Source organism: Rhodanobacter thiooxydans LCS2, from assembly GCF_000264375.1.
GTDB lineage: Bacteria > Pseudomonadota > Gammaproteobacteria > Xanthomonadales > Rhodanobacteraceae > Rhodanobacter > Rhodanobacter thiooxydans.
This window is the reverse complement of the sequence record NZ_AJXW01000041.1, coordinates 1-55,961: the sequence shown is the minus strand read 5'-3', so window position 1 is coordinate 55,961 and position 55,961 is coordinate 1. Positions and strand designations below refer to the sequence as shown.

Below are 55,961 nucleotides of genomic sequence, written 5' to 3'. Positions count from 1 at the left end.
GTGGTGGGGCGCATGCCGGTGGCGGATTTCCTGGCCGTGCGCTTCATGATCGCCGCCGTGGCCATGCTGGTGCTGTTCGCGCGGCCGGTGTGGCGGCTCGGCCGGCGGCAGGTGCTGCATGGCCTGCTGCTGGGCGCGATCTACGGCATCGGCCAGTTGCTGCAGACCTGGGGCCTGTCACTGATCGCGCCCAGCGTCAGCGGCTTCGCCACCGGCATGTACGTGGTGTTCACGCCGATCCTGGCGCTGCTGCTGCTCGGCCAGCGCATGGCCGGTGTGGTGTGGCTGGCGGTGGGGCTGTCCACCGCCGGGCTGGCGCTGCTCTCCCTCAACGGCGTCTCGGTCGACCTCGGCGTGTGGCTCACGCTCGCCTCGGCCGCGCTGTACGCGCTGCACATCGTGTTGCTCGGGCAGTGGTCGCGCCAGGGCGAGGCGTTCGGCCTGTCGGCGGTGCAGATGGTGGCGATCGCCGCGGTCTGCCTGCTTGCCATCGTGCCGCACGCGCCGGTGCTGCCGCCGGACCGCAGCGCCTGGTTCGCGGTGCTGTACATGGCGCTGATCGCCGGCGCCGGCGCGATGCTGATGCAGACCTGGGCGCAGTCGCACCTGCCGGCCACCCGTGCGGCGATCGTGATGACCACCGAGCCGGTGTTCGCCGCCGCGTTCGCGGTACTGCTGGGCAGCGACGTACTGAGCTGGCGCATGCTGCTCGGCGGCGGGCTGATCCTGGCGGCGATGTACCTGGTCGAGCTGATGCCGCGGCGTGCGGCGCTATCCGCCGAGGCGGCGCATCACGAGGTGTGATGCCTCAGCGCCTGTCGCGTCGCCCGCGTCTGCAGCGCGACGCGCACCAGGTACACCACGATCGCCACGTTGCCGGCCAGCGCAACCAGCTTCAGCCAGCCGAAGTGGTGCAGCGTCTCGTACAGTTCCAGCGGGATCAGCGAGCCGGTGGCGATCACCGTGAACCACTCGGCCCAGTACTTGCCCAGCCACAGGCCGACGCCTTCGATGCCGAACAGCACGGCGTAGCCCAGCGCCACTATGCCGACCGCCACGAACCGGCTCGGCCCGAAATCCTGCAGCAGGCCGACCAGCTTCCAGCGCAGGCTGTTGCTGTCGGCCAGCGAGAGGTGTTCCAGCCAGTGCACCAGATGCTCGAAGTTCTGCTGGCGGTCGAGGTGGAATGCCGCCATCGCCACCAGCACCAGACAGACGGTCTTGACGATCTCGTAGACCGCGATGACGCGCAGGCCGGCATGCGGCGGGCCGGCCGCGATCGCCGCGGGAGCATGGGTGGATTCGGGAATGGGCATCGGGTGGCGGCCGAAGGAACAGCCCGTATTGTCGCCGATCCGGCACCGACTGGCCCGGGTGGAAGGGCATGGCCGCGCAGCGTCCTGGCCTGCAGCCGGCGTGAACCCGCTTCTTCCACGCGCCATGCCGCCTCGAGCTGCCACACTAGATGCCTCGGCTGGGCGTGCCGGATTCCCGCGGCAGGATCCGGCGGCGAGCCTGCCGTCCCACGTGACCACTTTCCTGTTTCGGAGACCCGCCATGTCCGATCGTGTCGAGCACTCCACCAGCGCCGCTGCAGCTTCGGGCGACGCCGAACCGCATGGTCCCTCGACCGTCGGCCTGCGCGACGCGAAGCTCGGCGGCTGGTATCGCGAGGACAGCGGCGAGCTGTTCCGCGGCATGCCGATCGGTGGCGACGACGTGGTGGTGGACGTCGGCTGCGGCGCCGGCGTCAACAGCGTGTTCTGCGCGCGCCATGGCGCCCGCGTCTACGCCATCGACCGCGAGCCGCAGGTGATCCGCGAGGTGCGCGCGCGGCTGGGCGTCGAAGCCCGCGGCGAGTACACCGCGCTGGTCAGCGATGCGAACCCGCTGCCGCTGGACGACGGCAGCGCCACGCGGGTGATCTGCACCGAGGTGCTGCAGCACGTCGATGATCCGCGCCAGATGCTGGCCGAGCTGGTGCGGGTCGGTGCGTCCGGGGCCCTTTACCTGCTCAGCGTGCCCGGTGCGCTGCAGGAAGGACTGCAGGAAAAGCTGCTGCCGCCGGCGTATCGCGAGCAACCCGGTGGCGCGCTGCGGGTGATCGGTCGGGACGAGTTCGCACAATGGGTCGGCGAGGCCGGCCTGGTGCTGCTGGAGCAGACCCAGCACGGCTTCTTCTGGTCGATCTGGTGGGCGTTGTTCTGGGGTTGCCAGGTGGAACTGTATGACCCCGCCCATCCGGTGCTCGATCACTGGACCGCCGCCTGGCAGGCGCTGCTGGACATGCCGCAGGGACAGCAGCTCAAGCAGCAACTGGACGAGTTCATGCCGATCAGTCAGATCATCGTGGCGCGCAAACCCTGAGCACGCTGTTGCGCGGTGGTGCAGCCCGACGGTGCCGGAGCTGTCGGCAACTTTGCGGCACGGCCCCTCCGGCGCAGAGGGGCCGCGCAGGCGTTCAGCAGCAGCGCCCGCCGCCGCCCTTGTAGCGCGCTTCCTGACGCTCGCGGAAGAACTCCTTGTAGCTCGGTACCGGGCGTTCGGGGTGATGCTCGCGCAGGTGCTTCACGTAGACGTCGTAGTCGGGCACGCCGCAGCACAGGCGGGCGGTTTGCACCGCCCACTTGCCTACGGAACGGAAGCTCGCATTCATCGCGTCGTCCTCAGCCGGCCACGCTGGCCAGCGCCACGTACGGTTCCTCATGCGCGGTCGGGTGGTTGGTCTGCCAGCCCCTGATCGCGGCACGCAGGCAGAAGATCACCATCGCCACGACCAGCACCATGAACAGGCCGGTCATCACCATGTCCACGTAGTTGTTGGTGACGATCTGCTGCATCTCCGCTACCGATTTGGCCGGCGCCAGCAGGTGGCCCTGCTGCATCGCGGCCGCGTACTTGTTCGCGGCTGCGGTGAAGCTGATCGGGCCGACCAGCTTCTGGTAGCCGGCGGTGAGCGTGCAGATGATCAGCCACAGCGCGGGGATGCCCGGCACCCATACGTAGCGCTCGCGCTTGAGTTTCACCACCACCACGGTGGCCAGCATCAGCGCAATCGCGGCCAGCATCTGGTTGGCGATGCCGAACAGCGGCCACAGCGTGTTGATGCCGCCGAGCGGATCGACCGCGCCCTGATACAGGAAGTAACCCCACAGCATTACGCAGATCGCGGTGGCCAGCAGGTTGCCGGTCCACGACTCGGTTTCCTGCAGGGGCTTGTGGATCAGGCCGGCGATCTCCTGGATCATGAAGCGGCCCACGCGGGTGCCGGCGTCGACCGTGGTGAGGATGAACAGCGCCTCGAACAGGATGGCGTAGTGGTACCAGAACGCCACCATGCCCTCGCCGGGGATGATGTTGTGCAGCAGCTGGGCCATGCCCACCGCCAGCGTCGGCGCGCCGCCGGCGCGGCTGAGGATGCTGTTCTCGCCGATCTCGTTGGCGGTGCGCAGCAACTCGTCCGGGGTCACCACGAAGCCCCACTGGCTGATCGTGGTGGCGGCCTGCTCCACGGTGGTGCCGATGATCGCGCCGGGCGCATTCATCGCGAAGTACACGCCCGGGTGCAGCGAGGCGGCAGCGACCAGCGCCATGATCGCCACGAACGCCTCCATCAGCATGCCGCCGTAACCGACCATGCGCGCCTGGCCTTCGTTGGCGAGCAGCTTCGGCGTGGTGCCGGAAGCGATGATCGAATGCCAGCCGGAGACCGCGCCGCAGGCGATGGTGATGAACAGGAACGGGAACAGGTTGCCGGCGAATACCGGGCCGCTGCCGTCGATGAACTTGGTTACCGCCGGCATCTGCAGCGTCGGCGCGGACAGGAAGATCGCCAGCGCGAGCAGCGCGATGGTGCCGATCTTGAGGAAGGTGGAGAGGTAGTCGCGCGGCGCCAGCAGCAGCCACACCGGCAGCACCGAGGCCACGAAGCCGTAACCGATCAGCCACCAGGCCAGCGTCTTGGCGTCCATGTCGAAGATCGGCGCCAAGGCGGCCGAGTCGGCCACGAACTTGCCGGACCAGATCGACAGCAGCAACAGCACCAGGCCGATGATCGACACCTCCAGGATGCGGCCCGGGCGGAACCAGCGCATGTAGCCGCCCATCAGGAACGCAATCGGGATCGTGGCAGCGACCGTGAAGGTGCCCCACGGGCTGTGCGTGAGCGCCTTGACCACCACTAGCGCCAGCACCGCCAGCACGATCATCATCAGCACCAGCACGCCGATCATCGCCACGATGCCGGGCATCGGGCCCAGCTCCTCGCGCAGCATGTGGCCGAGCGAGCGGGCGTCGCGGCGCAATGACAAGCCCAGGATCATGAAATCCTGCACCGCACCGGCGAACACCACGCCGAACAGGATCCACAACGTGCCGGGCAGGTAGCCCATCTGCGCGGCCAGCACCGGGCCCACCAGCGGACCGGCGCCGGCGATCGCGGCGAAGTGGTGGCCGAACACCACCCACTTGTCGGTCGGTACGTAGTCCAGGCCGTCGTTGCGCAGCACCGAGGGCGGCGCGCGGGTGGGGTCGAGCTGCAGCACCGAGTGTTCGATGAACTTGCCGTAGAAGCGGTAGCCGATCACGAAGATGGCGATCGACGCGGCGACCAGCCAGATCGCGTTGATCGGCTCGCCCCGGCGCAGGGCCACCACGCCCAGGCAGAACGCGCCGACAATGGCGATGGCGACCCACATTATCTTGCTGGCCGGACTGGGCTTGGGCATGACGGCGGCTTGCATGGGCGGGTTCTCCTGGGCAGTGCTGCAAGATTCGTCCCGCCGGCCGTGGCGGTCAATCCCGAAACCGGCAAAGCGGCATTAGCCATTGGTCGAATAGCGAAGCCCACATCGTCACGCCGTGACGAGGCGGCGACGCTACACTGGCCTCCCCGCCGACCACAAGGAATTCGTCATGCGCATCGCGGTTCGCTACGGTTTGCTGAGCCTTGTCCTCACCGTCGCCGCGCTGCCGCTGACGGCCACCGGCTCCGGTCAGTTCAAAGACCTGCTGAACAAGGTCAAGCAGTCGACGCAAACGTCCAGTTCACCGCAGCTCGGCAACAACCTGCCGACCAGCGACATCGCCGCCGGGCTCAAGGAAGCACTGGCCAAGGGCACCACCAACGCGATCAACAGCCTCGGCCGCGACGGCGGCTTCTGGAACAACAGCAAGGTGCGCATCCCGCTGCCGGGCAAGCTCGAACAGGCCGGCAAGCTGGCGCGCCAGCTGGGCCAGGGCGCCAGGGTCGACGCGTTCGAGCTGAGCATGAACCGCGCGGCGGAGAAGGCGGTGCCGCAGGTGGCCGAGATCTTCGGCGACGCGATCCGCAAGATGACGCTGGACGACGCGCGCGGCATCCTCGCCGGCGGCGACCACGCGGCCACCGACTTCTTCCGCCGCACCGCCGGCGACGCACTGACCGCGCGCATCCACCCGATCGTGGCCAAGGCCACCGACAGCGTCGGCGTCACCCAGAAGTACAAGTCGTTCACCGCCGGCGGCATGGGCGGCGAACTCGGTGGCGTGCTCGGCGCGTTCGGCGGCGGCAATTCGAACAAGGGCGGCAGCCCGCTGGACCTGGACGACTACGTAACGGCGAAAACCCTGGACGGCCTGTTCACCACCATCGGCGAGCAAGAGCAGTCGATCCGCCACAACCCCGCCGCGCGCACCACCGACCTGCTGAAGAAGGTGTTCGGCGGTTGAAGCCGCTTGCGACTTCAACAAATGGGTACGAGGCTTTGCCCGGCTTTTTCCTGTAGAGGCATGGGGCATCGCCGCTTGTACCGGCATCGCATCGACCACAGATCATCCGATAACAGTGTTCAAAGCGAGGTCCTCATGGTCCGTGAAATCCTCAAGATGGGCGACCCGCGCCTGCTGCGCATCGCGCCGCTGGTGCGCCCCGCGATGCTGGGCAGCGCGGAACTCGATGCGCTGATCGCCGACATGTTCGAGACCATGCAGGCCGCCGACGGGGTCGGCCTGGCCGCACCGCAGATCGGTGTCGATCTGCAGCTGGTGATCTTCGGCTTCGAGCATTCCGGACGCTACCCGGACGCGCCCGAAGTGCCGCGCACGATCCTGCTCAACCCGGTGATCACGCCGCTGTCGCAGGACATGGAGGAGGGCTGGGAAGGCTGCCTGTCGGTGCCCGGCCTGCGCGGCGCGGTGAACCGGTGGACGCTGATCCGCTACGAAGGTATCGACCCGAAGGGCGCGCGCATCGAACGCACCGCCGAGGGCTTCCACGCGCGCGTGGTGCAGCATGAATGCGACCACCTGATCGGGCGGCTGTACCCCTCGCGCATCACCGACTTCAGCAAGTTCGGCTACACCGACGTGCTGTTTCCGGGGCAGAACATGGAGACGGCTGATGCGCGCAATGTGGAATGACACCGTGCTCGCAGAGAGCAACGATACGGTGGTGGTCGAAGGCAATCACTATTTTCCTGCCGATTCGCTCCGACGCGAGTATTTCCGCGACAGCGATCATCACAGTGTCTGTCCGTGGAAGGGCACGGCGAGCTACTACGACCTGGTTGTCGGTGATGCGGTCAACCCGCAAGCGGCCTGGTACTACCCGCAACCGAAGGATGCCGCCGCGCAGATCAAAGGTCGCGTGGCGTTCTGGCATGGTGTCGAGGTGATGGGCTGAGCACCTCGGCTGCCATCGAGTCCCCCATGCTGGTGAGTATCGCGGCCGGCTGATGCCCATGCGCAGCCGACGGCTACGCATGGGCATTGTTGTCGTCAGTGCTTTTGATCCTGCGCGGCCTTGGCTACCGATTCCGCGTCGTCGAACCGCCACGCCGGCTTGTTCGTCCCGTCGAGGCTCAACTGCGCGCGCGGGAGGCCGTCCTTGCCGTTGAGCTTGATGTGGGCGCTGTTGGTATCGGTGCCCAATTCAATGCCGGTGTCCTTCGCCTTGGGATCGCCGTAGTTGATGATCATCCCGGCAAAGCCTTCCTTGTCGTCGACCATCATGCCGATCGCATCATAGGGCGGAGTGGCCCGGTCCAATCCGAACACGGCACGCCCCATGCCCATGTAGCCCATGCCACCGCGCTCATTGCCCTTCGGGTCGTACAGCGTCAAGCCGTAGTTGTCGCCATCGCCGATGCGCTTGTAGCTCTTGCCGCCAATGAAGGGTGCGGGCATCTGCCCGAGGGCGAGGCGGTCCGCGCCGGTCGTGCCGAGGAAGATGATGCCGTCCGAGGCATCGTCCTTGCGCATGCGGTCCTTGCTGGCCGGTACCGGTGCGCCGATCAGGATGCGGTCGTGTCCCTGCGCATCGGTGATCACCAGGCCCTGTGCCCGGAGAATCGGGTCTGGTCTGGTCGGTGTGTCTGGCTTGCGCAGCAATGACACGGCAGCCAGTGCGATCACCGCCAGCAGGGCGATGATCACCAGGGTGCGCAAACGCGCAACTTCCCGTTGCAAGCGATTCCAGTCTTCCACGCGGACGGCGGTCTGTTCGGACATGCGTTGTCTTCCTTTTCCGGGTTGGGGATGCTGCGCCGGGCAGCCACGCGACGCGACATGCCGCGGATGCGCGCAGTTCTCGCAGCTTATCGGCTGCGCGGGTGCTGGTGCACGCGGAAACGCGGCCTGAACTTGCGATGGCGTAAGCTGCCTGAGGGCGGGTCTCTGCCCTGGAGAAGTTCGGTGAAGAAAGAAGATGAAACGCACATGCAGATCGTCTCGGCGGACATCAGCTCGGAGACGCTGACCGGCATGGTGATCTTCCGGCCGCATTGCATGTCCCGTGCGGGGCGCAAGGTGGACGAAGCTGGCAAGGGCGGCAACTGGTATGCCTTGCGTCCCGCCGAGGTGCGCAGCTTCGCCCGGGCGCTGCTGGATGCGGCCGATACGCTGGACCTGAAAACGAAGACGCTGCAGGCGGCGAAGACGGCGGCGGGCTGACTGCAGTGCCGGCGCGCAAGTCGCTCAGTCGTGCCGGTAGCGGTTGATAGTGTCGCGCAACTCGCTGGCGGCGGAACGTGCCGCCGCGGCGAAGTCCGCGCCGTGGCCGGCATACAGGATCGCGCGCGACGAGCTGATCAGCAGTCCCGTGCCGGCGGCCGTGCGGCCATGGCGCAGCACGGCTTCCACGTCGCCACCTTGCGCGCCGATGCCGGGTACCAACAGCGGCATGTCGCCGACCAGCGCGCGCACCTTGCCCAGTTCCTCCGGCCAGGTGGCGCCGGTGACCAGCGCGCAGTTGCCGTGGCCGTTCCATTCGCGGGCAACCTTCTCGGCCACGCGCAGATAGAGCGGAATGCCGCCGCAGTCCAGCGCCTGGAAATCCGCGCCGCCAGGGTTGGAGGTACGGCAGAGCAGGATCACGCCCTTGTCGGCGCGGTCGAGAAAGGGCTGGATCGAGTCGCGGCCGAGGTAGGGGTTGAGCGTCACCGCGTCGGCGCGGTAGCGCTCGAATGCCTCGCTGGCGTAGTGCTGTGCGGTGGAGCCGATGTCGCCGCGCTTGGCATCGAGGATCACCGGCACGCCGGGATGCTTGGCGTGGATGTGCGCGATCAGCCGTTCCAGCGTGTCCTCGGCGCGCAGCGCGGCAAAATGCGCGATCTGTGGCTTGAACGCGCAGACCAGGTCGGCGGTGGCGTCGACGATGGCGGCGCAGAACGCGAACACCATGTCGGGCGCATGGCGCAGGTGCGCAGGAAATTTCGACGGTTCCGGATCCAAGCCCACGCAGACCAGTGTGTCGTGCTGTTGCCAGCGCTGCTTGAGGGTGTCGGAGAAGCGCATGTCATGGCCTGGATCGGAGTGGTCGCCATTCTAACCTCACGCTGAACCAGCGTCTCAGGCCTTAAATGCCTCAGGCCTTCATAAGGATGCCGGCATTACGGTTGCATCCGCGGTCTGGCGAGGAGTGTGGACATGAACCAAGATCCGGTTTCCCAATCCAGGCGCCGCTTCCTGGGTGTGCTGGGTAGCGCGGCTGCGATGGGTGCGCTGGCGCCGGTTTCGCTGCGGGCTGGCGTCATCGGCGACAGCGCTGCCAACGCCGTTTTGACGCTGGCCACGTCAGCCAAGGGGCGCCCCATTGCGCAACAACTGATCGGGCTCAGCTTCGAGACCTGGCAACTGGGCGGTCCTGGGTTCTTTTTGTCGAGCGATCCTGGGTTCTTTTCGTCGAGCAATGAGGCGCTGGTTGGACTGCTGCGGCGACTGAACCCCGCTGGTGTGCTTCGTATCGGCGGCATCACCAGTGACTTTGCGTTATGGAGTGAATATCGGGGCCAGCTGCCGGCAATCGAGCACTCCTACACGGTAACGCCCGCGCAACTTGCGCAGCTCGCTGGGTTCCTCAAGGCCACGGGATGGAAGCTGATCTTCGGCCTGGGTCTGTTCCACACACCGCCAGCGATGGCGGCTGAATTGGCCGCGGCAGTGCAACGGGCCGTGGGGGATCAGCTGTTGGCGATCCAGATCGGCAACGAGCCTGATGGCTACCGGCGCTCCGATGGTCATACGTCCAGCTTTGATGACTATATGGCTCTGTGGCGGGCAAGTGCCGAGGCAATCCGGCAACGGGTGGCGGTGCCGCTCGCCGGGCCGGACACGGCAGTACGCTCCGATTGGGTATTGAAGTTCGCGGACCAGGCGGAAGGCGTCGTAGCCTTGTCGCGGCACTACTATCGCGGCGCGGCATTCGATCCGACCAGCACGATCAACCAGTTGCTGTCAGGCGCCTCCGGGTTTACCACCGAAGTGGCGGCCATTATCCGGGTGGCCGACGCCAGACAGCTGCCGTTCCTGCTCAGCGAGGTCAATTCGTATGCGGGCGGCAAACCTGGCGTGAGCGATACCTTCGCCTCGGCGTTGTGGGGCGGTGATTTCGCCCTGGCCTGCGCGCAGGCAGGTGCGCACGGCATCAACATCCACTGCGATATGAGGCCGGTGCCAAGAACGCTACTGGACGCGGACGAAAACGCATTGGCGAAGTTACGAGGCGACGACCTGAAGGCGTGGTTGGACACGATCAGCGGACACTACACGCCCATCGCCGGCCATGTGGGGCTGGGCTGGTACGCGCGACCCTTGTATTACGGCCTGTTGCTCGCCCAGCAGTTTGGCGGTGCTCGCTTCGTCGAGAGCCAACTGTCTACCGAAGGCCTCAACCTTACGGCATACGCCGCCGACAAAGGCGAGCGTCGCCTGGTCGCCCTTTTCAACAAGGATCTCGATCGCGACGCGGTCGTACGCTTGGAACCGGGCAGGCGTGCGTCGCGATTGCGTCTCTGGCGGTTGGAGGCGGCCTCGATAACCGAAATGCACGACGTGCGCCTAGCGGGCAGTGAGGTCGATGGATGGGGCAATTGGTCGCCACGGCACGAAGAAACCATCCCTGTCGATGACGGCTACGGCTGGGTGAGGCTTCCGCGCGGCAGTGCCGCGCTCGCCTTCATTGAAGCTTGAGTCCACGTTCTACCAAAGCGATACGTGGCAAGGCATCACGCCAGCTTCTTGTACTTCACCCGGTGCGGCCGCGCACCCTCGTCGCCGAGACGACGCTTCTTGTCCGCCTCGTACTCGTTGTAGTTGCCGGGGAAGAACTCGACGTGCGAGTCGCCTTCGAACGCGATGATGTGGGTGGCGATGCGGTCGAGGAACCAGCGGTCATGCGAGATCACCATCGCGCAGCCGGGGAATTCCAGCAGGGCGTCTTCCAGCGCGCGCAGGGTTTCCACGTCGAGGTCGTTGGACGGTTCGTCGAGCAGCAGCACGTTGCCGCCCTGCAGCAGGGTCTTGGCCATGTGCAGGCGGCCGCGCTCGCCGCCGGACAGGCTGCCGACGATCTTCTGCTGGTCGGTGCCCTTGAAGTTGAAGCGACCGATGTACGCGCGCGACTGGATCTCGAAGTTGCCGATGGTGAGGATGTCCGAGCCGCCGGACACTTCCTGCCACACGTTGTTCTTCGGGTCGAGCGCCTCGCGCGACTGGTCGACATAGGCCAGCTTGGTGGTGTGGCCCAGCTTCACCTCGCCCGAGTCCGGCGTCTCCTTGCCCATGATCATCTTCATCAGGGTGGACTTGCCGGCGCCGTTCGGGCCGATCACGCCGATGATGGCGCCCGGCGGCACCTTGAACGACAGGTCCTCGATCAGCACGCGGTCGCCGAACGACTTGGTGACGTTCTTGAACTCGATCACCTCCTGGCCCAGGCGCTCGCCCGGCGGGATGAAGATCTCGTTGGTCTCGTTGCGGCGCTGGTAGTCGACCGAGTTCAGTTCCTCGAAGCGGGCCAGGCGGGCCTTGCCCTTGGACTGGCGGCCCTTGGCGGCCGAACGCACCCACTCCAGCTCCTTCGCGATCGCCTTCTGGCGCGACTTCTCCTGGTTCGCTTCCTGCTTCAGGCGGGCGTCCTTCTGCTCCAGCCACTCGGTGTAGTTGCCCTTCCACGGAATGCCGCGGCCGCGGTCGAGTTCGAGGATCCACTCGGCGGCGTTGTCGAGGAAGTAGCGGTCATGGGTGACCGCCACCACGGTGCCGGGGTAGTCGTGCAGGAACTGCTCCAGCCAGTCCACCGATTCGGCGTCCAGGTGGTTGGTCGGTTCGTCCAGCAGCAGCATGTCCGGCTTGGACAGCAGCAGGCGGCACAGCGCCACGCGGCGCTTCTCGCCGCCGGACAACGGGCCGACCTTGGCTTCCCACGGCGGCAGGCGCAGCGCGTCGGCGGCCACTTCCAGCTGGCGCTCCAGCGCGTGCGCGTCGTTTGCGGCCAGCAGGTTTTCCAGCTGTTCCTGTTCCTTGGCCAGCTTGTCGAAATCCGCGCCGTCCTCGGCGTAGGCGGCGTAGACCTCCTCCAGCCGCTTCTGCGCATCGAGGACCACGGACACGCCTTCTTCCACCACCTCGCGCACGGTCTTCTCCGGATTCAGGTCCGGCTCCTGCGCCAGGTAGCCGATCTTGGTGCCCGGCTGCGCGCGCGCCTCGCCCTGGAAGTCGGTATCCACGCCGGCCATGATCTTCAGCACGGTGGACTTGCCCGCGCCGTTGACGCCGAGCAGGCCGATCTTCGCGCCGGGGAAGAAGCTGAGCGAGATGTCCTTGATGATCTGCCGCTTCGGCGGGACGATCTTGCTGACCCCGTTCATGGTGTAGATGTACTGCGAGCTCATGCAACCTCCGAAAGCGGGCACCGCGCCGTCGGCAAGGCGGCCACGGTAAAGGGAATTCGTCAAACCGCGTATTATAGCGTTTGCGGCCCGCTACCGGGGCCGATCGGTGGCTCGGCCGGGCGGTGGTCGCAACCGTGCGGCAGCGCTACACTTTCCGGTTGAACCCGCACCCCCACCTGCCGAGGCCAGAATGTTTCCGAAGAACTGCACGATCGCCGGTTATGACGACGAACTGGCCAAGGCCATCGCGGACGAGGGCCAGCGCCAGGAAGACCACGTCGAGCTGATCGCCTCGGAGAACTACGCCAGCCCGCGGGTGATGGAAGCGCAGGGCTCCAAGCTCACCAACAAGTACGCCGAGGGCTACCCGGGCAAGCGCTACTACGGCGGCTGCGAGTACGTGGACGTGGCCGAGCGGCTGGCGATCGAGCGGCTGAAGCAGCTGTTCGACTGCGACTACGCCAACGTGCAGCCGCACTCCGGCTCGCAGGCGAACCAGGCGGTGTATCTGGCGCTGCTGCAGCCGGGCGACACCATCCTGGGCATGTCGCTCGCCCACGGCGGGCATCTCACCCACGGCGCCAAGGTCAACATCAGCGGCAAGCTGTTCCACGCGGTGCAGTACGGCGTCGATGAGAACGGCCTGATCGACTATGACGAGCTGCAGCGCCTGGCCACCGAACACCAGCCGAAGATGCTGGTCGGCGGCTTCAGCGCCTACTCGCAGGTCATCGACTGGGCGCGCATGCGCCGGATCGCCGATTCGGTCGGCGCGCTGTTCTTCGTCGACATGGCGCACGTCGCCGGCCTGGTCGCCGCCGGCGTGTATCCGAGCCCGCTGCCGCATGCGCACGTGGTCACCTCGACCACGCACAAGACCATGCGTGGCCCACGCGGCGGTTTCATCGTGGCCAAGGGCGCCGGCGAGGAGATCGAGAAGAAGCTCCAGTCGATCGTATTCCCCGGCATCCAGGGCGGCCCGCTGATGCACGTGATCGCGGCCAAGGCGGTGGCCTTCAAGGAAGCGCTGGAGCCGGCGTTCAAGGAATACCAGACGCAGGTGGTGAAGAACGCCAAGGCGATGGCGAAGACGTTCATCGAACGCGGTTACAAGATCGTCTCCGGCGGCACCGAGAACCACCTGATGCTGGTCGACATGATCGGCAAGCCGATCACCGGCAAGGACGCCGAGGCCGCGCTGGGCAAGGCGCACATCACGGTCAACAAGAACGCCGTGCCGAATGACCCGCAGAAGCCGTTCGTCACCTCCGGCCTGCGCGTGGGCACCCCCGCCGCCACCACCCGCGGCTACAAGGAAGCGGACTGTGTGGAACTGGCCGGCTGGATCTGTGACGTGCTGGACGCGCCGACCGACGCGGCGGTAATCGCCGCGGTGCGCGTCAAGGTCGAGGCGCAGTGCAAGAAGTTCCCGGTGTATGGCTGAGTTGCCAGGATTCGGGAGATGGGATTCGGGATCCGGAAGAGCCCCGGTCTCGCGAGCTTCCCGCTTTTCCGAATCCCAAACCCCGAGTCCCGAATCCCGCCGCTGAATGCACTGCCCCTTCTGCCAGCACGAAGACACCCGCGTGATCGACTCACGGCTCACTGAGGACGGTGCCAGCGTGCGTCGTCGGCGCGAGTGCGAGCAGTGCGGCGAGCGCTTCAACACGTTCGAGACGGCGGAGTTGAAGCTGCCGGCGATCGTGAAGAGCGGCGAGCGGCGCGAGGCGTTCGACGAACGCAAGCTGCGGGTGAGTTTCGAGCGGGCGCTGCAGAAGCGCCCAGTGGCCAGCGACGCGGTGGACGCGGCGGTACGCGCCATCGTCAACGACCTGCGCCGCAGTAGCGAGCGCGAGGTGCCGTCGCGCCAGGTCGGCGAACTGGTGATGCGCGAGCTGAAGAACCTCGACCAGGTCGCCTACGTGCGCTTCGCCTCGGTCTACCGCAAGTTCGAGGACGTGCACGCGTTCCGCGAGGAGATCGAGAAGCTCGAGCGCGACCTGCCGGGATTGTCCGATTTGCAGCTGCCCCTGCTAGGCGGCGGCAAGCGCAAACCGTAGGAACCCGCTGGCGGCCAATGCTCTTGTCGTTACGAATCCCGAATCCCGGCCCCAAGAGCATCGCCCGCCAGCGGGCTCCTACAATTGACGTATGACATTTTCCGGCCCTGATCACACCCACATGGCGCATGCCCTGCGCCTGGCCGAGCACGGCCTGTACACCACCCAGCCGAACCCGCGCGTGGGCTGCGTGATCGCGCATGGCGATGAGGTGGTCGGCACCGGCTTTCATCGACGCGCCGGCGAGCCGCATGCCGAGGTGTTCGCGCTGCGCGAAGCGGGTGAGCGGGCGCGCGGCGCCACCGCTTACGTGACGCTGGAGCCGTGCGCGCACCACGGCCGCACTCCACCGTGCGCCGATGTGCTGGTGGCCGCCGGCGTCGGGCGGGTGGTGATTGCGGCCGAGGACCCGTTCCCGCAGGTCAACGGCCACGGCATCGGCAAGCTGCGCGCCGCCGGCATCGCGGTCGAGCGGGGCCTGATGCGCGAAGCCGCGCGCGAGCTGAACTGCGGCTTCTTCAGCCGGATCGAGCGCGGCCGCCCGTTCGTACGGGTGAAGCTGGCGATGAGCCTGGACGGCCGCACCGCGCTGGCCAGCGGCGAATCGAAATGGATTACCGGCGCGGCCGCGCGCGCCGACGTGCAGCGCTGGCGCGCGCGCAGCAGCGCCATCCTCAGCGGCAGCGGCACGGTGCTGGCCGACGACCCGCAGCTCACCGTGCGCCTGCCCGACGACAAGGAGTTCCTGCTGCCGCTGCGCGTCGTACTGGACCGCCAGCTGCGCACGCCGGCCGGCAGCCATGTGCTGGACGGTTCGGCGCCCACCCTGCTGCTGCATGGGGCGGCAGCCTCCTGCAACGATGACCGCTTCGCGCGGGTCGAGCGGGTGGCGCTGGCCATGCATGGGGACCTGCTCGACCTGCGCGCCGTGCTGGCCCTGCTGGCCGGGCGCGGCTGCAACGAGGTCCACGTGGAGGCCGGGCCCACCCTGTGCGGTGCGCTGTTCGCCGCCGGCCTGGTCGACGAACTGCTGCTCTACGTCGCGCCGCTGCTGCTGGGCGACAGCGCGCGCCCGCTGTTGCGGTTACCCCCGCTCGGCGAGATGGCGCGGTGCTGGCAGCTGCGGATGGTCGACCAGCGCATGCTCGGCGCCGACTGGCGGCTGCAGCTGCGCCCGGCGTGACCCCTTTAGCCGTATGGCCGTGCGCCCCGGCGAACGCTGCATTCGCCATGGCGGCACGCGAGCCGGCGTGGCGACGGTGCTAGACTTCGCCAGCCGGCGATGTCGGCAGACATTACCTAGCGTCTTCAGGGCGGGGTGAAATTCCCCACCGGCGGTAGGCCCCGGTTTTTACGGTTTAGGGGCGAGCCCGCGAGCGCTCACGGCGACCGCCGTGAGGTCAGCAGATCCGGTCCGATGCCGGAGCCGACGGTTGGAAGCGGGCGACTGCTTCCTTACAGTCCGGATAAAGAGAAGACGGCAAGGCGGGCGCCTCGCGGCGCGTGCCCGGCCTCATGCCTTGAGGCGTACTCGCTCACAACATGCGGGATACGTTTCATGAAAGCCATCGCATCCATGCGGTCCATCGCCCTCCCGCCGGAGCTGCGCTGATGTTCACCGGCATCATCCAGTCCGTGGGCCGCGTGGCGCGCCTCGAACCGCGCGGCGGTGACGTGCGGCTGCACGTCGATACCGCCGGCCTCGACCTTGCCGACACGCAGCTGGGCGACTCGATCGCCGTCTCCGGCGTATGCCTCACCGCGATCGCGCTGGAGCCGCATGGCTTCAGCGCCGACGTCTCCAACGAGACCTTGTCGCTGACGTCGCTGGGCCAGCTGAAAGCCGGCGACCCGGTGAACCTGGAAAAGGCGCTGCGCCTGGCTGACCGGCTCGGCGGCCATCTGGTCTCCGGCCATGTCGACGGCCTGGGCAAGGTGGTCTCGATCACGCCGGATGGCCGTTCGCAGCGCTGGACCTTCGAGGTGCCTGCCAACCTGGCGCGCTACATCGCGGCGAAGGGTTCGGTGTGCATCGACGGCACCAGCCTCACCGTCAACGAGGTGGCCGGCAACCGCTTCGGCATCAACCTGATCCCGCACACGGTCGAGCACACCGCGTTCCACGCGCGTCGCGTCGGTGACGCGGTGAACATCGAGGTGGACGTGGTGGCGCGCTACATCGAGCGGCTGTTGTCGCGGGGCGAGACGCCAAAGCTGGACGAGGCGTTCCTGAAGCAGCACGGCTTTGCCTGACAGCAAGCCCCTCTCCCGTCGGGAGGGGGGTTGGGGTGAGGGTGCGTGCGAAGCCGTGATGCCTCGCTCCGCCCGTACCCTCATCCGCCCCTTCGGGGCACCTTCTCCCACCGGGAGAAGGGAACCATCACACGGATACAACTATGGCTTTCAACACCATTCCCGAAATCCTCGAAGACATCCGCGCCGGCCGCATGGTGGTGATCCTCGACGACGAGGACCGCGAGAACGAAGGCGACCTGATCATGGCCGCGCAGATGGTGCGGCCCGAGGACGTGAACTTCATGGTGCGCGAGGCGCGCGGCCTGCTGTGCCTCACGCTGACCGAGCAGCGCACGCGCCAGCTCGGTCTGCGCCCGATGGTCAGCGACAACACCTCGGCCTACCACACCAACTTCACCGTCTCGATCGAGGCGGCCGAGGGTGTCACCACCGGCATCTCGGCGCACGACCGTGCGCGTACGATCCAGGTCGCGGTGAAATCGGACGCGAGGCCGCAGGACCTGTCGCAGCCGGGCCACATCTTCCCGCTCACCGCACAGCCGGGCGGCGTGCTGACCCGCGCCGGGCACACCGAAGCCGGTTGCGACCTGGCCGCGCTGGCCGGGCTGGAACCTTCGGCGGTGCTGATCGAGATCCTGCACGAGGACGGCTCGATGGCGCGCCGGCCGGAGCTGGAGATCTTCGCGGCGAAGCACGGCCTCAAGATCGGCAGCATCGCCGACCTGATCCGTTATCGCCTGGAAACCGAGAAGACCGTGCAGCGCGTGCACGAGGAAGACGTGGACACCGAGTTCGGCCCGTTCCGGCTGGTGGCTTACCGCGACGCGATTCGCCGCGGCCTGCATTACGCGCTGGTGCGCGGCAGGGTCAACGACGGCGCGCCGGTGCTGACCCGCGTGCACGTGCGCAACACCTTGTCCGACGTGCTGCACCTGAAGCGCGAGGACCTCGGCCTTACCGTCACCGCGGCGCTGCGTCGAATCGCCGACGAGGATCGCGGCGTGCTGCTGGTGCTGTCCGGCGAGGATACCCCGGAGGCGCTGCTGGCCCGGCTCAGCCGCCAGCCCGGCACCCAGGCGCCGGAAGAGGCGCAGCAGCAGGAGTGGCGCCAGCTCGGCCTCGGCGCGCAGATCCTGGCCGACCTCGGCGTGCACCGCCTGCGCGTGCTCGGCACGCCGCGCAAGATGGTCGGCCTGGGCGGTTTCGGCCTCGAAGTCGTCGAATACGTGTGACCCATTCCTGCCGTTGTAGGAGCCCGCTGGCGGGCGATGCTCTTGTCTTGAATCTCTGACCCGAGCATCAGAACAAGAGCATCGCCCGCCAGCGGGCTCCTACAACGGCGAGTTCGCATCCCTCGGCCATCGTCCTGCCATGCGGTGCCCGCGCCGCCACCGCATAATCGAGCTTTCTTGCAGCGGCCAAGCCCATGTCCGAAACCCGCATCCGCCTGATCGCCCCTTCCGGTTACCCGCATGATCGCGCCGCGATGTCGCGTGGCGTGGCGCGGCTGCGCGAGGCCGGTTGCGTATTGAGCGGGCTGGAAGTGCTCGAGCGCAGCGAGCAGCGCTATGCCGGCAGCGACGCCGAGCGGGCCGACGACCTCAACGCGCTGGCTACGGCGGACGCCTTGCCGGACATCGCGCTGGCGATCCGCGGTGGCTACGGCGCCACGCGCCTGCTGACCGAGCTGCATTACGACGCCCTGCGCGAACGCCTCGGCGGCATCAGCACCGTACTGGTCGGCCACAGCGACTTCACCGCGCTGCAGCTGGCGCTGCACGCGAAGAGCGGCCTGTGCACGTTCAGCGGCCCGATGCTGGGCGCCGACTTCGGCGCCGAAACGCTCAGTGAATTCACCTGGCGGTACTTCTGGAACACCGTGCGCTCCCCTTCGGCACAAGTCGAGTGGGTCACTGCGCCCGACGCCGAGCTGGACGTCGAGGGGCCGCTGTGGGGCGGCAACCTGGCCGTGCTGTGCAGCCTGGTCGGCACGCCGTATTTCCCGGGCGTCGACGGCCGCGGCATCGACGGCGGCATCCTGTTCGTCGAGGACGTCGGCGAGCCGCCATTCCGGATCGAGCGGATGCTGTACCAGCTGCACCTGTCCGGCGTGCTGGGGCGCCAGCGCGCGCTGCTGCTAGGCCATTTCAGCCAGTGCCGCCCCAGCAGCTACGACAACGGCTATGACCTGGCTGACAGCTTCGCGCAGATCCACCGGGCGAGTGGCCTGCCGGTGCTCGGCGGCCTGCCGATCGGCCACGAGCCGGACAAGTGCACACTGCCGTTCGGTGTGCCGGCGCGGCTGCGAGTTTCGGGCGGCAAGGCACGGCTCGATTTCGGCGGCTATCCGCATTTGCCGCCTCAGCCGTGACGCCTTGACTCATCCCCATGCAAGGCAGGGGAGGGAGGCAGGCGGGCAGGATCACTGCCAAACCCGTAAAATGCCCGCTCTGCATGGGCCGCGCGTCCACCCAAGGAAACCGCAATGAAGACCATCGAAGGCGATTTCGCCACCCCGAAAGGCCGCTTCGCCATCGTCGCCGGCCGTTTCAACGGCTTCGTCGTGGAACCCCTGGTGGCCGGCGCGCGCGATGCGTTGCTGCGTCACGGCGTGAAGGACGACGCGATCGAGCTGGTGCGCGTGCCGGGCGCGTGGGAGATCGCGCTGGCGGCGCACAAGCTGGCCAGCTCCGGCAAGTACGCCGCGGTGATCGCGCTGGGCGCGGTGATCCGCGGCGCCACCCCGCACTTCGACTTCGTCGCCGGCGAATGCGCCAAGGGCCTGGCCAGGGCCGCGCTCGATTCCGGCGTGCCGGTGGCGTTCGGCGTGTTGACCACCGACAGCATCGAGCAGGCGATCGAGCGCGCGGGCACCAAGGCTGGCAACAAGGGCGCCGATGCTGCGATGGCCGCGCTGGAAATGGTCAACCTGTACGGAAAGTTGTGATGAGCCAGCACGCGCAGGGAATCGACATGCAGGCGCGTTCGCGTGCCCGTCGCCGCGCCTTGCAGGCGTTGTATGCGTGGCAGCTCTCCGGCAGCCACATGAACGCGGTGATCGAGCAGTTCCGCCACGAGCAGGACATGGAAGTGGCCGACCTCGACTACTTCGAAGACCTGCTGCACGGCGTGGAGAAAAACGTCGACGCACTGGACGCCAGCCTGCGCCCGCACCTCGATCGCGAGGTGGCGCAGATCGACCCGATCGAACGCGCCGCGCTGCGGCTGGCCGCCTACGAGCTGAAGTTCCGCCCCGACGTGCCGTATCGCGTGGTGATCAACGAGGCGATCGAGGTCACCAAGCGCTTCGGCGCCGACCACGGCCACAGCTACGTCAACGGCGTGCTGGACAAGCTGGCCGGCGAACTGCGCGCGGTCGAGAAGCGCGGCTGATGGGCGGCGCGGAGCGGCCGCCCCCCGTTCCCGTCCTCGACACCGGGCGCCTTCGGTTGCGGGCGCACCGCGCCGATGACCACGCCGAGCGCGTCGCGATCTTGTCCGATCCCGAAGTGACCCGGTTCCTCGGCGGCCGGCCCTTGACCGGCGAGGAAATCTGGCGCCGCTTCCTGCAGTTCGCGGGCCTGTGGAGCGTGCTGGGCTACGGCTACTGGGCCGTCGAAGAGAAGTCCACCGGCCGCTATATCGGCGACGTCGGGTTCGCCGACTTCCGGCGCGACCTGCAGCCGTCGCTGGACGGCATGCTGGAGTTCGGCTGGGTGTTGGCGCCGCACGCGCATGGCAAGGGCTATGCGAGCGAAGCCGTGGCCGCCGCGATCGACTGGGCCGCGCAGCATCGGCCGGACTTGCGCGCGGTCTGCATCATCGATCCCGCCAACCGGCCATCGATCCACGTGGCGGAGAAGGCCGGTTTCCGCCTGTGGCAGTCGTCGACCTATCACGACAGTCCCACCCTCGTGTTCAGCCGCTGACCTTGGCAGGGGCTTCCCCGATGGAATTCGACCTGATCGAACTGATCCGCCGGCATACCGCGCAAGCGCGCGACGACGTGCGCGTGGGCATCGGCGACGACGCCGCGGTGCTGGCGGTGCCGCCCGGGAAGGAACTGGCGGTGGCGATCGACACCCTGGTCGAGGGCGTGCATTTCCCGCTCGGCACCGCGCCGGCCAATCTCGGCTGGAAGGCGCTGGCGGTGAATTTGTCCGACCTCGCTGCGATGGGCGCAAGCCCGGCCTGGGCGCTGCTGGCGCTGACCTTGCCCGGCGCAGACGCGGCCTTCGTCGAAGGTTTTGCCGAAGGCTTCGCGCAGCTGGCGCGGCCGCACCGGCTGGCCCTGGTCGGCGGTGACACCACCCGCGGTCCGCTGACGATCAGCGTGGCCGCGCACGGTTTCGTGCCGCCGGGCCAGGCGCTGACCCGCGCCGGCGCACGGGTTGGCGACGCGGTGCTGGTCACCGGCACGCTGGGCGACGCGGCCGCCGGCTTGCATGCCGTGCAGCAACTGCCGCGCGAAGACGATGGCCGCGCCGGGCTGCGCGGTTTCCTGATCGAGCGGCTGAACCGGCCGACGCCGCGACTCGCCACCGGCATCGCCCTGCGCGGGCAGGCTACGGCCTGCGTCGACGTCTCCGACGGCCTGCTCGCCGATCTCGGCCACATCTGCACCGCCAGCGGCGTCGCGGCGGAGATCGAGGCCGCGTGGTTGCCGCGTTCCTCGGCGCTGCTGGAGCTGTACGACGAAACCACGGCGCTGCATTTCGCCCTGAGCGGCGGCGACGACTACGAATTGTGCTTCACCGTGCCGGCTTCCCGCGTAGCCGAGCTGCAGGCCGGCCTGGCCCGGCTCGGCTGCGGCGCCACGAAGATCGGCCGCATCGTGGAAGGTGAAGGCGTGCGCGTGCGCGCCGCCGACGGCGCATGGCTGGCCACGGACCGTCCGGGCTGGGAGCACTTCGCGTGAGCGCAAAGAAGAACCTCAGCGCGGACCAGCGGCGCGCACTGCTGGCCACGCCGGCCGGCTGGCTGGCCTGCGGCTTCGGCTCGGGCCTGGCGCCGGTGGCGCAGGGTACGTTCGGTTCATTGGCCGCGCTGCTGCCGTGGTTGCTGCTGCGCGAATTGCCGTTGCCGATCTATCTGGTCGTACTGCTGGCCGGTTTTGCCGTCGGCGTGTGGGCCTGCAACGTGGCCAGCCGTGCCCTCGGTGTCGACGACCACCGCAGCCTGGTATGGGACGAATTCATCGGCCAGTGGATCGCGCTGCTGCCGCTGCTGGTTTCGGCACTGCTGCCGGCCAGTGGATTCGCGTGGTGGATGTTGCTTGCCGGCTTCGTGCTGTTCCGCCTGTTCGACGTGTGGAAGCCGTGGCCGATCCGCTGGCTGGACCGGCGCGTGAAGGGCGGCATGGGCGTGATGATCGACGACGTGGTCGCCGGCGTCTTCGCCGCCATCGTGCTGGCGCTGGGGCTGCGCACGCTGTTGTAGGGCGGGCACCGCCCGCCGGCTTTCTGGCTGCCTGGTCCTTGGGCACGCTCCGATGCGAAAGCGGCGGGCGGTGCCCGCCCTACGTCGTCGGGGCTTCCAGCACCACGCGATAGCGCGCCTTGCCGTCGGCGAGGTGCTGCAGTGCTTCGTTGACCTGCGCCAGCGGGAACATCTCCACCTGCGGGCGGATGTCGTGACGGGCGGCGAAGTCCAGCATGCGGGCGATGTCGACCGGCGAGCCGGTGGGTGAGCCCGAGACCTCGCGCTGCTTGGCAATCAAGCTGAACGCCGGTACCGGGATCGGCTCCAGCACCGCGCCGACCACGTGCATGCGGCCCTTCGGGGCGAGCGTGCCGAGCAGCGCGTTCCAGTCCATCGCCACGTTGACGGTGACCAGCAGCAGGTCGAGCGAGCCGGCGATCGCCTTGATCGCGGCGCTGTCGCGGCTGGCGACCACGTGATGCGCGCCGAAGCTGCGCGCCTCGTCGGCCTTGGCCAGGGTGGAGGTGAACGCGGTGACCTCGCAGCCCCACGCGGCGGCGAACTTCACCGCCAGGTGGCCGAGGCCGCCGATACCGACCACGCCGACCCGCGCGGTCGGCTTGATGTCGTAGGCCAGGAACGGCTTCAGCACGGTGATGCCGCCGCACAGCAGCGGGCCGGCGCTGGCCAGGTCAATGCCTTCGGGCAGCGGGATCGTCCACGCCCAGTGCGCGCGCAGCTTGTCGGCGAAGCCGCCGTGGTGGCCGCCGATGGTCGCCACCGCCTGCGCGCACAGGTTCTGGTCGCCGGACAGGCACTGGCGGCAATGCATGCAGCTTTCCGCAGTCCAGCCGATGCCCACGCGCTGACCGACCGACAAACCTTTCGCCTGCGCGCCCAGCGCGGTGACGCGGCCGACCACTTCGTGCCCGGGAATGAACGGGTAGCGCGCATTGCCCCACTCGTTGTTGATCATCGACAGGTCGGAGTGGCAGATGCCGCAGTAGTCGACGGCCACCTCGACTTCCTCGGCGCCCAGCTCGCCCACGTCGAACGTGGCCAGTTTCAGCGGCTGGCCGGCCGCGCTGGCGGCCCAGCCCGTGATCGAGGACATGGCGGACTCCTTCGATGAGAGAAAGCTCCAAGGTTACGCCGTTGTGCGGCGCGCGTGGATTGGACATGCTGGAGATCTTTCCCGTCACAGGAGCATCCCCATGCTTTACCGCCGCCTCGGTACCTCCGGCCTGCAACTTTCCGCGCTGTCGTTCGGCGCCTGGGTCACCTTCGGCAGACAGGTGGGGCGCGCGCAGGCACGCGACCTGCTGGCGCTGGCGCACGAGCGCGGGGTGAATTTTTTCGACAACGCCGAGACCTACAACAACGGCGTGGCCGAGCAGGTGATGGGCGACGTGCTGGCCGACCTGCGCTTCCCGCGCGACAGCTGGTGCGTCTCCAGCAAGGTGTTCTTCGGTGCGGTCGACAAGCCGCTGCCGACCCAGCGCGGGCTGTCGCGCAAGCACGTGATGGAAGCCTGCCACCAGGCGCTGCAGCGCCTGCGCGTGGATTACCTCGACCTGTATTTCTGCCATCGCCCCGATCCGGACACGCCGATCGCCGAGACCGTGGCAGCGATGGACACGCTGATCCGCCAGGGCAAGGTGCTGTACTGGGGCACCAGCGAATGGCCGGCCGAGGCGATCCATGAGGCACACAAGGTGGCCCGCGAGAACCATCTCTACGCGCCGGTGACGGAGCAGCCGCAGTACAACCTGCTGCACCGCGAGCGGGTCGAAGTGGAGTACGCGCCGCTGTACGAGGCCTACGGCATGGGCACCACGATCTGGTCGCCGCTGGCCTCCGGCCTGCTCAGCGGCAAGTACAACGGCGGCGTGCCGGCTGATTCGCGGCTGGCCCAGCCCGGCTACGAGTGGCTGCGCGAGAGCGTGCTGGGCCATGGCGACGAGCGCCTGGGCAAGGTGCGCGCCTTGCAGCCGATCGCAGCCGAGCTGGGCAGCAGCCTGGCGCAGCTGGCGATTGCCTGGTGCCTGCTCAATCCGCACGTCTCCACGGTGATGCTGGGCGCCAGCAAGCGCGAGCAGCTGGAGCAGAACCTGGACGCGCTGGAACTGCTGCCGCGACTGGACGCGGCGGTGGCGCAGCGGATCCGGCAGGCCGTCGAGACAGCCTGAGGGAAGGTGGTTGACAGACAAATGAGAATCATTATCATCGAAAACGTCTCCGCCGCTGCCGGATCTCCCGATGCCCGTCCTGTCCTTGTGCCAACCGCCGTCGTCGCGCCCGATTCTGCGGCCGGTACCATCAACCCCGTCTTCGGCAGTGGCCCGGCGCATTTCCAGCCAGGCGTTGCTGGAAGGTAAGCGCGAGCTGGTAATCGAGCATCAGGGCAGCGAGTACCACCTGCGGCTGACCCGCAACGACAAGCTGATCCTGACCAAGTAGCGGCGACGCTGGTTCTTCTGGCGTGGCGGGCGATGGCCCGCGCGCCTTCGTCGGGCCGGTGGCCCTCTTCGTGTCGCTGGAGGCAGGCGATGTTCAGTCCGTGGTGGCGGCAACTGCTGGAGGGATGCCCGCGGGCAACCGACGCGGACGTCTGCCGGCGCCGGCTGCGCATGACGCCCGCCGCCCTGGCCGTCTCGCTGCCGGCGCTCGGCAGCGTGCTGTACATGCCGTTGGCCGAGAGCGGCGCGGGCTTGCCGCAGCAGCCGGACGGCGTGCTGGTGGAGACGCCCAGGCTGGCGCCGCTGCTGCGCGTGCACTGGCTGTCGGCGGTCTGCGAGGTCGCGCCGGACGGGCCGCGCGAATGGATCGACGGCATCGACCGCGACGGCCGCCCTTGCGTGCGCCTGCACCTGCTGCCGGATACCGACTACCTGGGCTGGGACCGCCTGCTGGCGAGCGGCGAGCCGCTGCCCGCGACGGCGCCGGCGCCGGCGCCACATGTGCGGGTGCTCGACGCCTGCCTGCTGCGCTTTCGCCGGCGCCGGCTGGCCGGCTTCGACCTGCTGTGCGGCGAGGCGGTCACCCGGCTGTCGCCGCTGAGCCGGCAATTGGCCGCACGGATCGCTCGCGCGCACGCCGGGCAGGGCGACCGACAGTTCCGCTAGGAAAGGCCTGAACAAGCCGTCATCCCGGCGAGGCGCTTTTCAACAGCCGCAGGCTGGTCAAGCCGGGATCCAGTGCCTCGGCAACGGTTAAAGGCACTGGATTCCAGCTTTAGCTGGAATGACGGGCAAAGACTTGATCAGAGCGTCTCTTGGGAACGGCGGCCGGGCGGTTGTCCGTGCGGGCGACGCAGGTCGTCGGCATCCGCGCTGTGGAAATGCCGCCTGAACGCGACCTCGCCATCGGCCGGCTCCTCCAGTTCGCGTGCGTAGCGGTGGCCGGCGTAGACCGCGTGGGCGATCAGTCCTGGCGCCTCGGCGTCGCCGATGCAGCGCAGGCTGCTGACGCCGGCATCCATCCACTCGGCTTCGCGGCGGCAGAGTTCCTGGTACAGCGCGTCGTCGGGCAGGCGGGCGGTGACGGTGACCACCGCGTCGCACGCCAGTTCGCGCTGGCGATGGGTCCACACGTCCTCGACGGTGAGCGCGCTGCCGGCGTAGCCCGTGACCTCGTGCGAGACCAGCGCCTCGATGCCGAGTTCGGCCATGCGCTTGCGCACATGGCGGTAATCCAGGGTGTTCAACGTCCACGGCGCGAGGCTGTCCTCGGGTGTGAGGTGGATTACCTCGCAGCCACGAAGGCGCAGCAGTTCGGCGGCAACGCTGGCGTGGTAGTAGCCGTCGTCGTCGTACACCACTACCTTGCCCTCCGGCAGGCGGCCGTCCATCAGGTCGTCCACGGTGAACACGCGCGGGTTCTCCGCGAGGCCGGGGATGGCGAAGCCGTGGCTGCGCCCGCAGCCGTCGTGGCGCCAGCGGCAGCCGGTGGCCAGCACCACGTGTTCGGCGCCGAAGTCAAGCACGTCCTGCGCGGTCAAGGCCGAGTCGAGATAGACGGCCACGTTAGCCAGCTTGCGGATCTGGCCGATGCGCCAGTCGCGCACGCGCGCCCACTCGGCCAGGCCGGGCAGGCGCGATTCGCGAGCGACGCGGCCACCCAGTTCCCTGCGCGCCTCGGCCAGGCTCACCTCGTAACCGCGCTGGCCCAGCGCGCGGGCCGCTTCCAGCCCGGCCGGGCCGGCGCCCACCACCAGCACGCGCGCAGCGCTGCGTTTCGGTGCGATGCGTTCCGGGTGCCAGCGCTTGCGCCATTCCTCGCCCATGGTGGGGTTCTGCGTGCAGCGGATCGGCGAGATGGTCATGTCGCCGGAGACGCAGACGTTGCAGCCGATGCACTCGCGAATGTCGTCGGCGCGTCCTTCCTCGATCTTCTTCGGCAGGAACGGGTCGGCGATCGACGGCCGCGCGCAGCCGATCAGGTCCAGCATGCCGCGTTTGAGCTGCGACACCATGGTGTCCGGCGAGGTGAAGCGGCCCACGCCCACCACCGGCTTGCTGGTGGTCTTCTTGACGAACGCGATGAACGGTTCCTGTGCGCCCTCGGCGGCGAAGCGCGAGGGCACCGAGTCGTTGTACCAGGCGGCGAGGTTCACGTCCCACAGGTCGGGCAGCTCGGCCAGCATGCCCACGATCTCCTGTGCCTCGGCCAGCTCCACGCCGCCGGAGCCCAGCCCTTCCTCGACGGCGAAGCGCAGCGCCACCGCGCAGGTATCGCCCACCGCATCCTTCGTATCCTGCAGTACCTCGCGCAGCAGCCGCACGCGGTTCTCCAGCGAGCCGCCGTATTCGTCGCTGCGCTGGTTGCGCCGGCGCTGCAGGAAATGCATCGCCAGCGACAGGTCATGCGCCGCGTAGACGTAGATGATGTCCATGCCGGCGCGCTTGCCGCGGATCGCCGCCTCGCGGTGCCAGCGCCGGTACTCGCGGATATCGTGCAGGGTCATCGCGCGCGCCTGGTGCGGATAACCGTACTTGGTGGGCTGCGGCGACGGGGCGATCAGCACCTCGCGCGAATACAGGTTCGACGCGGTGGGGCCGTTGTGCGACAGCTCCAGCGCGGCCAGCGCGCCGTGCGCGTGCACCTTGTCGCACATCAGCGCCAGCGCGGGGATGTCGCGGTCGTCCCACAGCCGCGCCTCGACGTAGGGTGTGAGGTCGCCGCTGGGGTGGATCTCGCATTCCTCGGTGGAGACCACCGCCCAGCCGCCCTCGGCCTTGGTCTCGCGCATCGCCGCATGCGCCAGCGGCATCGCGTGGCCCATGCCGTTGCAGTGCGGCACCTGGAAGAAGCGGTTCTTCGCGGTGACCGGGCCGATCTTCACCGGTTCGAACAGAATATCGTGGCGCGGATCTCTCATCGGCTCAGGCCTTGGCGAGTTGGGCGGCCTTGCGGCGGCGCAGGCGCATGAACGCGTACAACGGCAGGCCCGCGGCGATCAGGCCCAGGCCGAGCACCAGCGGTTCGTGGCCGATGCCGACGAAGGCGAACACCACGTACAGCGCGCCGAGGATCGCGACCGGCAGCACGGCGCGTCGCGCGGCGCCGCGACGCCACAGCATCGCCAGCGCCAGCGCACAGCACAGGTACAGCGGCAGGTTTGCCGCGGTCACCACCCGGGTGATGAAGGTGAAGGCCGACACCAGCGACTTGCTGTAGCTCATCCAGACCATCAGCGAGGCGAGCGCGCCGGTGACGAGCAGCGCCACCGCCGGCGCGTCGCGGCGATTGGTGCGCGCGAACGCCGCCGGCAGCACGCCGTTGACCGCCATCGTGCGGGTCAGCTCGCCGACCAGCAAGGTCCAGCCGTTGAGCGCGCCCAGTCCGCTGATCACCACGAACAGCGCCAGCCAGCGCCCGGAGCCGACACTGCCAAAGCGCTCCATCAACAGCGAGAACGGCGCGCTCGCCTCGGCCAGCTCCGCCTGCCGGATCAGCAGCAGCGGCACGGTCGAGACGATGATGTAGATGACCGCGGTCAGCACGGTGCCGGTCATCGTCGCGCGCGGAATCGTGCGCCCGGGGTTCTCCACCCGCGCCGCCGGCACGCTGGCCGATTCGATGCCGAGCATCGCGAACAGCGCGATCGTCGAGGCCGCCATCACGTCGTGCAGGGTGACCGGCGTGGCCGGCGGATGCGCGACATAGCTGGCCGGCGAGGTGAGCAGCACCCAGCCGCCGAGCAGCGCGATGGCGAGCATCGGCAGCAGCTTCAGCGCGGTGGTGACGATCTGCACGCCGCCGCCGGTGCGCACGCCGAACAGGTTGATGATCACCAGCGACCACAGCAGGCCCAGCGCGAACAGCGCCGGCTGGATCACGTTCAAGGCCGGGAACACGACCGTGATGTAGCCGACCACGCCGGTCGCGAGCGCGGCATTGGTCAGCCACAGCGACACCCAGTACGCCCACAGCGCCATGTACGCCGGCATCTCGCCAAGGGTGCTGCGGATATAGCCGTACGGGCCTTCGGCGTTCGGCAACGCGTGCGCGAGATGCGAGAACACGCGGGCCAGGGTCAGGCAGCCGAGCAGGGTGATGCTCCAGCCGATCAGCGCGTTGTAGCCATACGGCGCCAGCGACGCGGGCAGCAGGAAAATGCCGATGCCGATGACGTTGCCCACGACCAGCGCGGTACAGGTCCAGAAGCCGATCTTCTTGCCGTCGTTCATGTCCGCGCCCGCTGGGTTCTGGTCGAGGGTGGGTTGGGTCGAGAATGGCATTTCAGTCGAGCGCGACCGGCTCGCCGGCCTTGATCACGCCGCGCACCTGGCGCAGGCATGCGATGTCGTGCAGCGGGTCGCAGCCCACTGCGACCAGGTCGGCGGCCTTGCCCGGCGCGACCGAGCCGAGTTCCTGCTCCTTGCCGAGCAGGCGCGCCGCGTCGAGGGTGGCCGAGCGGATCGCCTGCAGCGGGGTCATGCCCCAACGCACCATGTAGGCGAACTGGCGCGCGTTGTCGCCATGCGGGTAGACGCCGGCGTCGGTGCCGAACGCGAGGTGCACGCCGGCCTTGACCGCCTTGCGGAAGCCTTCGCGCTGCGCCTCGGTGGTCTCCGCGTTCTTGCGCAGGATCTCAGCCGGCCAGCCGGCCCGTCGGCCTTCCTCCGCGATGTAGTCGCCGTCGTAGATGTCGGCCACCAGCCAGGTGCCGTGCTGCTTCATCAGCGCGATGCCTTCATCGTCGATCAGCGAGCCGTGCTCGATCGAGCGCACGCCGGCGCGCACCGCGCGCTTGATGCCTTCGGCGCCGTGCGCGTGGGCGGCGACGAACTTGCCGCGTTTGGCCGCCTCGGTCACCGCGGCGCGGATCTCCGCCTCGCTGTATTCCGGCTGGCCAGGCTCGGTGCCGGCGGTGAGCACCGCGCCGGTGGCGATCACCTTGATCAGGTCGGCGCCGTGGTCGAGGATCAGGTCCACGTGCCGGCGCACCTCGTGCTCGCCCTTCGACACGCCCTGGCGGAACGCCGGCGGCACCACGGTGCCCGGCGGCAGCCCGGTGACTTCGCCGCCGCCACCGGGCGCGGTGATGTAGGCGCCGGCGACGAACATGCGCGGGCCGGGGATCTCACCGGCGTTAATCGCGTCGCGCAGCGCGATGTCGGCAAAGCCGCGGTAGACGCCGACGTCGCGCACGGTGGTGAAGCCGGCCTGCAGCGTCCGCCGCGCATTCATGGCGCCGATGAAGGCCTGGCGCGCCGGATCGGTCTTCAGCGGCGCGGCCGCGTCCGCGCTCTCGGCCTGCTCGGCCAGGTGCGTATGCATGTCCATCAGGCCGGGCACCACGGTCCAGGCCGACCAGTCGAGCACGCGCGCGCCCGTGGCGGCAGCGGCCGACCACGGTTGCACGGCGACGACCTTGCCCTGCTCGATCGACACCGCCTGGTCGGCCAGCAGGCGGCCGCTGTCGACGTCGAGCAGGTGGCCGGCGCGCACTACGGTGCGTGGCGCGTCCTGCGCCTGGGCGAACGGCGCGGCGGCCAGCGCCGCCAGCGCGAACAGCAGGGCGATCGAACGCGGCTTCATGTGGGCTCTCCGGCGTCGGCGGCATAGGCCGCGCGCAGCAGGTTCTGGAAATGCCAGACGCCGCCCTCGCGCTTCGGGCACAGCCGGCCGGCATCGTAGTAGCCGGAAGCCAGTCCCTGCTGCACGGCGGCGCAGATCGCGATGTCCTCCTGCTGCACCTCGTCGCTGAACGAGGCGTCGGCAGCGATGCGCGCCTGCGCCTGGTCGTCCTGCGCGTAGTAGTAGTCGAACTCGACCCGGCAGCGGTCCGGCCCCAGCGGCAGGATGCGGTTGGTCTGCAGCCGGCCCGGCATGATGTTGAGCATCACGTTGGGATAGACGAAGTAATAGAACGCCTGGCCGTCGCCGTAGATGTCCGCGCTGTTGCGTAGCGGCGAGGACTGCAGCGAGTGCCAGGCGAACAGCTCGGTGTCGTAGGCGCGGTAGTCGAGCACGCGGGACAGGCCCGGGTGCACGTGCGGCAGGTGGTAGCCCTCGAGGAAGTTGTCGACGTAGACCTTCCAGTTGCACTCGATCTCGTAGCTGTCGCGGCGCAGGTAGCGCGTCGCGGCCAGCTCGATCGGCGCGATGCGCTCGGCAATGCCGCCGTAGACCTCGTCGAAGGGCGGCACCGCGTCGCTCAGCGCCACGAACACCAGGCCCTGCCATTCGTGCACGCGCAGCGGCGGCAGGCGGATGTCCTCGACCCTGAAATCGCAGGCGTCCTGCATTTCTGGCGCGCTGCGCAGCTGGCCTTCCAGCGTGTAGGTCCAGCCGTGATACTTGCAGTGCAGCGCACGCGCGCCCTTGCCGTTGCACAGCGCCAGCGGCCCGGCGCGGTGGCGGCAGACGTTGGGGAACGCGCGCAGCACGCCATCGCCGCCGCGCACCAGCAGCACCGGCACGCCGGCGATCTGCTCGACCACGTGGTCGCCCGGTTCGACCAGCTGGCCCTGGTGCGCCACCAACTGCCAGCTGCGCGCAAACACCGCGCGCCGTTCCATCGCCAGCATCGCCTCGCCGACGTAACAGTGCGCCGGCAGGGCGCGTGCGCGGTCGAGATCCTGGGTCATCGTGTCAGCTTGCATGGGTGGCTCCGCTTGCGGGATAGACTGGGGCGACGAACGGTTGATTTCCGGAGTATCCATGCCCCGCCTCCGCCTCGCCCTGGCATTGTGGATCGTGTGCGGCGTCGCGTGCGCCGCCGGGCCGCGCGCGCGCGACCTCGGTGTGCCGTTCGACGGCACCCCGGGCGCGCTGAATGCAATCACCGATGTGGCCGGCGTCGCCGTGGGCCAGGTGACCCTGATCGAGGACCTGCCCAACGGCCACAAGGTGCGCACCGGCGTCACCGCGATCCTGCCGCGCGGGCACGCCAGTTACGAGCTTCCTGCGTTCGGCGCCTGGTTCGCGCTGAACGGCAACGGCGAGATGACCGGCACCGCCTGGCTGGACGAATCCGGCCAGCTGGAGGGCCCGGTTATGCTGACCAACACCCACAGCGTGGGCGTGGTGCGCGACGCGGTGATCGCCGAGCGCGTGCGCGCGGGCGGCGCCGATGCGTCCGGCTACTGGTGGTCGCTGCCGGTGGTGGCCGAGACCTGGGACGGCGAGCTGAACGACATCAACGGCTTCCACGTGCGCCCCGAGCACGCCGCGCAGGCGCTGCATGCGGCGCAGGGCGGACCGGTCGCCGAGGGCAACGTCGGCGGCGGCACCGGCATGATCTGCCACGAGTTCAAGTGCGGCATCGGCACCGCCTCGCGGCGCGTGCACGTCGGTGCGGTGGCGTACACCCTGGGTGTGCTGGTGCAGGCCAACTATGGCCTGCGCGACAGCCTGCTCATCGCCGGCGTGCCGGTCGGGCAGTACCTGCGCGACGACCGCATCTACAGCGCGCCGAACCCGGCCGCGGGCGACACCGGCTCGATCATCGTGGTGGTCGCCACCGACGCGCCGCTGCTGCCGCACCAGTTGAAGCGCATTGCCAAACGTGCCGGCATGGGGCTGGCGCGGATGGGCAGCTACGCGGGCAACGGCTCCGGCGACATCTTCGTCGCGTTCTCCACCGCCAACGCCGGCGCGCTGCGCGATCAGCCGCTGCAACAGGCGAGCTTCATCGGCAATGACCACCTGGACGGCCTGTTCGAGGCGACCGCGCAGGCGACCGAGGAAGCGATCGTCAACGCGATGGTCGCCGCGCGCGACATGCGCGGCGAGGGCGGGCACTACGTCAAGGCGATCCCGCATGCGGAGCTGATCCGGCTGCTCAAGCGTTTCGGGCGCTACCAGCCGCCGCGCTGACGCCGGCGCGCTCATGGGCCGGCGCCCGCGGGTTTCAGGAAGCGGTCGTACCAGGCCAGGTTGCGCTGCATGCGGTCGTGCAGGTAGCTCGGCACCGTGAGGCCGTGGTGCTGGCCCGGATAGACCACCAACTGCGTGGGGATCCCCAGCGAGCGCAGCGCCTGGTACATCTGCTCGGCGCCGATGCACGGCACGTTGAAGTCGCGCTCGCCGCACTGGAACAGGGTCGGCGTGGCGATCCTGTCCGCGTGCAGGAACGGATAGCTGGCGCGGTCGTACGCCTCGCGGTTGGCCCACGGCGTGCCCAGCTCCAATTCGTACTCGCGCGCGTACTCGTCGTCGCCGTACATGCCGTACATGTTGCCGCTGCCGGCGCCGCTGATCGCCGCCTTGAAGCGGCGGTCGCGCGCGATGATCTGGTCGGTGAGGATCGCGCCGTAGCTCCAGCCGCCGATGCCCATACGGTCGGGATCGGCGATGCCGAGCTCGACCGCGTGCTCGACCCCGGCCAGCACGTCCTGCATGTCCTTGTGGCCCCAGTTGGCGTAAATCGCCCGCGCGAAATCGAAGCCGCGCCCGGAGCTGCCGCGCGGGTTCACCGCCAGCACGGCGTAGCCGTTGGCGGCGTAGACCTGCCAGTCCTCCATGAATTCGTGGCTGAATTGGTACACCGGCCCGCCGTGCACGCGCACGATGGTGGGATAGCGCTGGCCTTTCATGTAGCCCACCGGCTTCACCAGCAGAGCATCGAGCGCCGTGCCGTCGGCGCCGGTGAAGTGCAACGTCTCGGTGGTCGCCAGCTGCTTGCCGGCCAGCCATTCGTTGTGGTCGGCAAGCGGGCGGAGGTGCCCGCCGTCGAGCGCGGCGAGGTTGTAGGGGTGCAGGTCGTCGCCGCCGAGCACAGCGATGCGGCCGTTGCGCGACACCGAGATATCGACGTCGAAGCGGTCGCCGTGGGTCAGCTCGGTGAGCTTGCCGCTGGCCACGTCGATGCGCGCCAAGTGGGTGACTTCGGCCTGCTCGACCAGCGCATAGATGCTGCGCCCGTCCGGCGACCAGTGCGGATGGGTGAAGCAGCGGTCGATCGGCGCGGGGACCGACGCCTTGCCGCTGGCGACATCGATCACCGCCAGCTGCCAGGGCGCGTAGTAGATCCAGTGGTCTTCGCCGCTCTGCAGGTAGGCGATGCGCTTGCCGTCCGGCGACCAGGCCGGGCGCGTGGCCCAGTACGGATCGAGGTCCGATCCCGGGAAGGTGGTGAGCTGGCGTTCGGTGGCACCGGCGCGGGCGTCGATGACGTAGATGTCGAAGTTGAGGGTGCGGTCCGGGTCGGCGCCGCGCCGGGTGACGTAGGCGATCTGCCGGCTGTCCGGCGACCACGCGGGCAGCTGCTCGTCGTGCGTGCCGGGGGTGAGCTCGGTGGCCGCGCCGCTGGCGAGGTCGACCACGTACAGGTGCTTGTGGCGCGCGCCCAGCCAGCCCGAGTCGTCGTCCTTGAACTGGAAGCGGTCGGTGACGATCGGCGGCTGGTTCTTCGGCTTCGGTGCGCCCGCCGGGCGCTCGGGGGCGAAGGCGATCACCGCCAGCTGCCTGCCGTCGGGCGACAGCGCGAACTCTTCCACGCCGGCGGGAAGATGCGTCACCTGCCGTGCTTCGCCGCCGTCGGCGGGCATCGTCCACACCTGCGTGCCGGCGTCTTCGTCGTCCTTGCCGTCAGCGGGCTTGCGGTCGGAGAGGAAGGCGATGAAGCGGCCGTCGCCGGACCACTGCGCCTGCGATTCGTCGGCGTCGGGCGTGTGGGTGAGCTGCGTGCGCGCGCGGCCATCGAAGCCCACCCGCCACAGATCCGACTGCGGCTGGTCGCGCTCGGCATTCGTGGTGGTGACGGTGTAGACCAGCCAGCGACCGTCGGGCGACAGCGCCGGGTCGGCGAGCACGGCGAGGCGACTGATGTCGGCCGGGGTGAACGGCGTCTGGTCGGCGGCGAGGGTGATCAGCGGCAACGCCGCCAGCGCGAGCAGGGCCAGGCGCGGCAGGCAGCGCGTCATCGGCCGGCCTCCGCGGTCGTCGTCGACGGTTTGCCGGCGGCCAATGCGCGGTAGGCGTCGCGCGCCTTGCCGAGGTAGTCCAGCGTCATGCGTTTCTCTGCCGCGGTGTTGTAGTCGTCGCGCGCGGCGGCGGCCTCGATGGTGCGGTCCATCCAGCGAGCGAACCACGCGGCATCCTCGCGCGCGCTGGGTGCCAGCACGTGGTCGCCCAGCCACACCGGGTTGGTGGTGGCGTAGGGGTAGAGGTCGAGCACCTCGGGATCGGCGCCGTCGTTCCAGGCGCGCAGCAGCACCCAGCCGCCGTCGAGGTCGAGCTCGCCCTCGGCGTCGAGATGGCGGCGGTCGCCGCTGAGGGTGAAGGCTTTCACGACCTGGCCGTTGTGCACCAGTTCCAGGTGGTCCACGGCCACCGGCGAACGTAGCGCCACGCGGTAGTGGTGGCGACCCGTGGCGAGCTGCGCGCCGGGCTTGGCGCCATCGAGCAGCAGCCCGAGCAGCGGCCCGTTGCTGGCGAAGCCGTGGCCGGCTTTCAGCGCGGCCAGCGCCGCCGCGCGGTCGCGCTGGCCGCCGGTGTCGAGGAATACGCGGTTCAGGCCGACCGGGCCGCGCAGCGAGGCGTAGTTCGCCATCGCATCGGTGCCGGCGCCGGTGGGCAGATGGAAGCCGAGGTTGAGCAGGCGGTACCAGACCTGCGCGGTGGCCTTGTGGTCGGAGAAGCCGACGATCTCGATGTAGTCGACCTTGCCCTGGATCACGTCCGCCGGCAGTTCGTTGCTGAGCACCGCATCGTGCGCGGGGTCGGGCAAGGTGTCGAACGGGTGCACGTAGCCGACCAGCGCGCCCTGCGCGTGGGCGAGGTCGGCGATCGCGCCGTTGGTCGGGTACGGGCTCGCCATCGCGGTGTGCCGGTAGGCGGAGAAACCCGGCATCAGCAGGTGGTCGCCGAGATTGAGCAGGCCCAGGTGCCCCCAGAAACTGGTGTGGTACTCCTGCCCGTGCAGCACCAGCGCGCGCGACGTGCTGGCCGGATCGGGATCGGTGCGGAACGCGGCGATGTCGGGGAAGCGTTCCTCCTTGTTGACCACCAGGTCCCAGGCGAGGTCGAGGTCCTCGGCGCGTGCCTGCGCGGCGAGATGCGCCGGCGTGTTGCGGTAGTGGCCGCCGTAGTTCATGTGGATGTGCAGGTCGGCGCTGATGAAGCGGCCGAAGGTGTCGGGCAGGCGCTGCGGCTGCAGCTGCGCGCGCAGCGGCGTCGCGCGGCCCGCCGCCAGGTTCACGGCCTGCCGCCACGGCGCGTAGGCGAAGCCGTGCTGCACCCACAGCTGCACGCGTCCGGCGGGCACCTCCAGCGTGCACGGCGGCGCGCAGTGGAAATAGTGCGTTTCGGCCGACTGCAGCGCGCGGTCGAAGCCGTCGTCGGCATACATCCAGGCCGCGTCCGGTGCATAGGCGCGGCCGTCGCTGGCCAGCAGCGCCGCGCGCGCCGGCGTGCGCGCGCCGTGTTCGTCGACGATGTCCAGCACCAGCTGCGCCTGCGGCAGCCGGGTCACGCGGTGCGTTGCCACGACGTCGCGGGTCGCGCCGCCGAGCGCATCCATCACGCGCAGCGCGGTGTTGCCGTCGCGGTTGTCGACGTAGGCGATGCGCTTGCCGTCGGGCGACCAGCGCGCGTTGCGGCGGTCGAACTCGCCGAAGCTCAGCGGCAGCGGCGCGGCGCCGTCGGGCGTGGTCAGCCACAGCTGCTGCCACTGGCGTCCGTGATAGCTGGCGTAGAGCAGGCGCTTGCCGTCCGGTGCAAGTTCCGGGCGCGCGCTCCAGCTGGTTTCTTCGCCGAGCACGCGGTGGCGCTGCGCGGGCTGGTCGACATCCATGGCGAAGATGTCGCCGGTGCCCCAGCCGATCTCCGGATTGCTGACGTAGTAGAGCGTCTTGCCGTCGGGCGACCACGACGGATTGATCGCGTGGTCGAACGCGGAATAGTAATAACGGTCGAGCGCGCTCTTGCGCTCGCCCAGCAGCGGCCGCGCGTGGTGCAGGCCGGCCGCGTCGAGCTCGGCGACGAACAGGTTGAAATGGCCGCTGCCCTGCGTCGAGACCCAGGCGATACGCTTGCCGTCCGGCGACAGCCGCGGCTCGACGTTGACCGCGCCGCCCGTGGTCAGCCGCTGCTCGCGGCCGCTGGCCAGATCCAGCTGCCACAGCTCGATCGCGTTGCCGTCGTAGCGGGCGAACACCACACTGCGGCCGTCGCGCGCGGCGTCCGGCTGGTAGTCGTAGGCGCGCGCGGGGTGGGTGAGTTCAGTGGCGGTGGCGCCGTCGAGGCGCTGCCGCCACAACGAGCCGGCCATGCTGTAGATCAGCGTGTCGCCGTCGGGCAGGAACGTCGCCGACGACGGCCCGGTGGTCAGCTGCGGCAGGTACAGCTCGCGCCAGTAGTAGCTGTGCGGCAGGTCGACTTGCTTCAGCACGGGCTCGCGCGCGGCCTGCGCCGCGCCCGCGAGGAGGAACAGGGCGAGCAGGGCGGTCAGGCGGCGCGGCATGGCGTCAGCTCCCCGTCAGTGCCTGGTCGAGGCTCGCCCGCAGCAGGGCGATCGCCTCGTCGACCTCGCCGACGCTGACATTCAGCGGCGGCATGAAGCGCACCGTGCTGGTGCCGCAGGAGAGCAGCAGCAGGCCGTTGTGGAAGGCCCGCCGGACCACTGCCTCGCACAGCGCGCTGGCCGGCGTCTTCTTGTCGTCGTTCTCGATCAGCTCCATGCCGATCCACAGGCCCTTGCCGCGCACCTCGCCGATGCAGGGGAAGTCCTTCTGCAGTTCGCGCAGCCGTGCCATGAAGTGCTCGCCCACGCGCACGGCGTTGTCCACCATGCCGCCGCGCACCAGGTCGAGCGTGGCATTGGCCGCCGCGCAGCCGATCGGATTGCCGCCGTAGGTGTTGCCGTGCGCGCCGCGCTGCCACTGCGCCATGATGGATTTCTTCGCGATCACCGCGCCGATCGGCAGGCCCGAACCCAGTCCCTTGGCCGAGGTGAGGATGTCCGGCACCACGCCCCAGTGCTCGCAGGCGAACATCTTGCCGGTGCGGCCGATGCCCGACTGCACCTCGTCGAAGATCAGCAGGATGCCGTGCTCGTCGCACAGCGCGCGCAGGCCGGCGAGGAAGCCATCCGGCGGCGTGAGGTAACCGCCTTCGCCCTGCATCGGCTCGATCAGGATCGCCGCCACCTCGCTCGGCGGCACGCTGCGCTGGAACAGCATGCGGATGTAGTCGAGCACCGCCGCGCCCTGGTCGTCGCCGACGAACAGCGGCCGGTACGGGTTCGGGTACGGCACGTGGGTGACGCCGGCCAGCGTGGGCGAGAAGCCCTTCTGCTGGGTGTACTTGCTGGAGGTGAACGACAGCGAGCCGAAGGTGCGGCCGTGGAAGCCGCCGAGGAAACCGATGAAGCGCGGCCGGCCGGTGACGTAGCGGGCCAGCTTCAGCGCGCCCTCCACTGCCTCGGTGCCGGACTGGCAGATGAAGCTCATCGCCGGTTCGCCGGCCAGTGTCTGCATCGGCGCGACCGCGGCCAGGCGCTCGCCCAGGGCGGTCATTTCCTCGTGCCAGTAATCGCTGGAGATATGCAGGAATTTCTCGGCCGCCTGCTGCACCGCCTTGACCACCTGCGGGTGCGCGTGGCCGGTGGCGCACACCGCGATGCCGGCCATGAAGTCGAGAAAGCGGTTGCCGTCCACGTCCCACACCTCGGTGCCGCGGCCATGCGACATCACGAACGGGTAGTCGCGCGGGTATGAGGGCGAGATCACCGCGGCGTCGCGGGCGATCATCGCCCGCGCCTTCGGGCCGGGCAGGGCGGTCTTGATGTGGGAGGGGTTCGGCATGGCGTTCACGGCAATGCTCCGGTTTAGAGGGGAATGCGGACGGGGCGCGCGTGCGCCTCGCGGGTGCGGGCGTTGAGTGCGCGCAGGGTGTCGAGCTCGTGCGCGCTCGGCGGCGCGATGGTGTCGAGGTGGTCGGCGACCACCAGCGGCCAGCCGATAGCGGCGCGGGCCTCCTCGACGCTGGCGCCGGCGAACAGCGCGACCAGCTGCAGTTCTTCGCTCTGCGGGTGCGGCGCCAGCATGCCGAAGTCGGTAATCACCGCGCGCGGGCCGCCGCCGGGCGCGCCGCTGCGCGCGCGCGCGCCGTGGCCGTCGAGGTAGCCGGCGCTGGTGCGAAAATCGATGCGCTCGACGAAGCTGCGCTTGGATGCCCGCGCCATCACGAACACCTGTTTCGCGTGCTGGGCGATCTCCGGCGCGCCGCCGGCGCCGGGCAGGCGCGTGGTGGGCGCGTCGTAGGAGCCGATCACGGTGCTGTTGAGGTTGCCGTGGCGGTCGATCTGCGCGGCGCCGAGGAAGCCGATGTCGATGCGGCCGGCCTGCAGGTAATAGCTGAAGACCTCCGGCAGCGGCACCACGCAGGCCGCGGTCTCGGCCAGCTCGCCGTCGCCGATCGATAGCGGCAGCACGTCCGGGCGCGTGCCGATCGCACCCGATTCGTAGATCAGCACGATTCCGGGCGCGTGCGTGAGCCGCGCCAGGTTGCAGGCGGCGCTGGGCAGGCCGATGCCGACGAAGCACACGCTGCGGTCCGGCAGCAGGCGCGCCGCGGCGATCGTCATCCACTCGTCGCGCGTGCAGGCGTTCATGCGGCCTCCTGTTGCAGGCCGGCGAGGAACGCGCGATGGTCGCGCGTGCCGAGCACGTGCTGCTCCATCCAGGCCAGGAAGCTCGCCCGCTCGCGCGCGATCGCGTCCCACTGCCGGTAGAACGCGTTGTCGCGCACGTAGTGGCCGTGCGCGTAGGACGGATACGCCCCGCCGGGGCAGGCCACCACCGCGCTGACCACCCAGTGCGGCAGCACGATCGCGTTCATCGCCGGAGGCAGCGCGTCGACGATCTCCTCGACGGTGACGATCAGCGTCTTCGCCGCCAGCGCGGCCTCGCGCGCCGCGCCGACGATGCCGTCGATGGCGACGTTGCCCGCGCGGTCGGCGCGCTGCGCGTGCAGGATGGTGACGTCGGGGTTCAGCGCGGGCACCGCCGCCAGCATCTCGCCGGTGAACGGACATTGCACGCGGCGGATGTTCTGGTTGTGTGCCGGCAGGTCGGTGCCGGCGTAGCCGCGCAGCATGCCGAACGGCAGCCGCGCCGCGCCGGCGCAGAACGCCGCGGCCATGCCGGCGTGGCTGTGCTCGTCCAGTTCCAGCGGCTGCGGCCACTGGTGTTCGACGGCGTCGCGCAGCCGGTGCAGCGAGCCGACGCCGGGGTTGCCGCCCCAGGAAAAGGTCAGCTTGCGCGCGCAGCCCATGCCGATCAGCTGGTCGTAGATGATGTCCGGCGTCATGCGGATCAGGTGTAGGTTTCGACGGCCCTGGCGGATGATCTCGTGCCCGGCGGCGAACGGGATCAGGTGGGTGAAGCCCTCCAGCGCGACGCTGGCACCGTCGGCGACATGGCGTTCGATCGCCTCGGCAAGCGGCAGCAGCATGCTCACTCGACCACCGTGCGCGACTGCTCGCGCAGGTATTGCGCGAGGTAATAGAACGAGGCGATCGCCTTGCCGGTGGAGCCGGAGCCCTTCCAGCCGCCGAACGGTTGGTAGCCGGGCCAGGCGCCGGTAGTCGAGCCCTGCGGGCGGTTCGCGTAGGTCACGCCGGCCTCGATGCGGTCGTGGAACCAGGCCACTTCCTCGGCGCCGCCGAAGAAGCCCGCGGTCAGGCCCATCGAGGTGTTGTTGGCCAGCCGCATCGCCTCCTCGCGGTCGCGGTAGCGGTGCAGCATCAGGATCGGCAGGAACATCTCGTGCTGCCACAGCGGATGGGCCAGCGGTGCTTCGGCCAGCACGGGCTCCACGTAATAGCCGCGCGCCAACACCGCCCTGCCTTCGCTGCCCGCGCCGATCCGGGCGCCGCCGGCGAGCAGGCTGGCGCCGCCGCTGCGCAGCGCGTCGAGATGGCGCTGATAGTTGTCGTAGGCCGCGGCGTTGACGACCGGGCCGAGCCAGTGCTCGCGCCGGCGCGGATCACCGATGCGAATCGCGGCGATCTGCGCCTGCAGCCGCCCGATCAGCGCGTCGGCGACGCGCTCATGCACGTACAGCCGCGACAGTGCCGAGCATTTCTGCCCGCCCATGCCGTAGGCGGAGCGCACGATGCCGGCGGCGGCGCGGTCCAGGTCGGCGTGCTCGGTGACGATGCACGGATTCTTGCCGCCCATCTCGGCGATGCACGGCCGCGGGTACGCGCCGCCGGCCATCTGCTGCATCAGCTGCCGCCCGACCGCCACCGAGCCGGTGAAGGTGATGCCGGCGGTGAGCGGGTGCTGCACCAGCGCCTCGCCGATCTCGCGGCCGGAGCCGGACAGGTAGTTGAACACGCCCGGCGGCAGGCCGGCGTCGCGGATGCAGTCGGCGAGCAGGCGGCCGGACCACGGCGTGTCGCTGGCGCCCTTGAGCACGACGGTGTTGCCGGTAACCAGCGCCGCGGCCACCGGGCCGCCGGCCAGCGCCAGCGGGAAGTTGAACGGTGCGATCACCACCCACGCGCCGTACGGCCGCATCACGCTGGCGTTGTGCGAGGCGAAACCTTCGATCGGATCGTCGGGCAGCACGTGTGCATAGCCGGCATGGCTCTCGAAATCGTCGGCGTAGTGATGGAAGAAGTCGACCGTCTCCTGCGTCTCGCCGAGCGCCTCCATGCGGTTCTTGCCGACCTCCAGCACCATCGCGGCGGCAATCTCGTAGACGCGCTCCTCCAGGAGCTCGCCGACGCGGCGCAGCAGGCGCGCGCGCTCGGCGATCGGCGCCGCGCGCCAGGCCGGGTAGGCCGCGTGCGCCGCGGCCATCGCGGCGTCGACGTCGGCCCGGTCGGCCAGCGCGAACTCGCCCAGCTGCAGCGCGGTGTCGAACGGCGCATGGCGCTCGGCGTGCTGCGCGGCGTCACGATCGGCGCCGGCGACGAATAGCGGATGGCGCGCGCCGAGCGCGGCCTCGACCCGCGCCAGCGCCGCCTCGAAGCGTTCGTGCATCGCCTCCGGCGGGTTATACATGGTGGCGTAGGTGAGGCGGAAACTCATCGGATGTCCTCAGCGGGCAGCAGGGAAGAAGCGCGCCAGCAGGCGGTCGAGCAAGGCCAGCGCATCGGCCAGCGCGTGTTCGTCGATTACCAGCGGCGGCGCCAGCAGGATCAGGTTGCCGCGGCAGGCGAACGACACGCCTTCGGCCATCGCCGCGTCGACCAGCGCGTTCAGCGCGGGCGGCGTCTGCGGCCACGGCGCCAGCGGTTCGCGGGTGGCGCGGTCGGCGACCAGCTCGACCACCGCGAACAGGCCGTGGCCGCCACGCACGTCGCCGATCACCGCATGGCGCGACTGCAGCGCCTGCAGTTCGGCCAGCAGGCGCGCGCCGAGCGTGCGCGAGCGCGCGATCAGGTTTTCGTCCTCGTATGCGTGCAGCGCCGCCAGGCCGGCCGCGCAGGACAGCGGATGGCCGCAGTAGGTCAGGCCGGTGTAGAGCATCTCATGCTGCAGCCGGGCGGCGACCTCGGCCGACAGCACCACCGCGCCCAGCGGCAGGTGCGCGCCGGTCAGGCCCTTGGCCAGCGTCATCAGGTCGGGCCGGCCGGCCTCGCCGTGACGCTGCCAGGCGAACCACTCGCCGCAACGGCCGAAGCCGCTCATCACCTCGTCGGCGATCAGCCAGACGCCGCGCGCGCGAGTCGCCTCGCGCAGGCCGGGCCAGTAGTTGTCCGGTGCCACGATACCGTTGCTGCCGGCGTTGGCTTCCATCAGCACGGCGGCGACCGACGACGCACCGTGGTGGTCGATCGTCTGCGCCACGGCGGCGGCCGCGCGCTCGCCGCAGTCCCTCGCGTCCACGCTGCCGAACGGGCAGCGATAGCTGTCCGGCGGGGGCACGTGCAGCACGCCGAACGCTTCCGGGTCGACCTGCGAACGGGTGCGCGCATCGCCCGACAGCGCCATGCAGGCGTAGCTGGCGCCGTGGTAGGAGCGGTCGCGCGCCACGATGTGTCCGCGCGGCTTGCCGCTGGTCTGGCGCGCGAACTTCACCGCGTTCTCGTTGGCGTCCGCGCCGGCCAGGGTGAAGAACACGCGCCCGCCGTCGAAGCCGGATTTCTCCAGCAGCGCCTCGGCCAGCGCCGCGCGCGACCGCGCGCCCCAGGCCGAGGTGACGAAACACAGCTGCTGCGCCTGCTCGCGGATCGCCGCGACCACGGCCGGATGCTGATGGCCGAGGTTGCTGCATTCGGCCAGGCTGCTCATGTCCAAAATGCGCCGACCGTCCTCCAGTTCGAGGTACGCGCCGCTGCCGCCGACCACGGTCGGTGCCCGCCATGCCGACTGCACGCACCAGCTGTGCAGCACACTGTCGCGTTCGCTCGCCACGCCGATCCCCTCGATCCGGTTTGTGCGGTAATCGCACAACAATTCGTATTGCGAACCCATTGGAAACCTTCTACGCTCGGCCTGTCAATGGAGGCCGCCAACGCATGGCATCGACAGCATTCGAGGACAGCGCGGACTACGTGCAATCGCTGGCGCGCGGGCTCCAGGTGCTGCGCGCATTCGATCGCGAGCTGCCCAGCGCGAGCCTGTCCGAGGTGGCCGAACGCACGGACCTGTCGCGCGCGGTGGTGCGCCGCAGTCTGCTGACCCTGCAGCACTTGGGTTACGTCGGCAGCCGCGGGCGCAGTTTCTTCCTGACCCCGCGCGTGCTGGAGCTGGGCTACAGCTACCTCACCTCGCTGGACCTGACCGAGCTGGCGCAGCAGAGCATGGAGCTGCTGTCGCAGCGGGTCGGCGAGTCGTGTTCGATGGCGGTGCTCGACGGCAGCGACATCGTCTACGTGCTGCGCGTGCCGGTGCGCCGGGTGATGAGCCTGGCGCTGGGCGTGGGCGCACGGTTGCCGGCGTTCGCCGCCTCGCTGGGGCGGGTGATGCTGGCCGACCTGCCCGAGGCCGAGCTGGCCGTCTGGCTGCGCGCGCAGAAGTTCCGTGCCTACACGCCGCAGACGATCCGCAGCGCCAGCGCGCTGAAGGTGGAACTGCGCCGCGTGCGCGAGCAGGGCTATGCGCTGGTCTCCCGCGAGCTGGAGCCGGGCTTGTGCTCGATCGCGGTGCCGATCCACGCCGGCGACGGCCGCGTGGTCGCCGCGTTGAACGTCGGCATGCCGTACAGCGAGGAAGCGCCCGCGCGCGCGGTGCAGCAGATCCTGCCGGCCCTGCGCGAGGCGCAGCGCGCCATCGAGCAGGCGATCCGGCGCGGCGGCTGGCTGCCGCACCTGGCGATGAAGCACGCCTATGAATGACGCCTACCTGGTAGACGCCACGCGCACCCCGTTCGGCCGCCTCGGCGGCGCGCTGGCCGGCGTGCGCGCCGACGACCTCGCCGCGCTGCCGATCGCGGCCTTGATGGCGCGCCACCCGGCGCTGGACTGGGCGGCGCTGGACGAGGTGATGCTGGGCTGCGCCAACCAGGCCGGCGAGGACAACCGCAACGTCGCGCGCATGGCGACGCTGCTGGCCGGCTTGCCGGAGAGCGTTCCCGCCGTCACCGTCAACCGGCTGTGCGCGTCCGGCCTGGAGGCGATCGGCCAGGCCGCGCGCGCGATTGCCTGTGGCGAGGCCGAGCTGGTCGTCGCCGGCGGCGTCGAGAGCATGAGCCGCGCGCCGTACGTGCTGGCCAAGGCCGGCGCGGCGTTCGCGCGCGACCAGCAACTGGAGGACACCACGCTGGGCTGGCGCCTGGTCAACCCGCGCATGCAGGCCGGCTACGGCATCGACTCGATGACGCAGACCGCCGAGAACCTCGCGCGCGAGCACGGCATCGACCGCGACAGCCAGGACGCCTATGCCCTGCGCAGCCAGCAGCGCACCGCGCACGCGCAAGCGCAGGGCTGGCTGGCGGAGGAAATCACCGCCGTGGATGCGCCGCACGGGCGGGAGTCGGTCCTCGTGCAGGTCGACGAGCATCCGCGCACCGAGACCACGGCGGCGAAGCTGGCCGCGCTCAAGCCGCTGCTCGGTCCGGGCACCAGCATCACCGCCGGCAATGCGTCGGGCCTCAACGACGGCGCCGCCACCGTGCTGCTGGCCTCCGAAGCGGCACTCGCGCGATACGGCCTGCAGCCGCTGGCGCGCATCGTCGGCATGGCCGCGGCCGGCGTCGCGCCGCGGGTGATGGGCTTCGGCCCGGTGCCGGCGATCCGCAAGCTGCTCGCGCGCACCGGCCTGGGCCTGGCCGACTTCGACCGCATCGAGATCAACGAGGCGTTCGCCGCGCAGGTGCTCGCCTGCACGCGCACGCTCGGCCTGCCCGACGATGCCGACCACGTCAACGCCAACGGCGGTGCGATCGCGCTCGGCCACCCGCTCGGCGCCAGCGGCGCACGGCTGGCGATGACCGCGGCGTTCGCGCTGCGCCGCCATCACCAACGCCGTGCGCTGGTCAGTCTGTGCATCGGCGTCGGCCAGGGGCTGGCGCTGGCCCTGGAGCGTCCATGAATCGGAACCTCATCCTGTCCGCCCTCATCGCCACGGCGGCGCTGCTGCCGCTGGCCGGCCATGCCGCCGATACCGCGCCGCCGGCCGACCGCGCGCTGGGCCGCGCACTGCTCGGCGAACTGATCGCCGTCGACACTACCTCCGAACACGGCAGCACCACGGTCGCGGCGGAAAAGCTCGCCAAGCGCTTCCTCGACGCCGGCTTCGCGCCGGCGGACGTGCAGGTGGTCGGCGACGATCCGCGCCGGCGCAACCTGGTGGTGCGCCTGCGCGGCCACGGCGAGCGCGAACCGATCCTGCTGCTCGCGCATCTCGACGTGGTCGAGGCGCGGCGCGCGGACTGGCACGTCGACCCGTTCGCGCTGACCGAGCGCGACGGCTACTTCTACGGTCGCGGCACCATGGACATCAAGGGCGCCGGCGCCGGCCTGGTCGAGACGCTGCTGCGCCTGCGCCGCGAGCGCTTCGTGCCGAAGGGCGACTACATCCTCGCGCTGACCGCCGGCGAGGAAGACGGCGTCGCTAATGGCGTGCAGTGGCTGCTGGCGCACCGGCCCGAGCTGATCCGCTCGGCTTATTCGATCAACGTCGACGGCGGCGGGCCGGAGCTGCGCGGCGGCCGCGTGGCGGTGCTGTCAGTGGAGACCGCCGAGAAGGTGTTCCTGAGCTACACGCTGACCGTGCGCAACCCCGGCGGGCACAGCTCGCTGCCGACGCCCGACAACGCGATCTATCGCCTGGCGCAGGCGCTGGCGAGGCTGGCGCCGCTGCAGTTCCCGCTGCGCAGCAACGCGGCCACCCGCGGCTATTACGCGACGCTGGCGAAGGATTATTCGGGCGCGCTCGCCGCCGACATGCGTGCGGTCGCCCGCGAGCCGTCCGATCCCGCGGCGCTGGCGCGGCTGGCGGCGTCCTCGGTCTACAACAACGCGCAATTGCGCACCACCTGCGTGCCGACGCTGCTCGCGGGCGGGCAGGCCGAGAACGCGCTGCCGCAGCTCGCGCGCGCCACGATCAACTGCCGCCTGCTGCCGGACGAGGACCCTGACCGGGTGGATGCGGCGCTGCGCCAGGCCGTGGCCGATCCCGGCGTCGAGATCGTCCGCGTCGCGCCGCCGCAGCCCAGCCCGCCCAGCCCGGTGGACGCGGCGCTGTTCGCGCGGGTTGCCGAGGTGGCGCGAGGGCTGTGGGGGCCGATTCCGGTGACGCCCTACATGTCCGCCGGTGCTTCGGACAGCGTGTTCCTGCGCGCCGCCGGGATGCCGTCCTACGTCTTCAACGGCATCGCCTACGATGTCGACGACGACCGTTCGCACGGCCAGGACGAACGCATTTTGGTCGATGCCTACTATCGCTCGCTGGAATTTGACTATAGTTTGTTAAAGAAACTTTAAGGAGCCGCTGCCTCCTCATGCAACGCGTCGCCTTCCTCCTGTCGCATTGCCCGCCCGCCGACGCGGGCCGGGTCGCCGTGTTGCCGCGGGTCTGCCGGCCATGACGGACACACTCGCCACCGGCACGCTGGAGCAGGCGCTGGCCCACGCCGAGCGCCTGCTGCAGCGTGACCCGGCGCTGGCCGGCGAGCAGGCGGCGGAGATCCTCAAGGCCGCCGCGGGCCACCCCGCCGCGCTGCGGCTGCTGGCGGCGGCGCGAATGGGGCAGGGTGATGCGCAAGGCGCGCTCGATATCCTCGAACCGCTGGCACGGAGCCAGCCGAACTGGGCGCTCGTCCATCTCGACCTCGGCCTGGTGCTGGGCCGCCACGGACGCGGCCAACAGGCGATCGACACGCTACGCCGCGCAGTGGCGCTGAAGCCCGACCTGCCGCAGGCCTGGCGCGCGCTCGGCGACCATCTCATGGCCGCCGGCGAGCAGGAGGCCGCGGACGCCGCCTACGCCAACCACGTGCGCCATTCCACCAGCGACCCGCGCCTGCTGGCCGCCGCCACCGCGCTGGTCGAGAACCGCATCCCGGTGGCCGAGGCGCTGCTGCGCGAGCATCTGCGAGAGGCGCCGACCGACGTTGCCGCGATCCGCATGTTCGCCGAGGTCGCCGCCCGGCTGGGCCGCAACGAGGATGCGCTGCACCTGCTGGAGCGCTGCCTGGAGCTGGCGCCCGGTTTCGATGCCGCGCGCCAGAACTACGCCCAGGTCCTGCATCGCAGCAACCGACCGGAACAGGCGCTGGCGCAGATCGAGCGCCTGCTGGCGACGGCGCCGACCCACCCCGGCTACCGCAACCTCAAGGCGGTGGTGCTGTGCCGGGTCGGCGACTACGAGCCGGCGATCGCCATCTACGCCGAGCTGCTGGAGCATTACCCGGACAACCCGAAGGTGTGGATGAGCTACGGCCATGCGCTGAAGACTGCCGGGCACACGCAGCGCGCCATCGCCGCCTACCGCCGCAGCCTGGAACGGGAGCCGTCCTTCGGCGAAGTCTGGTGGAGCCTGGCCAACCTCAAGACCTTCCGCTTCGGTGCCGACGATCTTGCCGCGATGCGCCGCCAGCTGGCGCGTACCGAGTTGGCCGAGGATGACCGGCTGCATCTGGAGTTCGCCGTCGGCAAGGCGCTGGAGGACGCTGCCGACTACGCGTCCTCGTTCCGGCACTACGCGCAGGGCAACGCGATCCGTCGCGCCCAGCTGCACTACAGCGCCGATGAGACCAGCGCACGCGTGCGGCACATCCGCCAGCGCTATACCCGCGAGTTCTTCGCCGCGCGCGCGGGTTGCGGCAGCCCGGCGCGCGACCCGATCTTCGTCGTCGGCCTGCCGCGCTCCGGCTCCACCCTGATCGAGCAGATCCTGGCCAGCCACAGCCAGGTCGAAGGCACCATGGAGCTGCCCGAGGTCTCTTCGATCACGCGCCTGCTACGCGAACGCGCCGGCGCCGACGGCGAGATGCCGTACCACGACGCGCTGGCGGCGCTGGACGCCGGCGAGCTGCGCGAGCTGGGCGAGCGCTACCTCGACAACACCCGCATCCAGCGCAAGACCGCCGCGCCGTTGTTCATCGACAAGATGCCGAACAACTTCATGCACGTCGGGCTGATCCACCTGATGCTGCCGAACGCCACCATCATCGATGCGCGGCGGCACCCGCTGGCCTGCTGCTTCTCGGGCTTCAAGCAGCACTTCGCGCGCGGCCAGGGTTTCAGCTACAGCCTCGAGGACCTGGGCCGCTACTACCGCGACTACGTCGCGCTGATGGCGCATTTCGACGCGGTGCTGCCTGGTCGCATCCACCGCGTCTTCTACGAACGCATGGTCGAAGACACCGAGGGGGAGATTCGGCGCCTGCTCGACCATTGCGGCCTGCCGTTCGAGGAATCGTGCCTGCGGTTCTTCCAGAACGAGCGACCCGTCCGCACCGCGAGTTCGGAACAGGTGCGCCGGCCGATCTACCGCGAAGGCGTGGATCACTGGCAGAACTACGCGCCATGGCTGGCGCCTTTGGAATCGACACTGGGGCAGGTGTTGCAGCGGTACCCCGACGTGCCGGGATTCGAATCCGATGTGGCAGTTTCCGATTGATCGTCACCAGAACCTAGAGAGGGGAGCCAATGCACAGGATTAGGGGTAGACAACCAGTACAATCACGGCGCGCGGCCTTGAACCGCCTGCCGCTCGCCGCGGCGATCTGTTTCGCCATGAGTTCGGCCGCGTTCGCGCAGGACGCGGGCCAGACCCAGCCGCCGACCGGAACGCCGCCGGCGGAGCAGAAGGTCGCCACGCTGAGCGCAGTGACCGTGACCGCGCAGAAACGCACCGAGAACCTGCAGAAGGTGCCGATCAGCATCCAGGTGCTGGGCTCGGAGAGAATCGAGCAGCTGCACATCGCCAACTTCGACGACTACGTGAAGTACCTGCCCAGCGTGTCCTACCAGAGCGCCGGCCCGGGCTTCTCCGAGATCTACATGCGTGGCGTGGCCAGCGGTGGCGACGGCAACCATTCCGGCTCGCGGCCGAGCGTCGGCGTGTACCTCGACGAGCAGCCGGTCACCACCGTCACCGGCCCGCTCGACATCCACATGTACGACATCGCCCGCGTCGAGGTGCTGGCCGGGCCGCAAGGCACGCTGTACGGCGCCAGCGCGCAGTCCGGCGCGCTGCGCATCATCACCAACAAGCCCGACGCCAGCGGTTTCGCCGCCAGCTACAGCGCCGGCATCGACTCGGTCGCCCACGGCGGCATCGGGCACGTGGTCGAGGGCATGGTCAACATCCCGATCGCGAAAAGCGCGGCCATCCGCCTCGTCGGCTGGCACGAGCACGACGCCGGCTATATCGACAACAGGGAAGGCACGCGCACTTTCCCGGTATCCGGCATCACCGTCAGCAACGCCAGGAACTGCACGGCGTCGAGCCTGCTGGTGTGCATGCCCGCGGCCAAGAAGGACTACAACGGCAACGACATCGACGGCGGGCGCGCGGCGTTGAAGGTCGACCTCAACGACGACTGGTCGATCAACGGCACCCTGATGGGACAGAACACCGTGGCCCACGGCAACATCGCCACCGACCCGGCGATCGGCGACCTCGCCCTGACCCACTTCTATCCGGAGCGCACCTCCGATCGCTGGTGGCAGGCGGCGCTGACGCTGCAGGGCAAGATCGGCAACTTCGACCTGACCTACGCGTATGCGCACCTCAAGCGAATCCAGGTCGAGCACAACGACTACAGCGACTATTCGTTCTGGTACGACCAGCTACCCTACGCGTACGGCAACTACCTCTACGACAACGCCGGCGCGCTGATCAACCCGTCGCAGTACATCATCGGCAAGGACCGCTACGCCATGGACAGCCATGAGCTGCGCCTGGCGTCGCCAAAAGAGGATCGCCTGCGCGTGGTCGGTGGCCTGTTCTGGGAGCGCTCGGTGCACGACATCGAGCAGCGCTACATGGTCAACGGCCTGGCCGACTCGCTATCGATCACCGGCTGGCCGAGCACCCTCTGGCTGACCGAGCAGGTGCGCACCGACCGCGACGAGGCGGTGTTCGGCGAGCTGTCCTACGACTTCATCCCCGACACGCTCACCGGCACCATCGGCGGACGCTACTTCCGCGCCGACAACAGCCTGGGCGGCTTCTACGGGTTCAGCGCCGGCTATTTCCCCGGCTCCAGCTACGGCGAGGCCGGCTGCATCTCGCCGCAACCGTACCGCGGCGCGCCGTGCCTGGACTTCGACAAGAACGTGAAGGAAACCGGCTCGCTCGGCAAGGCCAACCTGACCTGGAACATCTCGCCGACCAAGATGGTCTATCTCACGCGGTCCGAGGGCTATCGTCCCGGTGGCCTGAACCGCCGCGGCTCGCTGCCGCCGTACAAGTCGGACTACCTGACCAACTACGAGTTCGGCTGGAAGACCACCTGGCTCGACAACCGGCTGTCGTTCAACGGCTCGGTGTTCCAGCAGGACTGGAAGGACTTCCAGTTCAGCATTCTCGGCGCCAACGGCCTGACCGAGATCAAGAACGCCAACCAGGCGCGCATCCGGGGCCTGGAAACGGAGTTGAACTGGGCCGCTACCTACAACCTGCAACTCAGTGCCGGCGCCGCCTTCTATGATGCCAAGCTGACCGCGACCTACTGCGGCTTCACCGACGCCAACGGTACGCCGGTCACCGATTGCCCCGGCGCGGAGCTGGCGCCGAAGGGTACTCGGTTGCCGGTGACGCCCAGATTCAAGGGCAACCTGGTGGCCCGCTACACCTTCGACGTTGGCCAAAACGAGGCCTTCCTGCAGGGTGCGCTGGTGCACGTGGGCGAGCGCAAGTCTGACCTGCGCCGGCTCGAAAACAGCCTGACCGGCAATCTGGCGGCCTACACGACCATGGACGTCTCCGCCGGTTTCCACAAGAACGGCTGGACAGTGGACGTGTACGTCAACAACCTGTTCGACAAGCGCGGGCAACTCTACAAGTACACCGAGTGCGCCGAGGCGGTTTGCGCCGCCCACGGCGTGGTGTCGCAATACCCCAACGGGCAGGTCTACACCGTCACCAACCCGCCGCGTACCATCGGCATGCGCTTCACACAGGAGTTCTAGGCGGCGAGCGGCACGTCTGCACGACACGGATGTCGTCGACAGGCCCCGGTGCGAACCGGGGCCTGTCGCGTTTGCGGGGCGGTGTCCGGCGCTGGCCGGCGTGTTCGTCCGGTTGTCCGAGCAGTGTCCGCGGACACTGGACCGCTGCCGCGCGCGTGCGGCAAACCGTTGCGGGACAAGCGTTTGTCGCGTCGCTTTGCGTGTGGCACGTGGATTGCAGTGACCGCTGTGCAACCGCGCTGTACGCGGTCAGGAACGGCATCGATGATCCGCGACACTTCCGCACAAGACCGACTGGTCGAGGTCAAACCCAACCACAAGCGCCGGCTGATCCTGCTGGGCGCCGGCGTGCTCGTGCTGGCGCTGCTGGCCTGGCTGGCGCCGGGTATCGGCCGGCTGTTCTCGGCGTCCGCATCGGTCAGCAGCTCGCGGCTGGCCTTCGCCACCGTCGAACGCGGCCCGTTCGTGCGCGACATCGCCGCCGAGGGCAAGGTGGTGGCGGCGGTCAGTCCCACCCTGTACGCCACCTCCGGCGGAGCGGTGACGCTGAAGGTGCACGCCGGCGACACGGTGAAGGTGGGCCAGGTGCTGGCCACCATCGTCAGCCCCGAGCTGACCAACAAGCTGGCGCAGGAACTGAGCAACGCCGACGCGATGGAAGTGGAGTACCAGCGCGCACAGATCGACGCGCGCAAGAAGCGTTCCGCGCTGCAGGAAACCTACGACAACGCCACCATCGACCAGACCACCGCCGAGCGCAACCTCGATCGCTACCAAAAGGCGTATGCCAAGGGCGCGGTGTCCAACATGGACGTGGACAAGGCCAAGGACGCGGTGGACAAGTCGAAAATCGCCACGGCGCACGCCAAGGCCAACCTCGGCCTGGACAACGACAGCCTCAGCTTCGACATCCAGTCGAAGAAGCTCGCGCACGAGCGCCAGCTGCTGCTGGTGAAGGATCTGCAGCGCCAGGTCGACGACCTCAGCGTGAAGTCGCCGGTGGACGGCCAGGTCGGCCAGCTGTTCATTGCCGAACGCGCCACCGTGGCCAAGGACGCGCAGCTGCTCAGCGTGATCGACTTGTCCGCGCTGCAGGTGGAGATGCAGGTGCCGGAAAGCTTCGCGCGCGATCTCGGCATCGGCATGGCCGGCGAGATCAGCGGCAATGGCCACACCTGGAAGGGCCTGGTCAGCGCGATCTCGCCGGAAGTGGTCAACGGCCAGGTCGCCGCGCGGCTGCGCTTCGAGGGCGACACGCCGAAACAGCTGCGGCAGAACCAGCGCCTGTCGGTGCGCGTGCTGCTGGACAAGCGCGACGACGTGCTGACCGTGCAGCGTGGTTCGTTCGTCGACGAATCGGGCGGCAGCTATGCCTACCTGGTGCGCGACGGCATCGCCAAGAAAACCCCGATCCGCGTCGGCGCCTCCAGCATCGACAAGGTGGAGATCCTCGACGGCCTGAAGGAAGGCGACCGCATCGTGATCTCCGGCACCGACAGCTTCAAGGGCGCGGCCACGGTCGCGATCAGCAACTGACGATTTCCTCCCTCCCCTGCGTGCAGGGGAGGGGCAAAACACCACCACCACCAAAGGACGCAACCATGCTGAAGATGACTCACCTGTCCAAGGTCTACCGCACCGAAGTGGTGGAGACCTATGCGCTGCGCGATTTCAACATCGACGTAAAGGAGGGCGAGTTCGTCGCCGTCACCGGTCCGTCCGGCTCCGGCAAGACCACCTTCCTGACCATCGCCGGCCTGCTGGAGACCTTCTCCGGCGGCGAGTACCACCTGGACGGCATCGAGGTGAGCAACCTCAACGACAACGCGCGCTCGAAGATCCGCAACGAGAAGATCGGCTTCATCTTCCAGGCGTTCAACCTGATTCCCGATCTCAACGTGTTCGACAACATCGAGGTGCCGCTGCGCTACCGCGGCATGAAGGCGGCCGAGCGCAAGCAGCGCATCATGGATTCGCTGGAGCGCGTCGGCCTGGCCTCGCGCGCCAAGCACTACCCGGCCGAACTTTCCGGCGGTCAGCAGCAGCGCGTGGCGATCGCCCGCGCGCTGGCCGGCTCGCCGCGCCTGCTGCTGGCGGACGAGCCGACCGGCAACCTGGACACGCAGATGGCGCGCAGCGTGCTCGAACTGCTCGAAGACATCCACCGCGAGGGCGCCACCATCGTGATGGTCACGCACGACCCGGAACTGGCCGCGCGCGCCCAGCGCAACGTGCACATCATCGACGGCCAGGTGGTGGACCTGTCGGAGGACCCGCGTTTCCACACCATGCACGCGATCGAGGCCGGCGAGGCGCATGGCTGATTGGGCGGGAACAGGGAGCAGGGAATAGGGAATGGCAAAAGTGTGCACGGACGTGGCGTCGCGGCAACTCCCTGTTCCTGATTCTCCATTCCCCACCCACTTCTCCGGCAGAGATTCCTGATGCTTGCCTATTACCTCCAACTCGGCCTGCGCAGCCTGCGGCGCAACCCCGCGCTCACCACCTTGATGGTGATGGCGATCGGTTTCGGCGTGGCCGCGTCGATGATCACCTGGTCGGTGTTCCGCGCGGTGTCGGGCAACCCGATTCCGGGCAAGTCCGCGCAGCTGTTCACGCCGCAGGTGGACGGCTGGGGGCCGCAGCAGAACCGGGAGGGCGAGCCGGCGGAAGCGCTGGGTTACGTCGACGCGATGGCGCTGCTGCGTGCGCATCAGGCCAAGCGCCAGACCCTGTTGTATCCGGTGCAGCTGTCGGTGATGCCGGGAGGCAACCGCGAGCTTCCGCTGAACGCCAACGGCTACGCCGTCACCGCCGATTTCTTCGGCATGTTCGAGGTGCCGTTCCGCTACGGCAGGGGCTGGGGCGCGCAGGACGACGAGGCGCGGGCCAGCGACGTGGTCATCAGCAGCGAGCTCAACCAGAAGCTGTTCGGTGGCGCCGACAGCACGGGGCGCACGCTCGGCCTGGGCGGCCATGACTTCCGCATCGTGGGCGTCGCCAGCCACTGGAACCCACGCCCGCGCTTCTACGACCTGTTCAGCACCAGCGGCTTCGCCGACGAGCCGGACATCTACATGGTGTTCAATCGTGCGCTCGACTTGCAGATGCGCACCGGCGGGCGCAACAGTTGCCGCGGTTCGATCAGCTACACCAGCTGGCAGGGCTATCTGCAGAGCAACTGTGTGTGGCTCACGCCGTGGGTGGAACTGGATAGCCCCGCCGAAGTCGCCCGCTACCGCGTTTTCCTGGAAAACTACGCCGCCGACCAGCAGCACGCGGGCCGCTTCGCCTGGGCCGCCAACGTGCGCCTGCGCGACGTGATCCAGTGGCTCGACTACGAGCACGTGGTGCCGCCGGAAAGCCGCATCGCGCTGGTGGTGGCGCTGGGCTTTTTCCTGATCTGCCTGGTCAACACCATCGGCCTGCTGCTGGCCAAGTTCATGCGCCGCGCCGGCGAGATCGGCGTGCGCCGAGCGCTGGGCGCAACGCGGGGCGAGATCTACACGCAATACCTGGTCGAGGCCGGCACGGTGGGCCTGGCCGGCGGCGTGCTCGGCCTGCTGTTCACCGCGGTGGGCGTGTCCGGCGTGGGCATCCTGTTCCAGCCGGAGATCGCCAGGCTGGCGCGGCTCGACCTCTCGCTGGTTGGCCTGACCTTCGTGGTGGCGATCCTCGCCACCGTGCTGGCGGCGTTCTACCCGGCGTGGCGCGCGGCGCACGTGCAACCCGCCTGGCAACTGAAGTCGAGCTGAGGAGAGCGCCATGCATATCCAGATCAGGCCCATCCTCACCGCGCTGCGCCGGCACAAGGCGGGCACCCTGCTGATCGCGCTGCAGATCGCGCTGACGCTGGCCATCGTGTGCAACGCGCTGTTCATCATCCACCAGCGGCTGGCCAACCTGTCCACGGCGAGCGGCGTGGACGAGGCCAACGTGTTCGTCATCCAGAACCAGTGGGCCGCCGACCGATCGACGGAACAGGTCGATGCGCAGGTGCGCGCCGACCTGCTCGCGCTGCGGCAGCTGCCGGCCGTGCGCAACGCCACGCCGGCCAGCGGCTATCCGCTCAGGGGCGGCGGCTGGGACAACTTCGTCACCATGACGCCCGAGCAGGTCAAGCCGACCACGGATGCGGCGGTGTACACCGGCGACGAGCATTTTATCGACACGCTGGGTCTGAAGCTCATCGCCGGGCGCAATTTCCGCCCCGACGAGGTGATGGTGATGGGCACCCAGCAGGCCATCACTCCGCCGACGGTGATCGTGAGCAAGGCGCTGGCCGACCGTTTGTTCCCCGACGGCAACGCGCTGGGCAAAAGCTTCTACGCGATGGGCACCGAGCCGAGCACCATCGTCGGCATCGTCGACCCGCTGCACCGGCAGGGCGTGGACCAATGGAGCAACGGCTATGCCGGGCAGGCGCTGATCTGGCCGCTGCGGGCGGATGATGCGCGCGGCATCTTCTATATCGTGCGCGCCAGGCCCGGCCAGCTCGCCGACGCGATGCGCGATGCGCCCAAAGCGCTGTACGCGCAAAGCCGCCTGCGCATCATCGAGCCGAAGGACGGCATCCAGGACTACGCCACCATCCGCCACAAGGTGTACGACCGCGACCGCGGCATGGCGATCCTGATGGGCATCATCAGCGTGGTGCTGCTGGCGATCACCGCCGCCGGCATCGTCGGCCTCACCAGCTTCTGGGTCGGCCAGCGCCGCAAGCAGATCGGCGTGCGCCGCGCGCTGGGCGCCCGGCAGCGCGACATCCTCGCCTACTTCCTGACCGAGAACTTCCTGATCAGCGCGAGCGGCGTGGTGCTGGGTGCCGTGCTGGCGGTTGCCTTCAACCTGTGGACGGTGACCCGTTTCGAGATGAGCCACATGTCGATGGCCTATGTGGGCATCGGCATGGTGGCGCTGCTGTTGCTCGGCCAGGGCGCGGTGCTGGCGCCGGCGCTGCGCGCCTCGCGCGTGTCGCCGGTGGAGGCGACGCGCAGCGTGTGACGCTTTTTACTCCCTCTCCTGCATAGCAGGGGAGGGCTGGGGTGGGGTGCTCTTGCTCTTTGCCTCAAAAGCTTC

At 69.1% G+C, this 55,961-nt stretch carries 49 protein-coding genes and 1 riboswitch (1 of these 50 running past the window's edge); of the genes, 31 read left to right on the top strand and 18 right to left on the bottom strand.

Going from position 1 to position 55,961, the window contains the following annotated elements; translation table 11 throughout:
* Positions 1-804: the 3' portion of a DMT family transporter gene (locus UUA_RS08525; RefSeq protein WP_008435955.1), read on the top strand. 90 nt of this gene lie to the left of the window's left edge; 804 of the gene's 894 nt are visible here — the last part of the coding sequence; its start codon lies off the left edge, out of view; the stop codon is at positions 802-804.
* Here UUA_RS08525 and UUA_RS08520 read toward each other — a convergent pair.
* Positions 792-1,316 carry a DUF2127 domain-containing protein gene (locus tag UUA_RS08520; RefSeq protein WP_008435953.1) on the bottom strand — a complete coding sequence of 175 codons (525 nt, stop codon included), beginning with the start codon at positions 1,314-1,316 and terminating at the stop codon, positions 792-794. The two genes, UUA_RS08525 and UUA_RS08520, sit on opposite strands and share 13 nt — an antisense overlap.
* Positions 1,317-1,557: 241 nt before the next feature.
* Between UUA_RS08520 and UUA_RS08515 the strand changes: the two genes are divergently transcribed.
* The gene (locus UUA_RS08515; RefSeq protein ID WP_008435951.1) at positions 1,558-2,367 is read left to right on the top strand and encodes a class I SAM-dependent methyltransferase; all 810 of its coding nucleotides are present in this window, start codon (positions 1,558-1,560) and stop codon (positions 2,365-2,367) included.
* Positions 2,368-2,461: 94 nt separating this feature from the next.
* Here UUA_RS08515 and UUA_RS08510 read toward each other — a convergent pair whose 3' ends face one another.
* Together UUA_RS08510 and UUA_RS08505 are read right to left on the bottom strand one after the other, a co-directional pair.
* A complete protein-coding gene (locus tag UUA_RS08510; protein WP_008435948.1) occupies positions 2,462-2,656 on the bottom strand; it encodes a YbdD/YjiX family protein in 195 nt (64 codons plus the stop codon).
* A 10-nt stretch (positions 2,657-2,666) separates the two neighbouring features.
* Complete coding sequence (locus UUA_RS08505) at positions 2,667-4,742, bottom strand: carbon starvation CstA family protein (protein WP_008435947.1); 2,076 nt, start codon at positions 4,740-4,742, stop codon at positions 2,667-2,669.
* Positions 4,743-4,914: 172 nt separating this feature from the next.
* Here UUA_RS08505 and UUA_RS08500 point away from each other — a divergent pair, with 172 nt between their 5' ends.
* The 3 genes from UUA_RS08500 (at position 4,915) to UUA_RS08490 (ending at position 6,661) form a co-directional block, all read left to right on the top strand.
* On the top strand, positions 4,915-5,709 hold the full coding sequence (locus tag UUA_RS08500; protein ID WP_008435946.1) for a DUF4197 domain-containing protein: 795 nt from the start codon (positions 4,915-4,917) through the stop codon (positions 5,707-5,709).
* A 135-nt stretch (positions 5,710-5,844) separates the two neighbouring features.
* Positions 5,845-6,399 carry a peptide deformylase gene (gene def, locus UUA_RS08495; RefSeq protein WP_008435945.1) on the top strand — a complete coding sequence of 185 codons (555 nt, stop codon included), beginning with the start codon at positions 5,845-5,847 and terminating at the stop codon, positions 6,397-6,399.
* Positions 6,380-6,661: a DUF427 domain-containing protein gene (locus tag UUA_RS08490; RefSeq protein ID WP_153022806.1), complete on the top strand. Its 282-nt coding sequence runs from the start codon at positions 6,380-6,382 to the stop codon at positions 6,659-6,661. Before def ends, UUA_RS08490 begins: the two co-directional genes overlap by 20 nt.
* Positions 6,662-6,756: 95 nt before the next feature.
* Here the strand turns inward: UUA_RS08490 and UUA_RS08485 are convergent, their stop codons facing one another.
* Positions 6,757-7,488, bottom strand: a complete 732-nt coding sequence (locus tag UUA_RS08485; RefSeq protein WP_008435943.1) for a hypothetical protein — start codon at positions 7,486-7,488, stop codon at positions 6,757-6,759.
* Positions 7,489-7,695: 207 nt separating this feature from the next.
* Between UUA_RS08485 and UUA_RS08480 the strand changes: the two genes are divergently transcribed.
* Complete coding sequence (locus UUA_RS08480) at positions 7,696-7,929, top strand: hypothetical protein (protein WP_008435942.1); 234 nt, start codon at positions 7,696-7,698, stop codon at positions 7,927-7,929.
* Positions 7,930-7,953: 24 nt separating this feature from the next.
* Here UUA_RS08480 and pyrF read toward each other — a convergent pair whose 3' ends face one another.
* Positions 7,954-8,772 carry an orotidine-5'-phosphate decarboxylase gene (gene pyrF, locus UUA_RS08475; RefSeq protein ID WP_008435941.1) on the bottom strand — a complete coding sequence of 273 codons (819 nt, stop codon included), beginning with the start codon at positions 8,770-8,772 and terminating at the stop codon, positions 7,954-7,956.
* Between the two features lie 132 nt (positions 8,773-8,904).
* Between pyrF and UUA_RS08470 the strand changes: the two genes are divergently transcribed.
* Positions 8,905-10,446, top strand: coding sequence for a hypothetical protein (locus UUA_RS08470; RefSeq protein ID WP_008435934.1), 1,542 nt, complete (start codon positions 8,905-8,907; stop codon positions 10,444-10,446).
* Positions 10,447-10,481: 35 nt separating this feature from the next.
* Here the strand turns inward: UUA_RS08470 and ettA are convergent, their stop codons facing one another.
* A complete protein-coding gene (gene ettA, locus UUA_RS08465; protein ID WP_008435933.1) occupies positions 10,482-12,149 on the bottom strand; it encodes an energy-dependent translational throttle protein EttA in 1,668 nt (555 codons plus the stop codon).
* A gap of 190 nt (positions 12,150-12,339) precedes the next feature.
* Here ettA and glyA point away from each other — a divergent pair, with 190 nt between their 5' ends.
* From glyA to UUA_RS08410, 11 genes are all read left to right on the top strand, one after another.
* A complete protein-coding gene (gene glyA, locus UUA_RS08460) occupies positions 12,340-13,593 on the top strand; it encodes a serine hydroxymethyltransferase (RefSeq protein WP_008435932.1) in 1,254 nt (417 codons plus the stop codon).
* A 106-nt stretch (positions 13,594-13,699) separates the two neighbouring features.
* Positions 13,700-14,209, top strand: a complete 510-nt coding sequence (gene nrdR, locus UUA_RS08455; protein ID WP_008435931.1) for a transcriptional regulator NrdR — start codon at positions 13,700-13,702, stop codon at positions 14,207-14,209.
* A 121-nt stretch (positions 14,210-14,330) separates the two neighbouring features.
* On the top strand, positions 14,331-15,392 hold the full coding sequence (ribD, locus tag UUA_RS08450) for a bifunctional diaminohydroxyphosphoribosylaminopyrimidine deaminase/5-amino-6-(5-phosphoribosylamino)uracil reductase RibD (protein ID WP_008435930.1): 1,062 nt from the start codon (positions 14,331-14,333) through the stop codon (positions 15,390-15,392).
* A 117-nt stretch (positions 15,393-15,509) separates the two neighbouring features.
* A riboswitch (FMN riboswitch) is annotated at positions 15,510-15,692 on the top strand.
* 128 nt (positions 15,693-15,820) lie between these two features.
* On the top strand, positions 15,821-16,462 hold the full coding sequence (locus UUA_RS08445) for a riboflavin synthase (RefSeq protein WP_008435929.1): 642 nt from the start codon (positions 15,821-15,823) through the stop codon (positions 16,460-16,462).
* Between the two features lie 143 nt (positions 16,463-16,605).
* Positions 16,606-17,697, top strand: coding sequence for a bifunctional 3,4-dihydroxy-2-butanone-4-phosphate synthase/GTP cyclohydrolase II (ribBA, locus tag UUA_RS08440; RefSeq protein ID WP_008435928.1), 1,092 nt, complete (start codon positions 16,606-16,608; stop codon positions 17,695-17,697).
* 194 nt (positions 17,698-17,891) lie between these two features.
* Positions 17,892-18,836, top strand: coding sequence for a muramoyltetrapeptide carboxypeptidase (gene ldcA, locus UUA_RS08435; RefSeq protein ID WP_008435926.1), 945 nt, complete (start codon positions 17,892-17,894; stop codon positions 18,834-18,836).
* Between the two features lie 114 nt (positions 18,837-18,950).
* Positions 18,951-19,412, top strand: coding sequence for a 6,7-dimethyl-8-ribityllumazine synthase (gene ribH / locus UUA_RS08430; RefSeq protein ID WP_008435925.1), 462 nt, complete (start codon positions 18,951-18,953; stop codon positions 19,410-19,412).
* Positions 19,412-19,858: a transcription antitermination factor NusB gene (nusB, locus tag UUA_RS08425; protein ID WP_008435924.1), complete on the top strand. Its 447-nt coding sequence runs from the start codon at positions 19,412-19,414 to the stop codon at positions 19,856-19,858. The genes ribH and nusB overlap by 1 nt, the downstream gene beginning before the upstream one ends.
* Positions 19,858-20,394, top strand: coding sequence for a GNAT family N-acetyltransferase (locus UUA_RS08420; RefSeq protein WP_008435922.1), 537 nt, complete (start codon positions 19,858-19,860; stop codon positions 20,392-20,394). The genes nusB and UUA_RS08420 overlap by 1 nt, the downstream gene beginning before the upstream one ends.
* A gap of 20 nt (positions 20,395-20,414) precedes the next feature.
* The gene (gene thiL, locus UUA_RS08415; RefSeq protein ID WP_008435917.1) at positions 20,415-21,383 is read left to right on the top strand and encodes a thiamine-phosphate kinase; all 969 of its coding nucleotides are present in this window, start codon (positions 20,415-20,417) and stop codon (positions 21,381-21,383) included.
* The gene (locus UUA_RS08410; RefSeq protein WP_008435915.1) at positions 21,380-21,904 is read left to right on the top strand and encodes a phosphatidylglycerophosphatase A family protein; all 525 of its coding nucleotides are present in this window, start codon (positions 21,380-21,382) and stop codon (positions 21,902-21,904) included. Before thiL ends, UUA_RS08410 begins: the two co-directional genes overlap by 4 nt.
* Positions 21,905-21,983: 79 nt before the next feature.
* Here the strand turns inward: UUA_RS08410 and ahr are convergent, their stop codons facing one another.
* Positions 21,984-23,000, bottom strand: a complete 1,017-nt coding sequence (gene ahr / locus UUA_RS08405; RefSeq protein ID WP_008435914.1) for an NADPH-dependent aldehyde reductase Ahr — start codon at positions 22,998-23,000, stop codon at positions 21,984-21,986.
* A gap of 100 nt (positions 23,001-23,100) precedes the next feature.
* On the opposite strand from ahr, the gene UUA_RS08400 reads away from it, so the two are divergent.
* The 3 genes from UUA_RS08400 (at position 23,101) to UUA_RS08390 (ending at position 25,011) form a co-directional block, all read left to right on the top strand.
* Positions 23,101-24,075 carry a potassium channel beta subunit family protein gene (locus tag UUA_RS08400; protein ID WP_008435913.1) on the top strand — a complete coding sequence of 325 codons (975 nt, stop codon included), beginning with the start codon at positions 23,101-23,103 and terminating at the stop codon, positions 24,073-24,075.
* Positions 24,076-24,145: 70 nt separating this feature from the next.
* Positions 24,146-24,346 (top strand): hemin uptake protein HemP, encoded by a 201-nt coding sequence (gene hemP / locus UUA_RS08395; RefSeq protein ID WP_027493782.1) that lies wholly within the window; start codon positions 24,146-24,148, stop codon positions 24,344-24,346.
* Between the two features lie 170 nt (positions 24,347-24,516).
* Positions 24,517-25,011 carry a hypothetical protein gene (locus UUA_RS08390; protein WP_238533007.1) on the top strand — a complete coding sequence of 165 codons (495 nt, stop codon included), beginning with the start codon at positions 24,517-24,519 and terminating at the stop codon, positions 25,009-25,011.
* 137 nt (positions 25,012-25,148) lie between these two features.
* Here the strand turns inward: UUA_RS08390 and UUA_RS08385 are convergent, their stop codons facing one another.
* Genes UUA_RS08385 through UUA_RS08370 form a run of 4 tightly spaced genes read right to left on the bottom strand, consistent with a single transcriptional unit; the run spans position 25,149 to position 30,999 of the window.
* On the bottom strand, positions 25,149-27,266 hold the full coding sequence (locus UUA_RS08385; protein WP_008435910.1) for an oxidoreductase: 2,118 nt from the start codon (positions 27,264-27,266) through the stop codon (positions 25,149-25,151).
* A 4-nt stretch (positions 27,267-27,270) separates the two neighbouring features.
* Positions 27,271-28,629 carry an amino acid permease gene (locus UUA_RS08380; protein ID WP_235605838.1) on the bottom strand — a complete coding sequence of 453 codons (1,359 nt, stop codon included), beginning with the start codon at positions 28,627-28,629 and terminating at the stop codon, positions 27,271-27,273.
* Position 28,630: 1 nt separating this feature from the next.
* Positions 28,631-29,932 carry a Xaa-Pro dipeptidase gene (locus UUA_RS08375; protein ID WP_008435908.1) on the bottom strand — a complete coding sequence of 434 codons (1,302 nt, stop codon included), beginning with the start codon at positions 29,930-29,932 and terminating at the stop codon, positions 28,631-28,633.
* On the bottom strand, positions 29,929-30,999 hold the full coding sequence (locus UUA_RS08370) for an aromatic ring-hydroxylating oxygenase subunit alpha (RefSeq protein ID WP_008435907.1): 1,071 nt from the start codon (positions 30,997-30,999) through the stop codon (positions 29,929-29,931). The genes UUA_RS08375 and UUA_RS08370 overlap by 4 nt, the downstream gene beginning before the upstream one ends.
* Positions 31,000-31,057: 58 nt before the next feature.
* Here UUA_RS08370 and UUA_RS08365 point away from each other — a divergent pair, with 58 nt between their 5' ends.
* Positions 31,058-32,215, top strand: a complete 1,158-nt coding sequence (locus tag UUA_RS08365; RefSeq protein WP_008435906.1) for a DmpA family aminopeptidase — start codon at positions 31,058-31,060, stop codon at positions 32,213-32,215.
* Between the two features lie 11 nt (positions 32,216-32,226).
* Here the strand turns inward: UUA_RS08365 and UUA_RS08360 are convergent, their stop codons facing one another.
* From UUA_RS08360 to UUA_RS08330, 7 genes are read right to left on the bottom strand one after another with little or no spacing between them, the layout of a single operon-like run.
* Positions 32,227-34,263, bottom strand: coding sequence for a S9 family peptidase (locus UUA_RS08360; RefSeq protein ID WP_008435905.1), 2,037 nt, complete (start codon positions 34,261-34,263; stop codon positions 32,227-32,229).
* Positions 34,260-36,803, bottom strand: coding sequence for a CehA/McbA family metallohydrolase (locus UUA_RS08355; RefSeq protein WP_008435904.1), 2,544 nt, complete (start codon positions 36,801-36,803; stop codon positions 34,260-34,262). The genes UUA_RS08360 and UUA_RS08355 overlap by 4 nt, the downstream gene beginning before the upstream one ends.
* 4 nt (positions 36,804-36,807) lie before the next feature.
* Positions 36,808-38,145 carry an acetyl ornithine aminotransferase family protein gene (locus tag UUA_RS08350; protein ID WP_050981833.1) on the bottom strand — a complete coding sequence of 446 codons (1,338 nt, stop codon included), beginning with the start codon at positions 38,143-38,145 and terminating at the stop codon, positions 36,808-36,810.
* A 23-nt stretch (positions 38,146-38,168) separates the two neighbouring features.
* Entirely contained in the window at positions 38,169-38,954 is a 786-nt protein-coding gene (locus UUA_RS08345; RefSeq protein WP_008435901.1) for a CoA-transferase subunit beta, read from the bottom strand.
* A complete protein-coding gene (locus UUA_RS08340) occupies positions 38,951-39,802 on the bottom strand; it encodes a CoA transferase subunit A (RefSeq protein WP_008435900.1) in 852 nt (283 codons plus the stop codon). The genes UUA_RS08345 and UUA_RS08340 overlap by 4 nt, the downstream gene beginning before the upstream one ends.
* Positions 39,799-41,382: an aldehyde dehydrogenase family protein gene (locus UUA_RS08335; RefSeq protein WP_008435897.1), complete on the bottom strand. Its 1,584-nt coding sequence runs from the start codon at positions 41,380-41,382 to the stop codon at positions 39,799-39,801. Before UUA_RS08335 ends, UUA_RS08340 begins: the two co-directional genes overlap by 4 nt.
* Before the next feature lie 9 nt (positions 41,383-41,391).
* Entirely contained in the window at positions 41,392-42,771 is a 1,380-nt protein-coding gene (locus tag UUA_RS08330; protein ID WP_008435894.1) for an aminotransferase family protein, read from the bottom strand.
* Between the two features lie 44 nt (positions 42,772-42,815).
* Here UUA_RS08330 and UUA_RS08325 point away from each other — a divergent pair, with 44 nt between their 5' ends.
* The 9 genes from UUA_RS08325 to UUA_RS08285 all read left to right on the top strand — a co-directional run bounded on the left by UUA_RS08325 (position 42,816) and on the right by UUA_RS08285 (position 55,886).
* A complete protein-coding gene (locus tag UUA_RS08325) occupies positions 42,816-43,634 on the top strand; it encodes an IclR family transcriptional regulator domain-containing protein (protein WP_008435891.1) in 819 nt (272 codons plus the stop codon).
* Positions 43,627-44,829, top strand: coding sequence for a 3-oxoadipyl-CoA thiolase (gene pcaF, locus UUA_RS08320; RefSeq protein WP_008435889.1), 1,203 nt, complete (start codon positions 43,627-43,629; stop codon positions 44,827-44,829). Before UUA_RS08325 ends, pcaF begins: the two co-directional genes overlap by 8 nt.
* A complete protein-coding gene (locus tag UUA_RS08315; protein ID WP_008435888.1) occupies positions 44,826-46,223 on the top strand; it encodes a M20/M25/M40 family metallo-hydrolase in 1,398 nt (465 codons plus the stop codon). The genes pcaF and UUA_RS08315 overlap by 4 nt, the downstream gene beginning before the upstream one ends.
* Before the next feature lie 100 nt (positions 46,224-46,323).
* Positions 46,324-48,363, top strand: a complete 2,040-nt coding sequence (locus UUA_RS08310; RefSeq protein ID WP_008435887.1) for a tetratricopeptide repeat-containing sulfotransferase family protein — start codon at positions 46,324-46,326, stop codon at positions 48,361-48,363.
* A 29-nt stretch (positions 48,364-48,392) separates the two neighbouring features.
* Positions 48,393-50,882: a TonB-dependent receptor gene (locus UUA_RS08305; RefSeq protein ID WP_193385128.1), complete on the top strand. Its 2,490-nt coding sequence runs from the start codon at positions 48,393-48,395 to the stop codon at positions 50,880-50,882.
* Between the two features lie 264 nt (positions 50,883-51,146).
* Positions 51,147-52,418, top strand: a complete 1,272-nt coding sequence (locus UUA_RS08300; RefSeq protein ID WP_008435885.1) for an efflux RND transporter periplasmic adaptor subunit — start codon at positions 51,147-51,149, stop codon at positions 52,416-52,418.
* Positions 52,419-52,483: 65 nt separating this feature from the next.
* Complete coding sequence (locus UUA_RS08295) at positions 52,484-53,206, top strand: ABC transporter ATP-binding protein (protein ID WP_008435884.1); 723 nt, start codon at positions 52,484-52,486, stop codon at positions 53,204-53,206.
* A gap of 120 nt (positions 53,207-53,326) precedes the next feature.
* Positions 53,327-54,637: an ABC transporter permease gene (locus UUA_RS08290; protein ID WP_008435883.1), complete on the top strand. Its 1,311-nt coding sequence runs from the start codon at positions 53,327-53,329 to the stop codon at positions 54,635-54,637.
* 10 nt (positions 54,638-54,647) lie between these two features.
* On the top strand, positions 54,648-55,886 hold the full coding sequence (locus UUA_RS08285; RefSeq protein ID WP_008435882.1) for an ABC transporter permease: 1,239 nt from the start codon (positions 54,648-54,650) through the stop codon (positions 55,884-55,886).
* The last annotated feature ends 75 nt before the right edge of the window (positions 55,887-55,961 follow it).

What these genes read in the sequence shown, in the direction of transcription:
- UUA_RS08385 (WP_008435910.1), bottom strand. Translation starts at nt 27,266, where the DNA reads ATGAGAGATCCGCGCCACGATATTCTGTTCGAACCGGTGAAGATCGGC.
- hemP (WP_027493782.1), top strand. Translation starts at nt 24,146, where the DNA reads ATGCCCGTCCTGTCCTTGTGCCAACCGCCGTCGTCGCGCCCGATTCTG.
- thiL (WP_008435917.1), top strand. Translation starts at nt 20,415, where the DNA reads ATGGAATTCGACCTGATCGAACTGATCCGCCGGCATACCGCGCAAGCG.
- UUA_RS08335 (WP_008435897.1), bottom strand. Translation starts at nt 41,382, where the DNA reads ATGAGTTTCCGCCTCACCTACGCCACCATGTATAACCCGCCGGAGGCG.
- nrdR (WP_008435931.1), top strand. Translation starts at nt 13,700, where the DNA reads ATGCACTGCCCCTTCTGCCAGCACGAAGACACCCGCGTGATCGACTCA.
- UUA_RS08390 (WP_238533007.1), top strand. Translation starts at nt 24,517, where the DNA reads ATGACGCCCGCCGCCCTGGCCGTCTCGCTGCCGGCGCTCGGCAGCGTG.
- UUA_RS08350 (WP_050981833.1), bottom strand. Translation starts at nt 38,145, where the DNA reads ATGCCGAACCCCTCCCACATCAAGACCGCCCTGCCCGGCCCGAAGGCG.
- UUA_RS08310 (WP_008435887.1), top strand. Translation starts at nt 46,324, where the DNA reads ATGACGGACACACTCGCCACCGGCACGCTGGAGCAGGCGCTGGCCCAC.
- nusB (WP_008435924.1), top strand. Translation starts at nt 19,412, where the DNA reads ATGAGCCAGCACGCGCAGGGAATCGACATGCAGGCGCGTTCGCGTGCC.
- glyA (WP_008435932.1), top strand. Translation starts at nt 12,340, where the DNA reads ATGTTTCCGAAGAACTGCACGATCGCCGGTTATGACGACGAACTGGCC.
- UUA_RS08375 (WP_008435908.1), bottom strand. Translation starts at nt 29,932, where the DNA reads ATGAAGCCGCGTTCGATCGCCCTGCTGTTCGCGCTGGCGGCGCTGGCC.
- UUA_RS08515 (WP_008435951.1), top strand. Translation starts at nt 1,558, where the DNA reads ATGTCCGATCGTGTCGAGCACTCCACCAGCGCCGCTGCAGCTTCGGGC.
- UUA_RS08325 (WP_008435891.1), top strand. Translation starts at nt 42,816, where the DNA reads ATGGCATCGACAGCATTCGAGGACAGCGCGGACTACGTGCAATCGCTG.
- UUA_RS08490 (WP_153022806.1), top strand. Translation starts at nt 6,380, where the DNA reads ATGCGCGCAATGTGGAATGACACCGTGCTCGCAGAGAGCAACGATACG.
- UUA_RS08355 (WP_008435904.1), bottom strand. Translation starts at nt 36,803, where the DNA reads ATGCCGCGCCGCCTGACCGCCCTGCTCGCCCTGTTCCTCCTCGCGGGC.
- UUA_RS08315 (WP_008435888.1), top strand. Translation starts at nt 44,826, where the DNA reads ATGAATCGGAACCTCATCCTGTCCGCCCTCATCGCCACGGCGGCGCTG.
- UUA_RS08305 (WP_193385128.1), top strand. Translation starts at nt 48,393, where the DNA reads ATGCACAGGATTAGGGGTAGACAACCAGTACAATCACGGCGCGCGGCC.
- UUA_RS08290 (WP_008435883.1), top strand. Translation starts at nt 53,327, where the DNA reads ATGCTTGCCTATTACCTCCAACTCGGCCTGCGCAGCCTGCGGCGCAAC.
- ettA (WP_008435933.1), bottom strand. Translation starts at nt 12,149, where the DNA reads ATGAGCTCGCAGTACATCTACACCATGAACGGGGTCAGCAAGATCGTC.
- UUA_RS08285 (WP_008435882.1), top strand. Translation starts at nt 54,648, where the DNA reads ATGCATATCCAGATCAGGCCCATCCTCACCGCGCTGCGCCGGCACAAG.
- UUA_RS08400 (WP_008435913.1), top strand. Translation starts at nt 23,101, where the DNA reads ATGCTTTACCGCCGCCTCGGTACCTCCGGCCTGCAACTTTCCGCGCTG.
- UUA_RS08505 (WP_008435947.1), bottom strand. Translation starts at nt 4,742, where the DNA reads ATGCAAGCCGCCGTCATGCCCAAGCCCAGTCCGGCCAGCAAGATAATG.
- UUA_RS08295 (WP_008435884.1), top strand. Translation starts at nt 52,484, where the DNA reads ATGCTGAAGATGACTCACCTGTCCAAGGTCTACCGCACCGAAGTGGTG.
- UUA_RS08480 (WP_008435942.1), top strand. Translation starts at nt 7,696, where the DNA reads ATGCAGATCGTCTCGGCGGACATCAGCTCGGAGACGCTGACCGGCATG.
- UUA_RS08445 (WP_008435929.1), top strand. Translation starts at nt 15,821, where the DNA reads ATGTTCACCGGCATCATCCAGTCCGTGGGCCGCGTGGCGCGCCTCGAA.
- UUA_RS08470 (WP_008435934.1), top strand. Translation starts at nt 8,905, where the DNA reads ATGAACCAAGATCCGGTTTCCCAATCCAGGCGCCGCTTCCTGGGTGTG.
- ahr (WP_008435914.1), bottom strand. Translation starts at nt 23,000, where the DNA reads ATGTCCTCGATCACGGGCTGGGCCGCCAGCGCGGCCGGCCAGCCGCTG.
- UUA_RS08345 (WP_008435901.1), bottom strand. Translation starts at nt 38,954, where the DNA reads ATGAACGCCTGCACGCGCGACGAGTGGATGACGATCGCCGCGGCGCGC.
- UUA_RS08485 (WP_008435943.1), bottom strand. Translation starts at nt 7,488, where the DNA reads ATGTCCGAACAGACCGCCGTCCGCGTGGAAGACTGGAATCGCTTGCAA.
- pcaF (WP_008435889.1), top strand. Translation starts at nt 43,627, where the DNA reads ATGAATGACGCCTACCTGGTAGACGCCACGCGCACCCCGTTCGGCCGC.
- UUA_RS08370 (WP_008435907.1), bottom strand. Translation starts at nt 30,999, where the DNA reads ATGCAAGCTGACACGATGACCCAGGATCTCGACCGCGCACGCGCCCTG.
- UUA_RS08520 (WP_008435953.1), bottom strand. Translation starts at nt 1,316, where the DNA reads ATGCCCATTCCCGAATCCACCCATGCTCCCGCGGCGATCGCGGCCGGC.
- ribH (WP_008435925.1), top strand. Translation starts at nt 18,951, where the DNA reads ATGAAGACCATCGAAGGCGATTTCGCCACCCCGAAAGGCCGCTTCGCC.
- UUA_RS08500 (WP_008435946.1), top strand. Translation starts at nt 4,915, where the DNA reads ATGCGCATCGCGGTTCGCTACGGTTTGCTGAGCCTTGTCCTCACCGTC.
- UUA_RS08330 (WP_008435894.1), bottom strand. Translation starts at nt 42,771, where the DNA reads ATGGGTTCGCAATACGAATTGTTGTGCGATTACCGCACAAACCGGATC.
- UUA_RS08300 (WP_008435885.1), top strand. Translation starts at nt 51,147, where the DNA reads ATGATCCGCGACACTTCCGCACAAGACCGACTGGTCGAGGTCAAACCC.
- def (WP_008435945.1), top strand. Translation starts at nt 5,845, where the DNA reads ATGGTCCGTGAAATCCTCAAGATGGGCGACCCGCGCCTGCTGCGCATC.
- UUA_RS08510 (WP_008435948.1), bottom strand. Translation starts at nt 2,656, where the DNA reads ATGAATGCGAGCTTCCGTTCCGTAGGCAAGTGGGCGGTGCAAACCGCC.
- UUA_RS08420 (WP_008435922.1), top strand. Translation starts at nt 19,858, where the DNA reads ATGGGCGGCGCGGAGCGGCCGCCCCCCGTTCCCGTCCTCGACACCGGG.
- UUA_RS08360 (WP_008435905.1), bottom strand. Translation starts at nt 34,263, where the DNA reads ATGACGCGCTGCCTGCCGCGCCTGGCCCTGCTCGCGCTGGCGGCGTTG.
- ribBA (WP_008435928.1), top strand. Translation starts at nt 16,606, where the DNA reads ATGGCTTTCAACACCATTCCCGAAATCCTCGAAGACATCCGCGCCGGC.
- pyrF (WP_008435941.1), bottom strand. Translation starts at nt 8,772, where the DNA reads ATGCGCTTCTCCGACACCCTCAAGCAGCGCTGGCAACAGCACGACACA.
- UUA_RS08380 (WP_235605838.1), bottom strand. Translation starts at nt 28,629, where the DNA reads ATGCCATTCTCGACCCAACCCACCCTCGACCAGAACCCAGCGGGCGCG.
- UUA_RS08365 (WP_008435906.1), top strand. Translation starts at nt 31,058, where the DNA reads ATGCCCCGCCTCCGCCTCGCCCTGGCATTGTGGATCGTGTGCGGCGTC.
- ldcA (WP_008435926.1), top strand. Translation starts at nt 17,892, where the DNA reads ATGTCCGAAACCCGCATCCGCCTGATCGCCCCTTCCGGTTACCCGCAT.
- ribD (WP_008435930.1), top strand. Translation starts at nt 14,331, where the DNA reads ATGGCGCATGCCCTGCGCCTGGCCGAGCACGGCCTGTACACCACCCAG.